The 56,206-nt window shown below is 72.6% G+C and carries 53 protein-coding genes, 3 tRNA genes and 2 pseudogenes (2 of these 58 cut by a window edge); 30 read left to right on the forward strand and 28 right to left on the reverse strand.

Translation table 11 applies throughout. From position 1 onward, the window contains the following. Together O7612_RS07810 and O7612_RS07815 are read left to right on the forward strand one after the other, a co-directional pair. Positions 1-922 carry the 3' portion of a 3-isopropylmalate dehydrogenase gene (locus O7612_RS07810; RefSeq protein WP_282271786.1) on the forward strand. 110 nt of this gene lie to the left of the window's left edge, so 922 of the gene's 1,032 nt are visible here — the last part of the coding sequence; its start codon lies beyond the left edge, outside the window; the stop codon is at positions 920-922. Positions 923-1,028: 106 nt separating this feature from the next. Beyond that, positions 1,029-2,126 (forward strand): branched-chain amino acid aminotransferase, encoded by a 1,098-nt coding sequence (locus tag O7612_RS07815; RefSeq protein ID WP_282271788.1) that lies wholly within the window; start codon positions 1,029-1,031, stop codon positions 2,124-2,126. A gap of 122 nt (positions 2,127-2,248) precedes the next feature. Here the strand turns inward: O7612_RS07815 and O7612_RS07820 are convergent, their stop codons facing one another. The 3 genes from O7612_RS07820 to O7612_RS07830 form a co-directional block, all read right to left on the reverse strand. Further along, on the reverse strand, positions 2,249-3,541 hold the full coding sequence (locus tag O7612_RS07820) for a serpin family protein (protein ID WP_282271790.1): 1,293 nt from the start codon (positions 3,539-3,541) through the stop codon (positions 2,249-2,251). Positions 3,542-3,725: 184 nt separating this feature from the next. Beyond that, positions 3,726-4,484 (reverse strand): tyrosine-protein phosphatase, encoded by a 759-nt coding sequence (locus O7612_RS07825; RefSeq protein ID WP_282271792.1) that lies wholly within the window; start codon positions 4,482-4,484, stop codon positions 3,726-3,728. Between the two features lie 134 nt (positions 4,485-4,618). Then, positions 4,619-5,077 (reverse strand): PRC-barrel domain containing protein, encoded by a 459-nt coding sequence (locus tag O7612_RS07830; protein ID WP_282271795.1) that lies wholly within the window; start codon positions 5,075-5,077, stop codon positions 4,619-4,621. 276 nt (positions 5,078-5,353) lie between these two features. On the opposite strand from O7612_RS07830, the gene cimA reads away from it, so the two are divergent. The 8 genes from cimA to O7612_RS07870 all read left to right on the forward strand — a co-directional run bounded on the left by cimA (position 5,354) and on the right by O7612_RS07870 (position 13,982). Then, on the forward strand, positions 5,354-6,952 hold the full coding sequence (gene cimA / locus O7612_RS07835) for a citramalate synthase (protein ID WP_282273834.1): 1,599 nt from the start codon (positions 5,354-5,356) through the stop codon (positions 6,950-6,952). 292 nt (positions 6,953-7,244) lie between these two features. Then, entirely contained in the window at positions 7,245-7,766 is a 522-nt protein-coding gene (locus tag O7612_RS07840; RefSeq protein WP_282271797.1) for a hypothetical protein, read from the forward strand. A 344-nt stretch (positions 7,767-8,110) separates the two neighbouring features. Then, complete coding sequence (locus tag O7612_RS07845; RefSeq protein ID WP_282271798.1) at positions 8,111-9,160, forward strand: AAA family ATPase; 1,050 nt, start codon at positions 8,111-8,113, stop codon at positions 9,158-9,160. Between the two features lie 17 nt (positions 9,161-9,177). After that, the gene (locus O7612_RS07850) at positions 9,178-10,152 is read left to right on the forward strand and encodes a DUF58 domain-containing protein (protein WP_282273835.1); all 975 of its coding nucleotides are present in this window, start codon (positions 9,178-9,180) and stop codon (positions 10,150-10,152) included. Further along, the gene (locus tag O7612_RS07855) at positions 10,149-11,108 is read left to right on the forward strand and encodes a VWA domain-containing protein (protein WP_282271799.1); all 960 of its coding nucleotides are present in this window, start codon (positions 10,149-10,151) and stop codon (positions 11,106-11,108) included. The genes O7612_RS07850 and O7612_RS07855 overlap by 4 nt, the downstream gene beginning before the upstream one ends. Before the next feature lie 51 nt (positions 11,109-11,159). Then, positions 11,160-12,023, forward strand: coding sequence for a trypsin-like peptidase domain-containing protein (locus O7612_RS07860; protein ID WP_282271801.1), 864 nt, complete (start codon positions 11,160-11,162; stop codon positions 12,021-12,023). Positions 12,024-12,100: 77 nt separating this feature from the next. Next, positions 12,101-12,526 carry an alternative ribosome rescue aminoacyl-tRNA hydrolase ArfB gene (gene arfB, locus O7612_RS07865; RefSeq protein ID WP_282271804.1) on the forward strand — a complete coding sequence of 142 codons (426 nt, stop codon included), beginning with the start codon at positions 12,101-12,103 and terminating at the stop codon, positions 12,524-12,526. Between the two features lie 307 nt (positions 12,527-12,833). Further along, the gene (locus O7612_RS07870; RefSeq protein ID WP_282271806.1) at positions 12,834-13,982 is read left to right on the forward strand and encodes a cellulose binding domain-containing protein; all 1,149 of its coding nucleotides are present in this window, start codon (positions 12,834-12,836) and stop codon (positions 13,980-13,982) included. A gap of 52 nt (positions 13,983-14,034) precedes the next feature. Here O7612_RS07870 and O7612_RS07875 read toward each other — a convergent pair whose 3' ends face one another. Together O7612_RS07875 and O7612_RS07880 are read right to left on the reverse strand one after the other, a co-directional pair. Continuing rightward, positions 14,035-14,919 (reverse strand): 3-methyladenine DNA glycosylase, encoded by an 885-nt coding sequence (locus O7612_RS07875; protein ID WP_282271808.1) that lies wholly within the window; start codon positions 14,917-14,919, stop codon positions 14,035-14,037. A gap of 63 nt (positions 14,920-14,982) precedes the next feature. Next, complete coding sequence (locus O7612_RS07880; RefSeq protein WP_282271810.1) at positions 14,983-16,503, reverse strand: hypothetical protein; 1,521 nt, start codon at positions 16,501-16,503, stop codon at positions 14,983-14,985. A 167-nt stretch (positions 16,504-16,670) separates the two neighbouring features. Between O7612_RS07880 and O7612_RS07885 the strand changes: the two genes are divergently transcribed. From O7612_RS07885 to O7612_RS07900, 4 genes are all read left to right on the forward strand, one after another. Next, positions 16,671-17,474, forward strand: a complete 804-nt coding sequence (locus O7612_RS07885; protein WP_282271812.1) for a fumarylacetoacetate hydrolase family protein — start codon at positions 16,671-16,673, stop codon at positions 17,472-17,474. Positions 17,475-17,580: 106 nt separating this feature from the next. Beyond that, positions 17,581-17,652: transfer RNA gene (locus tag O7612_RS07890), tRNA-Gln, on the forward strand. Positions 17,653-17,791: 139 nt separating this feature from the next. Then, a tRNA-Glu gene (locus O7612_RS07895) sits at positions 17,792-17,864 on the forward strand. A gap of 208 nt (positions 17,865-18,072) precedes the next feature. Beyond that, a tRNA-Glu gene (locus O7612_RS07900) sits at positions 18,073-18,148 on the forward strand. Between the two features lie 101 nt (positions 18,149-18,249). On the opposite strand, the gene O7612_RS07905 is transcribed toward O7612_RS07900, so the two are convergent. Further along, entirely contained in the window at positions 18,250-18,936 is a 687-nt protein-coding gene (locus O7612_RS07905) for an IclR family transcriptional regulator (protein ID WP_067311668.1), read from the reverse strand. Positions 18,937-18,985: 49 nt separating this feature from the next. Between O7612_RS07905 and leuC the strand changes: the two genes are divergently transcribed. The 3 genes from leuC (at position 18,986) to O7612_RS07920 (ending at position 21,953) form a co-directional block, all read left to right on the forward strand. Continuing rightward, the gene (gene leuC / locus O7612_RS07910; RefSeq protein ID WP_282271815.1) at positions 18,986-20,428 is read left to right on the forward strand and encodes a 3-isopropylmalate dehydratase large subunit; all 1,443 of its coding nucleotides are present in this window, start codon (positions 18,986-18,988) and stop codon (positions 20,426-20,428) included. Positions 20,429-20,443: 15 nt separating this feature from the next. Then, positions 20,444-21,031, forward strand: a complete 588-nt coding sequence (gene leuD / locus O7612_RS07915) for a 3-isopropylmalate dehydratase small subunit (protein ID WP_282271817.1) — start codon at positions 20,444-20,446, stop codon at positions 21,029-21,031. 172 nt (positions 21,032-21,203) lie between these two features. Then, positions 21,204-21,953 carry an HU family DNA-binding protein gene (locus tag O7612_RS07920; protein ID WP_348774276.1) on the forward strand — a complete coding sequence of 250 codons (750 nt, stop codon included), beginning with the start codon at positions 21,204-21,206 and terminating at the stop codon, positions 21,951-21,953. Positions 21,954-22,011: 58 nt separating this feature from the next. On the opposite strand, the gene O7612_RS07925 is transcribed toward O7612_RS07920, so the two are convergent. The 4 genes and pseudogenes from O7612_RS07925 to cofC all read right to left on the reverse strand — a co-directional run bounded on the left by O7612_RS07925 (position 22,012) and on the right by cofC (position 26,275). Next, positions 22,012-22,896, reverse strand: coding sequence for an NUDIX hydrolase (locus O7612_RS07925; protein ID WP_282271821.1), 885 nt, complete (start codon positions 22,894-22,896; stop codon positions 22,012-22,014). A gap of 102 nt (positions 22,897-22,998) precedes the next feature. After that, a pseudogene (locus O7612_RS07930) lies at positions 22,999-25,077 on the reverse strand (RNA degradosome polyphosphate kinase); the annotation flags it as partial. 303 nt (positions 25,078-25,380) lie between these two features. Further along, entirely contained in the window at positions 25,381-25,578 is a 198-nt protein-coding gene (locus O7612_RS07935) for a cold-shock protein (RefSeq protein WP_067311649.1), read from the reverse strand. Positions 25,579-25,600: 22 nt separating this feature from the next. Beyond that, positions 25,601-26,275 carry a 2-phospho-L-lactate guanylyltransferase gene (gene cofC, locus O7612_RS07940; RefSeq protein WP_282271828.1) on the reverse strand — a complete coding sequence of 225 codons (675 nt, stop codon included), beginning with the start codon at positions 26,273-26,275 and terminating at the stop codon, positions 25,601-25,603. Positions 26,276-26,402: 127 nt separating this feature from the next. Here cofC and O7612_RS07945 point away from each other — a divergent pair, with 127 nt between their 5' ends. The 5 genes from O7612_RS07945 (at position 26,403) to O7612_RS07965 (ending at position 31,467) form a co-directional block, all read left to right on the forward strand. Next, positions 26,403-27,128, forward strand: a complete 726-nt coding sequence (locus O7612_RS07945) for a lysophospholipid acyltransferase family protein (protein WP_282271830.1) — start codon at positions 26,403-26,405, stop codon at positions 27,126-27,128. A 105-nt stretch (positions 27,129-27,233) separates the two neighbouring features. Further along, positions 27,234-28,241: an NAD(P)H-dependent glycerol-3-phosphate dehydrogenase gene (locus tag O7612_RS07950; RefSeq protein WP_282271833.1), complete on the forward strand. Its 1,008-nt coding sequence runs from the start codon at positions 27,234-27,236 to the stop codon at positions 28,239-28,241. Beyond that, entirely contained in the window at positions 28,238-29,389 is a 1,152-nt protein-coding gene (locus O7612_RS07955) for a cystathionine gamma-lyase (protein ID WP_282271835.1), read from the forward strand. The genes O7612_RS07950 and O7612_RS07955 overlap by 4 nt, the downstream gene beginning before the upstream one ends. A gap of 163 nt (positions 29,390-29,552) precedes the next feature. Next, positions 29,553-30,341, forward strand: a complete 789-nt coding sequence (locus O7612_RS07960; RefSeq protein ID WP_282271837.1) for a putative protein N(5)-glutamine methyltransferase — start codon at positions 29,553-29,555, stop codon at positions 30,339-30,341. Between the two features lie 97 nt (positions 30,342-30,438). Beyond that, entirely contained in the window at positions 30,439-31,467 is a 1,029-nt protein-coding gene (locus O7612_RS07965; protein ID WP_282271838.1) for an ROK family protein, read from the forward strand. Between the two features lie 80 nt (positions 31,468-31,547). Here the strand turns inward: O7612_RS07965 and O7612_RS07970 are convergent, their stop codons facing one another. Together O7612_RS07970 and O7612_RS07975 are read right to left on the reverse strand one after the other, a co-directional pair. Continuing rightward, entirely contained in the window at positions 31,548-31,748 is a 201-nt protein-coding gene (locus O7612_RS07970; protein ID WP_282271840.1) for a DUF397 domain-containing protein, read from the reverse strand. A gap of 7 nt (positions 31,749-31,755) precedes the next feature. Continuing rightward, a complete protein-coding gene (locus O7612_RS07975) occupies positions 31,756-32,601 on the reverse strand; it encodes a helix-turn-helix transcriptional regulator (protein WP_282271842.1) in 846 nt (281 codons plus the stop codon). Positions 32,602-32,857: 256 nt separating this feature from the next. On the opposite strand from O7612_RS07975, the gene O7612_RS07980 reads away from it, so the two are divergent. The 3 genes from O7612_RS07980 to O7612_RS07990 all read left to right on the forward strand — a co-directional run bounded on the left by O7612_RS07980 (position 32,858) and on the right by O7612_RS07990 (position 35,664). Next, a complete protein-coding gene (locus tag O7612_RS07980) occupies positions 32,858-33,091 on the forward strand; it encodes a hypothetical protein (protein ID WP_172898511.1) in 234 nt (77 codons plus the stop codon). Between the two features lie 150 nt (positions 33,092-33,241). Next, positions 33,242-34,342 carry a D-alanine--D-alanine ligase family protein gene (locus O7612_RS07985; RefSeq protein ID WP_067311624.1) on the forward strand — a complete coding sequence of 367 codons (1,101 nt, stop codon included), beginning with the start codon at positions 33,242-33,244 and terminating at the stop codon, positions 34,340-34,342. Between the two features lie 344 nt (positions 34,343-34,686). After that, complete coding sequence (locus tag O7612_RS07990) at positions 34,687-35,664, forward strand: hypothetical protein (RefSeq protein WP_282271844.1); 978 nt, start codon at positions 34,687-34,689, stop codon at positions 35,662-35,664. Positions 35,665-35,742: 78 nt separating this feature from the next. Here O7612_RS07990 and O7612_RS07995 read toward each other — a convergent pair whose 3' ends face one another. Genes O7612_RS07995 through O7612_RS08005 form a run of 3 tightly spaced genes read right to left on the reverse strand, consistent with a single transcriptional unit; the run spans position 35,743 to position 36,728 of the window. After that, positions 35,743-36,030, reverse strand: a complete 288-nt coding sequence (locus O7612_RS07995) for a hypothetical protein (protein ID WP_282271846.1) — start codon at positions 36,028-36,030, stop codon at positions 35,743-35,745. Beyond that, a complete protein-coding gene (locus tag O7612_RS08000; RefSeq protein WP_282271847.1) occupies positions 36,027-36,305 on the reverse strand; it encodes a hypothetical protein in 279 nt (92 codons plus the stop codon). The genes O7612_RS07995 and O7612_RS08000 overlap by 4 nt, the downstream gene beginning before the upstream one ends. Positions 36,306-36,347: 42 nt before the next feature. After that, positions 36,348-36,728 carry a hypothetical protein gene (locus tag O7612_RS08005; protein ID WP_282271848.1) on the reverse strand — a complete coding sequence of 127 codons (381 nt, stop codon included), beginning with the start codon at positions 36,726-36,728 and terminating at the stop codon, positions 36,348-36,350. Between the two features lie 23 nt (positions 36,729-36,751). Between O7612_RS08005 and O7612_RS08010 the strand changes: the two genes are divergently transcribed. From O7612_RS08010 to O7612_RS08020, 3 genes and pseudogenes are all read left to right on the forward strand, one after another. Continuing rightward, the gene (locus O7612_RS08010; RefSeq protein ID WP_282271849.1) at positions 36,752-37,627 is read left to right on the forward strand and encodes a helix-turn-helix transcriptional regulator; all 876 of its coding nucleotides are present in this window, start codon (positions 36,752-36,754) and stop codon (positions 37,625-37,627) included. Beyond that, positions 37,620-37,814: a DUF397 domain-containing protein gene (locus O7612_RS08015; protein WP_282271850.1), complete on the forward strand. Its 195-nt coding sequence runs from the start codon at positions 37,620-37,622 to the stop codon at positions 37,812-37,814. Before O7612_RS08010 ends, O7612_RS08015 begins: the two co-directional genes overlap by 8 nt. Continuing rightward, a pseudogene (locus tag O7612_RS08020) lies at positions 37,807-37,977 on the forward strand (DUF397 domain-containing protein); the annotation flags it as partial. The gene O7612_RS08015 and the pseudogene O7612_RS08020, both read left to right, overlap by 8 nt. A 130-nt stretch (positions 37,978-38,107) precedes the next feature. On the opposite strand, the gene O7612_RS08025 reads toward O7612_RS08020, so the two are convergent. Together O7612_RS08025 and O7612_RS08030 are read right to left on the reverse strand one after the other, a co-directional pair. Then, positions 38,108-41,788 carry a tetratricopeptide repeat protein gene (locus O7612_RS08025; RefSeq protein WP_282271851.1) on the reverse strand — a complete coding sequence of 1,227 codons (3,681 nt, stop codon included), beginning with the start codon at positions 41,786-41,788 and terminating at the stop codon, positions 38,108-38,110. Between the two features lie 298 nt (positions 41,789-42,086). Further along, entirely contained in the window at positions 42,087-42,671 is a 585-nt protein-coding gene (locus O7612_RS08030) for a TetR/AcrR family transcriptional regulator (RefSeq protein ID WP_231932754.1), read from the reverse strand. Between the two features lie 67 nt (positions 42,672-42,738). Between O7612_RS08030 and O7612_RS08035 the strand changes: the two genes are divergently transcribed. Continuing rightward, complete coding sequence (locus O7612_RS08035) at positions 42,739-43,641, forward strand: oxidoreductase (RefSeq protein WP_282271857.1); 903 nt, start codon at positions 42,739-42,741, stop codon at positions 43,639-43,641. A 48-nt stretch (positions 43,642-43,689) separates the two neighbouring features. Here O7612_RS08035 and O7612_RS08040 read toward each other — a convergent pair whose 3' ends face one another. Beyond that, positions 43,690-44,709, reverse strand: coding sequence for an aldo/keto reductase (locus O7612_RS08040; protein ID WP_282271859.1), 1,020 nt, complete (start codon positions 44,707-44,709; stop codon positions 43,690-43,692). A gap of 135 nt (positions 44,710-44,844) precedes the next feature. On the opposite strand from O7612_RS08040, the gene O7612_RS08045 reads away from it, so the two are divergent. After that, complete coding sequence (locus O7612_RS08045) at positions 44,845-45,432, forward strand: TetR/AcrR family transcriptional regulator (protein ID WP_282273836.1); 588 nt, start codon at positions 44,845-44,847, stop codon at positions 45,430-45,432. 43 nt (positions 45,433-45,475) lie between these two features. On the opposite strand, the gene O7612_RS08050 is transcribed toward O7612_RS08045, so the two are convergent. The 10 genes from O7612_RS08050 to O7612_RS08095 form a co-directional block, all read right to left on the reverse strand. Next, positions 45,476-45,781, reverse strand: a complete 306-nt coding sequence (locus O7612_RS08050) for a helix-turn-helix domain-containing protein (RefSeq protein WP_067305424.1) — start codon at positions 45,779-45,781, stop codon at positions 45,476-45,478. Further along, the gene (locus tag O7612_RS08055) at positions 45,771-46,151 is read right to left on the reverse strand and encodes a type II toxin-antitoxin system RelE/ParE family toxin (protein WP_282271862.1); all 381 of its coding nucleotides are present in this window, start codon (positions 46,149-46,151) and stop codon (positions 45,771-45,773) included. The genes O7612_RS08050 and O7612_RS08055 overlap by 11 nt, the downstream gene beginning before the upstream one ends. 136 nt (positions 46,152-46,287) lie before the next feature. Continuing rightward, positions 46,288-46,989, reverse strand: coding sequence for a hypothetical protein (locus O7612_RS08060; protein WP_231932753.1), 702 nt, complete (start codon positions 46,987-46,989; stop codon positions 46,288-46,290). Further along, complete coding sequence (locus O7612_RS08065) at positions 46,980-47,945, reverse strand: NAD-dependent epimerase/dehydratase family protein (RefSeq protein ID WP_282271867.1); 966 nt, start codon at positions 47,943-47,945, stop codon at positions 46,980-46,982. Before O7612_RS08065 ends, O7612_RS08060 begins: the two co-directional genes overlap by 10 nt. Beyond that, positions 47,942-49,297 (reverse strand): nucleotide sugar dehydrogenase, encoded by a 1,356-nt coding sequence (locus tag O7612_RS08070; RefSeq protein ID WP_282271869.1) that lies wholly within the window; start codon positions 49,295-49,297, stop codon positions 47,942-47,944. Before O7612_RS08070 ends, O7612_RS08065 begins: the two co-directional genes overlap by 4 nt. Before the next feature lie 64 nt (positions 49,298-49,361). Continuing rightward, entirely contained in the window at positions 49,362-50,258 is an 897-nt protein-coding gene (locus O7612_RS08075) for an NAD(P)-dependent oxidoreductase (protein WP_282271870.1), read from the reverse strand. Then, the gene (locus O7612_RS08080; RefSeq protein ID WP_282273837.1) at positions 50,255-51,103 is read right to left on the reverse strand and encodes a nucleotidyltransferase family protein; all 849 of its coding nucleotides are present in this window, start codon (positions 51,101-51,103) and stop codon (positions 50,255-50,257) included. The genes O7612_RS08075 and O7612_RS08080 overlap by 4 nt, the downstream gene beginning before the upstream one ends. A gap of 37 nt (positions 51,104-51,140) precedes the next feature. Beyond that, positions 51,141-52,670 carry a hypothetical protein gene (locus O7612_RS08085; protein WP_282271871.1) on the reverse strand — a complete coding sequence of 510 codons (1,530 nt, stop codon included), beginning with the start codon at positions 52,668-52,670 and terminating at the stop codon, positions 51,141-51,143. Next, positions 52,670-54,586, reverse strand: coding sequence for a GT4 family glycosyltransferase PelF (gene pelF, locus O7612_RS08090; protein WP_282271872.1), 1,917 nt, complete (start codon positions 54,584-54,586; stop codon positions 52,670-52,672). Before pelF ends, O7612_RS08085 begins: the two co-directional genes overlap by 1 nt. Positions 54,587-54,628: 42 nt before the next feature. Beyond that, positions 54,629-56,206 carry the 3' portion of a hypothetical protein gene (locus O7612_RS08095; protein ID WP_282271873.1) on the reverse strand. Its footprint extends 555 nt past the window's final position, so only the last 1,578 of its 2,133 coding nucleotides appear in the window; its start codon lies off the right edge, out of view — the gene reads right to left on this strand; it ends in the stop codon at positions 54,629-54,631.

A 56,206-nucleotide genomic window follows, 5' to 3' on the forward strand; every position in this document is an offset into this window, starting at 1 on the left:
CCTGGGCGCGGCGCGGTACCACCGTACCGGCGAGGTGCTGCCCGACTCCGTGCTGACCGAGCTGGCCGGTCACGACGCCATCCTGCTCGGCGCGGTCGGCGATCCGACCGTGCCGCCCGGCGTGCTGGAGCGCGGCCTGCTGCTGAAGCTCCGCTTCGCCTTCGACCAGTACGTCAACCTGCGCCCGTCCCGGCTCTGGCCCGGGGTGGCCGGACCGCTGGCCACCGTGAAGCCGGGCGAGGTCGACCTGGTCGTCGTCCGGGAGGGTACCGAGGGTCTCTACGCGGGGGCCGGGGGCAGCCTGCACCGGGACACCCCGGCCGAGGTGGCCACCGAGGAGAGCCTGAACACCCGGCACGGGGTGGAGCGGGTGGTCCGGGACGCCTTCGCCCGCGCCGGTCGCCGGGAGCGCCGCAAGGTCACCCTGGTCCACAAGACCAACGTGCTGACCCACGCCGGGTCGCTGTGGGCGCGGACCTTCGCGGCCGTCGCCGCCGAGCACCCCGACGTCGACACCGAGTACCAGCACGTCGACGCCGCCGCCATGTTCCTGGTCACCCAGCCCCAGCGGTACGACGTGGTGGTGACCGACAACCTCTTCGGTGACATCCTCACCGACATCGCCGCCGCGGTGACCGGGGGGATCGGGCTCGCGGCCAGCGGCTGCATCAACCCCACCGGGGCGTACCCGTCGATGTTCGAGCCGGTGCACGGCTCGGCGCCGGACATCGCCGGCAAGGGGGTCGCCGACCCGGTGGCCGCCGTGCTCTCCGCCGCGCTCCTGCTCGACCAGCTCGGCCACGCCGACGCCGCCGCCCGGGTGACCGGTGCGGTCGCCGCCGAGCTGGCGGCCCGGACGCCGGGCGTAGCGTTGCGCACCGACGAGGTGGGGGACCGGCTCGCCGCCCACGCGGTCGCCTGATCCCACCCGGGCGGAGCTACCCGCTGAACGACCGTTCGGGTAGGTTTCTGGAATCAGCTCGGTGCGTGGTCCCCGCGCGCCGTCCAATCGCAGGGAGGTCAGCGCGATGAGCGGTGGTGACATGCTCGATTTCGAGATCCGTCCGAATGCCGCGCCGGTATCCGCCGTCGAGCGGGCCGCCCTGCTGGCCAACCCGGGGTTCGGCCAGGTCTTCACCGACCACATGGTGACGATCCGGTACGCCGACGGCAAGGGCTGGTACGACCCCCGGGTCGAGGCCCGCGCGCCGATCCCGATGGACCCGGCGAGCGCCGTCCTGCACTACGCGCAGGAGATCTTCGAGGGGCTGAAGGCGTACCGGACGGCCGACGGTTCCGTCACCATGTTCCGCCCGGAGGCCAACGCGGCCCGGTTCGTCGAGTCCGCCCGCCGGATGGCCATGCCGGAACTGCCGGCGGAGCTGTTCGTCGAGTCGTTGCACCGGCTGGTCGAGATCGACCGGGAGTGGATCCCCGAGGCCGCCGACGCCAGCCTCTACCTGCGGCCCTTCATGTTCGCCAGCGAGGTGTTCCTCGGGGTCCGCCCCGCCAAGGAGTACCTCTACTGCGTCATCGCCTCGCCGGCCGGCGCGTACTTCGCCGGCGGCGTCAAGCCGGTCACGGTCTGGGTCTCCCCGGACTACACCCGGGCGGCCCCCGGCGGGACCGGCGCGGCCAAGTGCGGCGGCAACTACGCGGCGTCGCTCTCCGCGCAGGCGGAGGCGATCGAGGCCGACTGCGACCAGGTGGTCTTCCTGGACGCGGTGGAGCGTCGCTACGTCGAGGAACTGGGCGGCATGAACGTCTTCTTCGTCTACGACGACGGTACCGTGGTCACCCCGCCGCTGAACGGCACGATCCTGCCCGGCATCACCCGGGACGCGCTGCTCTCCCTCGCCACCGCCTCCGGGCACCAGGTGGTGGAACGCCCGATCAGCTTCGCCGAGTGGCAGGCCGACGCGGAGAGCGGCCGCCTGCGGGAGGTCTTCGCCTGCGGCACCGCCGCGGTGATCACCCCGATCGGCCGGGTGCGCTTCCCCGGTGGCGAGTTCGTGATCGGCGGTGGCGAGGCGGGACGCTCCACCACCGCCCTGCGGGAGCGGTTGGTGGCGATCCAGCGCGGCGAGGCCCCCGACCCGCACGGCTGGGTCCGCCGCATCCTCTGACCGTCGCCCGTCGCCTCTCGGTGGCGACGGGCGGCCGGCGGTCCGCGGCCACGCCCCGTCGGCTGTTGCCGGCCCCTGCCCGCCGGGCGCGTACCCGGTGGTGTCGACCGCGCGCGGTCGGGTCAGGCCGGGCCGGTGGCCAGCGGGTCGTGGAGCCGGCCGATGAACAGCGGTACGCCGGTGAGCCGGTCGTGGATGACGTACAGGAACGGCCGGTCGACGAAGAACTGCGGCCCCTGCGGGATCGACGGTGGTCGGATGATGACGGCCGACGCGGCGGCGGCCTCGGTGCCCTTCTCGTCCACCGCGATGAAGGTCTCGTGCGCGACGTTGCCGATGCGCAGGGCCGGTTCGGTGCTCATGGCGGTGAAGTCGGCCGCCGCGGTGAACGCCGTGGGCATGCCGAGGCCGCCCAGCGCGGCACCCAGGTCGGCCGGTAGGCGGAACGTCCACCGGGGCAGACGCAGCTGGACGTCGACGGTCTGGAACCCGGTCAGCACCGCGCCCAGCCACGTCGCATCGAGGTTCGCCTCGACCGCCGCGAGACCGCCCCGGGTCGGCATGACGACGGCCATGGCGAGCCCGTCGCCGGCGTACGGCACGTCGACCGCGCGCCACCCGTCGCCTTCGAGGTAGCCCATCCGGTCGAACGGCCCGCGCATGACCGGGACGTGGACGACGGTGCCGTCGTCCCTGGTGAACGGCTGCACCGCCGTGGCGGTCGCGGTGAACGGGTACTTCCAGGCCGCCTTGAGGTAGGCCGTGTTGGTCAGCACCAGGCTGCTGTCGGGGCTCACGACACCGGGCCGCAACAGCTCCGGGATCCGCGCGTCGGTCCGGTCGGACACCCAGGTGTTGATCTCCTGGCGGGCCGCCTCCGGCGTGCCGCGGAAGTCGACCGGGTGCGGCACGGCACCGTAGTAGCCGGCCAGGGTGTCCCGGAACCCGGGCCGCAGGCCCAGGTCGGGCCGCGTCCACAGGGCGTTGGCCGTGGTCAGCCGTGCCTGCCTGGTGCCGTCGCCGTCCTGGTAACGGCCGGCGAGCGTCTGGTCGAGGGTGTTGAGCCCGCTGTCGAGCGCGCGGGGTCGCGGATACGGCGCGTGGAGCACCGTGTCCATCTCGTCCGCCGTGGTCGAGCCGGCACCCGCCCTGGTCATCGCGAGCGCGAGCCCCACCGAGTACGGCGCGCACACCACGTTGCCGCCGGCGCGGCTCGACGCCAGCGTGCGGTAGAGGTCGGCCGTGAAGCCGCGGACGGCGGTCGCGGCGGGCTGTGTCGTCGCCGGCTCGGGCGGTACGCGTACCGGTTCCGTCGACGTGGACGACGGGCCGGGCCGACCGGGGCGGCCGGGGACGGCGGCAAGTGCGGCGGCGGCGAGGGGTACCGCCCGCAGGACCGATCGACGCGAGACCATGTTTCGACAGTAGGGCAGTTCCAGGGAGGAAAGCCAGGTGGAACGGCACAATTAATCGAACTTTGGCAGTATATTTAACTCGCGCGTGGTAGGAGCACCCGGTCGGCGGGACGTCCCCCCGGGCCGCGACGTCGAACCACCGCCTCCCCGTCCGGCGGGGTCCGGCCGTTCGATCGGGGTGCGGCTACTCCGGTGGGGCGGGCCGCTCCAGCAGGTGGTCGCGGAGGGCGGCGAGCTGGGCGTCGGTGACCCCGGCGTGCCGCAGGTAGTCCTCGATCGAACCGTGCCGCTGGCGGAGTTCGTCGAGGAAGAGCGCCATCGCCTCGGCGGGGGAGCCCAGGAACGGCGCGGGCGGCTTCCGGGCGTCCGGCATGGCCTCCGCCAACCAGGCGCTGAACCGTTCGGACGCCTCGGTGCTCAGCGCGTAGTCCTCGGCGATCTGCTCGTCGTCGACGCCGAGCACCGCCAGGGTCAGCGCGCAGACGATGCCGGTGCGGTCCTTGCCCGCGACGCAGTGCACCAGGACCGGCGCGTTGGCGCTGTCGGCGATCAGGCCGACCGCCTCGGCCAACCCGGCGGTGCCGGTCTCGGCGAGGTCGGCGTACCGGTCGGCGAGGTAGCGGGCCAGGCTGGTGTCCGGCTCGTGCGCCCGTAGCCCCCACTCGGCGTGCTCGGGGTGGATGTGCCGGTAGGCCAGTCCGTCCAGGTCGGGAACCCGGCCGTCCCGGTCGACCTCGGACGGGCGACGCAGGTCGATCACGGTACGGATGCCGAGGGCGGCGAAGGCATCCCGGTCGGTGCCGTCGATCCGGTGCGGAGAGTCCGACCGGTAGAGCCGGCCCCAACGGACGGCACGGCCGTCCCGGCCGGGATAGCCGCCGACGTCGCGGAAGTTGAACATCGCGGAGAACGGGATGCGGCGGCTGTCCTCGATGGGTTTCATCCGGACACGGTAACGGTCGGCGGGGCGTGTGCGCGCCCCCACCGACCGTGCTCCGTGCGCCCGGATCCGGGTGCCCTGCGCAGCCTGGACCCGGGTGCTCTGCGCGTCCGCACCCGGGTGCCCTCCGCGCCCGGCTACCGGGCGGTGCCCGGGGGCAGGTTGCCGTAGCTGTCGTCGTAGTAGCCGCCCAGCCTGTCCCGGTAGGCCGGGTCGCCGTGGCTGGTCTCGTCGTACCCGGGAGCGGCCTTGATCTGGTCCCGGGTGCGGTCGACGTGGACCTTGCGGTCGTCGTGGTCGACCTGGGCGACGGTGCCGGCGGGGAGCATCACCTTCCTGCCGAAGATCCACGGTCCGGTGTCCACGACCAGGTAGCTGCCGCCCACCTCGTGGCTGGCCTCGTCGATCCGGCCGACGCCGCCGTCGGTGGCCTCGACCCGGTAGCCGACCAGGTCGACGTCGGCGACCCCGGCCTCGTCGCGGTAGCTCCACGGGTTGAACGGCCCGCCCGGGGCGCCGCCGGCGATCGCCCCCTGCCCGTCGTCGACCATCGGGTCGGTGGTGCCGTGGGCGGCGTGCGGGTCGAGCCGGTCCATGAGAACTCCTGCCCCGACTGTCGTCGTTGTTATCGGAGAAAAGTGCTTTCCTGTCCGCATCCGGGGTACCCGGCTGTGCCGCCGAGCACACCCGTCCCGACATGTGGATTCTGCCTCCCAAAACCGGGAGCGGGTGGCAGAGTGGCGACCGTGACCAGCTCCACCCGCATTATTGGCAGCTAGCGCGCCGGCCCACCCCTCCGCCGAGCGCGCAGACCTCCCGCATCCGCGGGGGGTCTTTTTGTTGCCCCCGAAGGTCCGAAGAAGGGACTCGTGATGATGTTCCAGGTCTACGACACCACGCTGCGCGACGGTGCCCAGCGCGAGGGGCTCAGCTACTCGGTGGTCGACAAGCTCGCGGTGGCCCGGCTGCTCGACGAGTTCGGCGTCGGCTTCATCGAGGGTGGCTGGCCGGGTGCCGTACCGAAGGACACCGAGTTCTTCCGCCGGGCGCGCACCGAACTGGCCCTGCGGCACGCCCTGCTGGTCGCCTTCGGCGCGACCCGCAAGGCCGGGGTGGCCGTCGCCGACGACCCGCAGGTACGCGCGCTGCTCGACGCGCAGACCCCGGCCGTCGCCCTGGTCGCCAAGGCCGACATCCGGCACGTCGAACGCGCGCTGCGCACCACCGGCGCGGAGAACCTGGCGATGGTCCGCGACACCGTCGCCCATCTGGTCGCCGAGGGGCGGCGGGTCTTCGTCGACGGTGAGCACTTCTTCGACGGGTACCGGCACGACCCCGGGTACACCGCCTCGGTGGTCGAGACCGCGCTCGCGGCGGGGGCCGAGCGGTTCGTGCTCTGCGACACCAACGGCGGGATGCTGCCGTCCCGGGTGACCGCCGCGATCACCGACCTGACCGCGCGGACCGGGATCGCCCCGGAGTCGTTCGGCATGCACGCCCAGAACGACACCGCCTGCGCGGTGGCCAACACGGTCGCGGCCGTCGAGGCCGGGGTCCGGCACGTCCAGGGCACCGCCAACGGGTACGGCGAGCGCCCCGGCAACGCCGATCTCTTCGCCGTGGTGGCCAACCTCCAGCTCAAGCTCGGGCTGCCCGTCCTACCCGACGGCTGCCTGGAACAGATGGTGCGGGTCTCGCACGCCATCGCCGAGATCGCCAACATCGCCCCCGACACCCACCAGGCGTACGCCGGGGCCGCCGCCTTCGCCCACAAGGCGGGGCTGCACGCGAGCGCGATCAAGGTCGACCCGTTGCTCTACAACCACGTGGACCCGTCGGTGGTGGGCAACGACATGCGGATCCTGGTGACCGAGATGGCCGGCCGGGCCAGCATCGAGCTGAAGAGCCGCGAGCTGGGTCTTGACCTGGCCGGCCATCCGGACGCCGTGTCGAAGGTGACCGCCCGGGTCAAGGAGCTGGAGGCGGGCGGCTGGTCGTTCGAGGCCGCCGACGCCTCGTTCGAGCTGCTGGTCCGCTCCGAGCTGCCGGAGGCCGCCCCGGTCCGGCCGTTCGCGCTGGAGTCGTACCGGGTGCTGGTGGAGCACCGGGAGGACGGCTCGGTGGTCTCCGAGGCCACCGTGAAGATCCGGGTACGCGGTGAGCGGGTGATCGCCACCGCCGAGGGCAACGGCCCGGTCAACGCCCTCGACGAGGCGCTGCGGGTCGGGATGTCCAAGCACTACCCCGAGCTGCGGCACTTCGAGTTGGCCGACTACAAGGTGCGCATCCTGGAGGGCACCCACGGCACCGGCGCGGTGACCCGGGTGCTGGTGGAGACCGCCGACGGCACCGGCCGGGACTGGACCACCGTCGGGGTGCACCCCAACGTGGTCGAGGCGTCCTGGCACGCGCTGGTCGACGCCCTCACCTACGGCCTCGATCAGGCAGCCGTCCCCAACGGCCATTCATGAATGGTCCGGCGTTCACCTTTCGCAATTTTGAGAATCGTTTTTCGAATGGCGAAACGCAATGATCAACTGTTGACGGTCCCCTTTTGGCGGTGTTACGTTTCCTCGTGGTTGAGGCGCCACAACGGAGCGTGGTAATCCCTGTTCAAGCCGGGTGTGTGGGGTTGGTCGACAGACAATTCCGTCCCGGCGGGGGCTATCTGCTCCCGCCTTTTCCGGCTTGCCCGCAGTAACCATCCGGCCCGCCGCACGGTGGGTCGGCCGTATCGCCACGGTCACAAAAGGGAGACCTGTCATGGCCACATTCTTCAGGCGTAAGGCGGCGGCGGTGACGCTCGGCGTCCTGGCGCTCACCCTGGCCGGCGGCGGGATCGCCGTCGCACAACCGGCGACCAAGGCCCCGGCCGAGGTGGCTCAACCGGGTGCCCGGGCGGCCGGTGCCACCGGTCAGCCGCCGGTGACGGCAGCCGAAGCCAAGCAGGCCCGCGCGGCACTGAAGGCCGCGCTCGCCCCGCCGGCCTCCGGCTCGGTCGCCTGGGCGGTCGTCGCCAGCGACGGCACCCTGCTCCAGCACTCGGCGAACGTCGTGTCGTCGACCAGGTACGGCACCGGGCAGTACCAGGTGCTGCTCGACTACAGCGTGGTCGGCAAGGCGTTCCAGGCCACCATCGGCACCAACGACCAGTTCAACGTGCCACCGGCCGGCGAGGTCTCGGTAGCCCCGCGCAACCAGACCCCGAACGGCGTCTTCATCCAGACGTACAGCTCCGGCGGATCGGTCTCGAGCAAGCCGTTCCACCTGTTCGTCGCCAACTGACGCGCGCCCGCGTCGACGGTGCCGGCCCCCGCTCCGGGGGTCGGCACCGTCCGTCGTGGAGTCCCCGGCACCGCCGGTGACCGCCCCCCGGCGGCCGGCCCGTCGTCGTCGGCGGTGGCCCCAGGCCGCTCCCCGGCGGCGGTGGCCCCAGGCCGCTCCCCGGCGGCGGTGGCCCCGGGCCGCCGCTCCGCACCCCGACCGGGGTCGATGGACCGGGCGGGGGCGAACGGCCGGGACGAGATTGCCGCCCGAACGGGCGGGTCGTCCCGGTCCGGTGGTGAAAGGGCCTGCCAGGGGCGGAATTTCCGACGTTTGCCTACCCACCGCCCCGGGAAGCAAGCACCGTGACGGACATCTCGGACACCCTGGCCAGCCTGCCCAGCGCGGTCGAAGCCGACGCGGCGGGCGCGGAGTTGGAACAGACCCTCTTCGAGGTCAGACGCGTGATCGTCGGGCAGGACCGGCTCGTCGAGCGACTGCTCACCGCGCTGATCGCCGACGGCCACTGCCTCCTCGAAGGGGTGCCCGGCGTCGCCAAGACGCTGGCCGCGCAGACCCTGGCCACCGTCGTCGGCGGCACCTTCACCCGCATCCAGTTCACCCCCGACCTGGTCCCCTCCGACATCGTCGGCACCCGGATCTACCGCGCCTCGACCGAGAGCTTCGACGTCGAACTCGGCCCGATCATGGCCAACCTGGTGCTCGCCGACGAGATCAACCGGGCCCCGGCCAAGGTCCAGTCGGCGCTGCTGGAGGCGATGGCCGAGCGGCAGGTCACCATCGGCGGGCGGAGCTGGCCGGTGCCGGAGCCCTTCCTGGTGCTGGCCACCCAGAACCCGATCGAGTCCGAGGGGGTGTACCAGCTCCCCGAGGCACAACGCGACCGCTTCCTCATGAAGGTCGTCGTCGACTACCCGGGCGACGCCGACGAACTGGCCATCCTCTACCGGATGAGCAGCGACCGGCCCCGCCCGCGCCGGGTGCTCGACCCGGCCCGGCTGCGCGACTACCAGCGCCGGGCCGCCCACGTCTTCGTGCACCACGCGCTCGCCGAGTACGTGGTCCGGCTGATCCTGGCCACCCGCGACCCGGGCCGCTTCGGGCTGCCGGAGATCGCCCCGTTGCTGGCGTACGGGGCCAGCCCCCGGGCCACCCTCGGTCTGGTCGCCGCCGCCCGCGCCCAGGCGCTGCTGCGGGGCCGCGAGTACGTGCTGCCCGAGGACGTCCGTGAACTCGCGGTCGACGTGCTCGCCCACCGGCTGGTGCTCTCCTTCGACGCGGTGGCCGACGGGGTCTCCGCGGAGGCGGTGGTGCACCGGCTGGTCCAGGCGGTCCCGCCGCCGGTGCTCGCCACCGGCCACCCCGAGTACGCGCCCGCCCTGGGGGCGGCGTGAGACCGCCGACCGCTGCCGTGCCGGCCGACCCGACGCTGGCCGACCTCGCCCCCGCACAGCGGCTGCGCCGGCTCGAACTCACCGTCACCCGCCGGCTGGACGGGCTGCTCCAGGGCCAGTTGCGCGGCCTGCTGCCCGGCCCCGGCAGCGAACTCGCCGGCAGCCGCGAGTACCGCCCCGGCGAGGACGAGGTACGCCGGATGGACTGGGCGGTCACCGCCCGGACCACCGTCCCGCACGTCCGCGAGGTCGACGCCGACCGCGAGCTGACCACCTGGCTGCTGGTCGACGCCAGCCCCAGCATGGAGTACGGCACCGCCGAGCTGGACAAACGGGAACTCTCGGTGGCCGCCGTCGCCGCGGTCGGCTTCCTGACCGCCGGGACCGGCAACCGGCTCGGCGCCCTGGTGCTCGGCACCGACGGGCTGCGCCGGTTCCCGGCCCGCTCCGGGCGTACCCACCTGCTGCGCCTGCTCCGCGCGCTGCTGCACGCCCCCCGGGCGGACGCGGACGCCCGGCCGACCGGCGGCCCCGACCTGGCGGGCGCCTTCACGACGGTGCCCCGGGTCGCCGTGCGACGGGGGCTGGTGGTGGTGGTCTCCGACTTCCTCGACGGTCTCCCCGACGAGTACGACGCCCCGCCCCCCTGGGAGTCGGCGCTGCGCCGCCTCACCGCCCGGCACCAGGTGCTCGCGGTCGAGGTCACCGACCCGCGTGAGTGGGAACTGCCCGACGTCGGCCTGGTCACCCTGGTCGACCCGGAGAGCGGCCGGTGCCGCGAGGTGTGGACCGGGGATGCCGAGCTGCGCCGCCGGTACGCCGACGCCGCCGCCGCGCAACGCGCCCAGGTGGCCCGGGTGTTGCGCCGCAGCGGGGCCGGGCACCTGGCGTTGCGGACCGACCGGGACTGGACCGCCGACATCGTGCGGCACGTGTACGCCCAACGCCGGCTGGCCACCGCGTCCGCCGCGTCCCGGGGCGGTGTCGCGTGAACTGGCAGTCACCGCTGCGGCTCCTGCTGCTGCTCGGGGTGGCCGCGCTGGCCGCCGGCTACCTGCTGGCCCAGCGCCGACGCAGCCGGTACGCGGTCCGCTTCACCAACCTGCGGCTGCTCGACCGGGTCGCCCCGCAGCGACCGGCCTGGCGGCGGCACGTGCCCGCCGGTCTGTTCCTGGCCATGCTGGCGCTGCTGGTGGTGGGCTTCGCCCGGCCCACCGCCGAGGTGCGGGTGCCCCGGGAACGGGCCACCGTGATGGTCGCCGTGGACGTCTCCACCTCGATGCTCGCCACCGACGTGGAACCGGACCGGTTGACCGCCGCCAAGGAGGCCGCCCGGACGTTCGTCGACGGGCTGCCCGACGAGTTCAACGTGGGGCTGGTCGCGTTCGCCGGCAGCGCGGCGGTGCTGGTGCCGCCGAGCACCGACCGGGGCGCGCTGCACGACGGGATCGACCGGCTCGCCGAGGGGATCACCGGGGTCCAGGGCACCGCCATCGGCGAGGCGATCAGCGCCTCCCTCGGCGCGGTCAAGAGCCTCGACGAGAAGGCGGCCGAGCAGCCGCCGCCGGCCCGGGTCATCCTGCTCTCCGACGGGGCGAACACCTCCGGCGCGGACCCGATGGAGGCGGCCTCGGCGGCCGTCGCGGCGAAGGTGCCGGTGCACACCATCTCGTTCGGCACCCCGGGCGGGTTCGTCGACCGGGGTGGCCGGCCGATCCAGGTGCCGGTCGACGGGCAGACCCTCCGGGCGGTCGCCGACGAGACCGGGGGCGGGTTCCACGAGGCGGGCAGCAGCGCCGAACTGCGCGACGTCTACGAGGACATCGGCTCCTCGGTCGGCTACCGCAAGGAACGTCAGGACATCTCCGCCCGGTTCATCGGGCTCGGACTGGTCTTCGCCATGGGTGCGGCGGCCGGATCGATGCGCTGGTTCTCCCGCCTCCCCTGAGGTGGGGACGGCGTGGTTCCTGTCCGTCGCAGCGCACAGTGAGGAGGACGTATGGCAGTACGGACCGGTCTGGGGGAGCCCCGGGGCCCCTGGTTCCTCTCACCCGACCTGGGACCGGACGGCCGGCACCGGTGGGACGTACCGGGGCCGGGGGAGGACCCGTCCCGACGACGGTGGCGGGGCCGGTTGTGGACCGCCGCCGCGGTGGTCGCCCTCTCCACCGTCTCCGGCGCGGCGGCCGGCGGCTGGGTCGCCGGTCAGGACGGTGCCGGCCCGACGGCGGCCTCCGCCGCCCCGGTGCCGGCGGAACTGGTCACCGCCGCCCAGAAGACCGTTCCGGGGGTGGTGTCCGTCCTGGTCGGCGGCGGTGTCGCCGGGCGGTCGGCGACCGGCTCCGGCTTCGCCATCGACAACGAGCAGCACATCGTCACCAACGACCACATCCTGGCCAAGGGGGCCGGTGGCGCGGTGACCGTGGAGATGCCGGACGGCCGCCGGTACGCCGCCGACGTGGTGGGCCGCGAACCCGGCAGCGACCTGGCGGTCCTGAAGGTGCCGTCGGCCGCCGGGTTGGCCCCGCTGCCGCTGGCCAAGCCCCGGTCCACCCGGGTCGGCGAGCCGGTGCTCGCGGTCGGCTCGCCGCTCGGCCTGGCCGGCACGGTGACCGCCGGGATCGTCAGCGCCCTGAACCGGCAGGTACGGCTGGGCACCAGCCGGCGCAGCGCGGTGCAGACCGACGCGTCGATCAACCCGGGCAACTCCGGTGGCCCCCTGGTCAACGCCCGGGGCGAGGTGGTCGGGGTGAACACGGCGATCGCCACCATCGACGGCAGCGGCTCGATCGGCATCGGCTTCGCGATCCCCATCGACCAGGTGCAGCAGACCGCCGACACCATCATCGGCAAGGGCGGCTGAGCCCGCTGCGGGTGTGGTGGCCCGCGTGCCCGGTGACCGTGCCGCACGGTGTCGGCCGGGGGCGTTAGCCTCGCGGGGTGGACGACGGACTGCGGGTGACCGACCGGTGGACCGTGCCCGCCGCCGAGCTGCGGGAACGGTTCTCCCGCTCGTCCGGCCCCGGCGGGCAGGGGGTCAACACCACCGACTCCCGGGTCGAGCTGAGCTTCGACCTGGCCGGCACCACCGGTCTGCCTCCGGCGCTGCGCGAACGCGCCCTGGAACGGCTCGCCGGCCGGCTGGTCGACGGGGTGCTCACCATCGCCGCCAGCGAGCACCGCGCGCAGTTGGCCAACCGGGAGGCGGCCCGGGAGCGGCTGGCCGCGTTGCTGCGCGAGGCGGTGGCCCCACCGCCACCACCCCGACGGCCCACCCGGCCCTCGCGGGGTGCCAAGGAACGCCGCCTCGCCGACAAGAAACGCCAGTCGCAGCGCAAACGGGACCGCCGCGCCGACAGCGACTGAGCCTTCACGGCCGACCACCCGCGCCCCAACCGCCACCACAGCCCCCATGGCGGACCCCGGGCCGCTCCGCCTCGGGGATCCGGTGCGGGTGCCCGTGATCCACTACGTCTCACGGGCAGCCGGCGCGGCGTGTCGTGTCGCCCACCTGTAGACGATCATGACCGTCCCGGGGTGCCGCCCCGCGTCGAAGCGCTTCGCCAGGATGCGGGAGGGCGTTGAGTCGGGGCATCCGGTCTGTTGAGATGTGCGTGGGAGCAACCGGGCCGTCACCGACCGCACGCCGTCACGTGACAGGAGTCCCCTCAGCATGCTCCGAAGGCCGTTCCTCTCCGCTCTGCTCGCCGCCCTCGCGGCCGTCCCCCTCACCCTGCTCGTCGGGCTGGTCGCCGCCCCGGCGGCCCGGCCCGCCGCCGCCATCCCACTGCGGGTGATGCCTCTCGGCGACTCGATCACCGGCTCGCCCGGCTGCTGGCGGTCCATCCTCTGGAACCGGCTCCAGTCGACCGGCCACACCGACGTGGACTTCGTCGGCACCCTCGGCCCACAGGGCTGCGGCCAGCCGTACGACGGGGACAACGAGGGCCACGGCGGTTACCTGGTGACCAACGTGGCCAACCAGAACCTGCTGCCCGGCTGGCTCGCCGCCACCCACCCCGACATCGTGCTGATGCACTTCGGCACCAACGACGTGTGGAGCAACATCGCGCCGGCCACCATCCTCACCGCGTACTCGAGGCTGGTCGACCAGATGCGGACCAGCAACCCGGCGATGCGGATCATCGTCGCGAAGATCATCCCGATGGCCCCGTCGAGCTGTGCCGAGTGCGGGCAGCGGGCGGTGGCGCTGAACGCCGTGATCGACGGCTGGGCGGCGGGCAAGACCACCGCCGCGTCGCCGATCGTGGTGGTCGACCAGTGGACCGGGTTCAGCACCACCACCGACACCTACGACGGGGTGCACCCCAACGCGGCCGGCGACCAGAAGATGTCCGACCGGTGGTACCCGGCGCTGGTGGCCGCGCTCGGCGGCGCCACCCCGACCAGCACCCCGACGGGCAGCCCCACCCCGACCGGCACCCCCACGCCCAGCCCCACGGTCAGCCCCACCGGATCGCCCACGGTGGACCCGCCGACCACCTCGCCGCCGGCCGGGACCGGCTGCACCGCCGGGTTCCGGATCACCAACCAGTGGCAGGGCGGCTACCAGGGCGAGGTGACGGTGCGTAACACCGGTGCCGCGCGGACCACCGGCTGGCGGGTCGCGTTCACCCTGCCCGCCGGGCAGCAGATCACCCAGGCGTGGAATGTCGAGCTGACCCAGACCGGCAGCGCGGTCACCGCCCGGAACGTGGGCTGGAACGGCGCGCTCGCTCCGGCCGCCGAGGTCACCTTCGGATTCCTCGGCACCAGCACCGGCACCGCCACCGCACCGGCGGCGACCTGCACCGCCAGTTGACCCGTCGGGGATCCGGGCCGGTCACGGCCCGGATCCCCGGAACCGGTGGGGCTCAGGCAGGGGTCGTGCCGGCGAGGTCCAGGGCGGCCAGCAGCCGGGTGCGCAGCACGGCGGCCTGCTCGGCGAAGCCGCGTTGCGCCGCCGCGTACTCGGCCCGCCCCTCGGGGGTCTCCACCTGGACCGGGGGATAGCCGAGGGCGGCCAGGTCGTACGGGCTGGCCCGCATGTCCAGCGCCCGGATCCGCCGGGCCAGCGCGAAACAGTCCGCGACCAGCTCCGAGGCGACCAGCGGGGAGAGCTTGTACGCCCACTTGTAGAGGTCCATGTTGGCGTGCAGGCAACCCGGCTGCTCCAGCGCGTGCTGGGTCTGCCGGGTCGGCTGGAGCACGTTCAGCGGCCGGGCCGGTGCGGTGAAGAACCGGAACGCGTCGAAGTGGCTGCACCGCACGCCCCGGTCCCGCACCACCTCGGCGGTGCGTTCCGGGCTGAGCCGCAGCGGCCAGGCGTTGTGCCGGACCTCCTCCTGGGTCTGCCGGTAGACCATCGCCCACTCGTGCATCCCGAAGCAGCCCAGGTGCGCCGGTCGTCCGGCGGTGGCCACCAGCAGCTCCCGGATCCAGGCGATCGACTCGGCGCGTCGGTCGCGTACCCGGTCGGTGGCGAGGGTGACCCCGGCGGGGTCGGCGCGGTAGTCGGGGCCGAACTCGGCCGGGTCGGCGTCGCGCAGCAGCACGCCGACGCCCGGGTGCCAGCGGCGCAGCTGCGCCGGCCGGTACGAGTAGTAGGTGAAGAGGAAGTCCTCCACCGGGTGCCGGCCGCCGGTGCGGCGACGGGCCAGGTGCGGGTCCAGCCAGGCGGCCACCCGCGCCTGGTGGGCGGCCCGCCGGGCCTGCCAGTCGGCCGCGTCGAGGGCGGCGGGAACGAGGGCGGCGGTCACCCCCTCAGGGTACGGCCGCCGCCCGGTCACCCCTTCGGGACACGGCCGCCGCCCGTCGGCGGATCAGGGCACGTCCACCCGGACCCCGGCGGAGAACACCCCGCTACGCAGCTCCAACTGCTGCGGCTTCTGCGTCCCGTGCACGGTGAAGACGAGCGGCAGCACCACCCGGCTGCCCCCCGGGACCGGTTCGGCGAAGACGTCCCGGCCCAGGTTCGCCAGCCGGGTGGCGTCCTCGTCGGTGCTGACCCAGGTCCCGCCCGGCAGGTACGCCCGCTGGAGCTGACCGTGCCAGCTCTGCTGTTCCGGGGTGACGTTGCGCACCCCGACGGTGGCCTGGCACCGCTGGTCCACCGCCGACGCGGTACCGCAGACCACCCGGTAGACGGTGAACTCGAACGCCTCCTCCCGCAGCGGGGTGCCGACGGTCCCGGTCGTCGTGGTGCCCGTCCACGCCCCGGCGGTCGGTTGCTTGCTGGTGTCGATCGCGGCCACCTGCCGGGTGGCCGTCCAGGTGGCCGCGGAGACCACCCCGGCCAGCACCGCCGCGGCCACCCCCACCACCAGCCACACCGACGGGCTGCGTGGCCGCCCGGGGCGGCCCGGGGTGGCGGGTCGCGGGTACACCGTCCCACCGCCCGGGGACGCCGGCCCACCGGCGTACGGTGGCATGCCGACCGCCGCCGGGGCGGTGCCGGTCGGTGCGATGCCACCGGCCCGCCGCCGGGCCCGCAGCCACCACCAGAGCCCGCCGGCCAGCAGCGCCAGCACCACCAGCGCCGCGCCGAGCAGGATCAGGGGCTGCCGCCAGACCGGAGTCGCGGGCACCACCGCCTCCGGGGCCGCCGCGCTGCGCCAGGTGGCGGTCGCGCAGTCGTACGGCTGGTCGCCGTCCCTGGTGTAGGCGCAGGCCGGTGCGGTCAGCTCCTGGCCGGGTGCGGTGGCGGCCAGGGCGGTGTCGAGGGTCCGGGTCGCCCCGGCCGGTACGACGAGCCGCCAGGTGACCTCCCCGCCGCCGGACGACCCGCGTGGCCGGGTGGCCAGCCCACCCGCGCTGACCGCGGTGGTCGACGTGTTGGCCGGCAGTTCCTGGCGGACCATCGTCTGCACCGCCGAGTCGCCGGTGTTGCGGACCAGGATCCGGTAGCCGGGCACCGGGGTCGCGGCCGGTGCCACGGCGACGGTGAGCTGCGGCGCCGGCCGGGGCGCACCCGGGTTGCCGGCGGTGGTCATCCCCGGGGCCGGTGCCGACGGGGTCACCGGGATCACCGCGCCGCTGGCCGCCACCCCGGGCGCGGCCCGCGCCCCCCGCTGCGGGGCCGCGACCCCGACCGGGGCTGCCGTCGTCGGGTTCGGCGCTGCGCCCGCCGGTGCCGCCGCCGCGGTCCGTGGAATCGGCCTCGCTGTCCCCGGTGTCGCCGCCGGGCTCGGCGTTGTCGTCGCCGCTGCTGCCGCCGGTGTCGCCGTCGCGGTCGCGGTCGCCGGGTTCTCCCCGGGACCGGGCAGCGCCGGTACGGCGGCGAGAATGCCCAGGCAGTTCACGAAGACCGCGAGGACCCTGTGGTGTCGTCTCGATGCAGGCATACCAACGAACCTCCGACGCCGACGGTATGAGCGGAGACCCTCCGCCCGGGTACGAAGCGTCGAACCCCACCCGCGGCGGCGACCGATGCCCTAAGCTGCGCCGACGACCGCCCGACTGACCGCCCGGTGGCCGACGGTGCCGGCTGCCGTGGGGCTAGATTGGCCGGGTGCGTATCGCTCGTTTCGCTCATGCCAAGGGAATGTCGTTCGGAGTCGTCGAGGGGGAGGCGGAGGGCGGACCACAGGGTCTGACCATCGCCGAGATCGAGGGCCACCCGTTCGGGCAGCTCCAGTTCTCCGGTGCCCGCTGGGCCCTGCCCGACGTGCGGCTGCTCTCGCCGATCCTGCCCAGCAAGGTGGTCTGCGTCGGGCGTAACTACGCCGAGCACGCCGCCGAGCACGGCAGCGAGGTGCCGACGGAGCCGTTGCTCTTCCTCAAGCCGTCCACCTCGGTGATCGGTCCCCGGGACGCGATCCGGCTGCCGGTCTTCAGCAGGCAGGTCGAGCACGAGGCCGAGCTGGCCGTGGTGATCGGGGCACCCGGCGCCCGCCGGGTCGACCGGGCCACCGCCGCTCGGGCCATCTTCGGCTACACCTGCGCCAACGACGTGACGGCCCGGGATCTCCAGCGGTCCGACGGGCAGTGGACCCGGGCCAAGGGCTTCGACTCGTTCTGCCCCCTCGGTCCCTGGATCACCACCGACGTCGACGTCACCGACCTGGAGGTCCGCTGCGAGGTGGGCCGTAATCCCGACGAGATGGAGGTACGCCAGCTCGGCCGGACCAAGGACATGGTGTTCGACGTGCCGGCGCTGGTGTCGTACATCTCGCACGTGATGACGCTGCTTCCCGGGGACGTGGTGCTGACCGGCACCCCGGCCGGGGTTAGTCCCCTCACCGATGGGGATACGGTCACCGTACGGATCGAAGGGATCGGCGAACTCACCAACTCGGTGGTGCCGGTCGGCTGACCGTCTGAGCCCCTGTTTCCGCAGCTCAAGGGCGGTTTGGGGGGATCGGATTTGGCCTGTTGGCGCGGGGAGGGTAAAGTTCCATCCCGGCGCCGCAAGGGGCCAATGGGGTATGGGGTAATTGGCAGCCCAACTGATTCTGGTTCAGTTAGTCTAGGTTCGAGTCCTGGTACCCCAGCGCAACCGCGGGTTCACCCGAATCCGTGGACGCTGGATTCTGACGGAGTTCCGCTCCCTCCCCGCACGGGGTCGAAGTTGATCTCTGATAGAGTGCAGCTTCCCCGCCCTGCCGGGTGGGGAAGCACGAGCTATGTTCTGGCCCCGTCGTCTAGTGGCCCAGGACGCCGCCCTCTCAAGGCGGTAGCGCCGGTTCGAATCCGGTCGGGGCTACAACGCTGGCAGCCCGTCCCACTCGGTTGGGGCGGGCTTCTTCGTGTCCGGAGTGCTCCCTGTCGCGACGTACCGCCTCCCGGTGTCCTGCCGCAGCGCCGGCTCGGTCGACCCCCGGGCGGCCGACCCCCGTCGTGGGTGCCGGGTGCGGGTGCCGCTAGACTACTGCCACACCGCCCGGTCGGGTGGTGAAGCAGGAAAAGTGCCTGGCCCCGTCGTCTAGTGGCCCAGGACGCCGCCCTCTCAAGGCGGTAGCGCCGGTTCGAATCCGGTCGGGGCTACCACACGATCGGCCCGTCTCGCGTCCCGAGGCGGGCCGATCGCCGTTCCGCCACCTCCCGGCCCCACCCGATCACCGGTGGGGTGGGGCTCGGTCGGTGGGGAGTCAGAGGCCGGAGAGGCGTTGGCCGGCGCGGACGACGGCCATGGCGTGGCGTTCGCCGGGGCGGCGGCCGAGGCGTTCGATCGGGCCGGAGATGCTGATCGAGGCGATCACCCGTCCGGTGCGGTCCCGGATGGGGGCGGAGACGCTCGCCACACCGGGCTCGCGTTCGGCGACGCTCTGCGCCCAGCCCCGGCGGCGTACCTCGGCGAGGGTGCGGCCGGTGAACTTGGACCGGGGCAGCAGCGGCATGACGGCCTCGGGAGGCTCCCAGGCGAGCAGGATCTGCGCCGCGGAGCCGGCGGTCATCGGCAGCACCGAGCCGACCGGCACGGTGTCCCGCAGGCCGCTGGCCCGTTCGGCGGCGGCCACGCAGACCCGCTCGTCGGCCCGGCGCAGGTAGAGCTGGGCGCTCTCCCCGGTGGCGTCGCGCAGCGCGGCCAGCAGCGGCTCGGCGGCGGTCAGCAGGACGTCCGGGGCGGCGTTGGCCAGTTCGCCGAGCCGGGGCCCGGGACGCCATCGCCCCTGGGTGTCCCGGACCAGCATCCGGTGGATCTCCAGGGCCTGGGCCAGCCGGTGTGCGGTGGCCCGGGGCAGCTTGGTGCGTTCAACGAGTTCGGCCAGACTCGCGCCGTCGACACAGGCGGCCAGGATGACCACCGCCTTGTCGAGGACGCCGACACCGCTCATACTGTGTCCCACAAGCCGAAATTTACCTCCCAGAATTTAGGATGTCCAGATGGTGGGAGTCACTCAACCGAGGACCCTGGCCGAAAAGGTCTGGGACGCACACGTCGTACGGACCGCGCAGGGCGAGCCGGACCTGCTCTACATCGACCTGCACCTGCTGCACGAGGTGACCAGTCCGCAGGCGTTCGACGGGCTGCGCCTGGCCGGTCGGCAGGTCCGTCGTCCCGACCTCACGCTCGCGACCGAGGATCACAACACCCCGACCGGGTACGACGATCCCGCGTTCCGGCTGCGCCGTGGTGACCTGCTGACGATCGCCGACCCGACGTCGCGTACCCAGATCGAGACGTTGCGCCGCAACTGCGCCGAGTTCGGCCTGCGGCTGCACCCCCTGGGCGACGAGAACCAGGGGATCGTGCACGTGATCGGCCCGCAGCTGGGCGTCACCCAGCCCGGCATGACGATCGTCTGTGGCGACTCGCACACCGCCACCCACGGCGCGTTCGGCGCGCTGGCCTTCGGCATCGGCACCAGTGAGGTCGAACACGTCCTGGCCACGCAGACCCTGCCGCAGGCCCGGCCGAAGACCATGGCGGTCAACGTCACCGGTCAGCTCGGCCCCGGCGTCACCGCCAAGGACCTGGTCCTCGCGCTGATCGCGCAGGTGGGCACGGGCGGTGGGCGCGGCCACATCGTGGAGTACCGGGGCGAGGCGATCCGGGCGCTGTCCATGGAGGGCCGGATGACGGTGGCGAACATGTCCATCGAGTGGGGCGCCAAGGCGGGCCTGATCGCGCCGGACGAGACGACCTTCGCGTACCTCAAGGGTCGGCCGCACGCGCCGGCCGGGGCCGACTGGGACGCGGCGCTGGCCTACTGGCGGACGCTGCCCACCGACGACGGCGCGACCTTCGACGCCGAGGTGACCCTGGACGCGAGCCGGATCACCCCGTTCGTCACCTGGGGCACCAACCCCGGTCAGGGTGCGCCGCTGGGTGCGGTCGTGCCGGATCCGGAGGACTTCGGCACCGACGCCGAGCGGACCGCCGCGCGCCGGGCGCTGGAGTACATGGACCTCACCCCCGGGACGCCGCTGCGGGACCTCGCCGTCGACGTGGTCTTCGTCGGCTCCTGCACCAACGGCCGGCTGGAGGACCTGCGGGCCGCCGCCGACGTGCTGCGCGGCCACCGGGTCGCCGACGGGGTACGGATGCTGGTGGTGCCGGGTTCCGCCGCCGTGCGGGAGGCCGCCGAGGCGGAGGGCCTGGACAAGGTCTTCGCCGACGCCGGGGCGGAGTGGCGGTTCGCCGGCTGCTCGATGTGCCTGGGCATGAACCCGGACACGCTGAAGCCCGGCGAGCGTTCGGCGTCGACCTCCAACCGCAACTTCGAGGGTCGGCAGGGCCGGGGTGGGCGTACCCACCTGGTGTCCCCGCAGGTCGCCGCCGCCACGGCCGTGACCGGCCGGCTCTCCGCCCCCGCCGACCTGTAGAAGGGCAGCCGCGAGATGGACAAGTTCACCACCCACACCGGCACCGCCGTGCCGCTGCGCCGCTCCAACGTGGACACCGACCAGATCATCCCGGCCGTGTACCTCAAGCGGGTGACCCGGACGGGTTTCGCCGACGGCCTGTTCAACGCGTGGCGGGAGGACCCCGCATTCGTGCTCAACAACCCGGCCTATTCCGGCGCCTCGATCCTCGTGGCCGGGCCGGAGTTCGGCACCGGGTCGTCCCGCGAGCACGCTGTCTGGGCGCTGCGCGACTGGGGTTTCCAGGCGGTCGTCTCCCCCCGGTTCGGTGACATCTTCCGGGGCAACTCGCTCAAGGAAGGGCTCCTTCCGGTCGAGTTGGAACTGGCCGCGGTCGAGCAGATCTGGCAGTTGGTGGAAGCCGACCCGACCACGCCGGTGACCGTCGACCTGACCACCCGCGAGGTCCGGGTCGGCGGGTCCACCTGGTCGTTCCCGCTCGACGACCACAGCCGTTGGCGGCTGATGGAGGGCCTGGACGACATTGGACTCACCCTCCGGCACCTCGCCGACATCGAGGCGTACGAGGCGGGTCGGCCGTCGTTCACCCCGGCCGTGCGCTAGCCGTACGACCGATTTCCGTACGGTTTTCGCCCCCACCGGTTCATCCGGTGGGGGCGAATCCGTTACGACACAAGGGCTTTTTTCCACCGAATGTTTGTGTCCAGGCAGCACAGGGCATACGGTGCGCGCAGAATGGCTCGCGTCGAGTCAGTTGCACAATCGGGAGGAAGTCGTGAACAAGGCCGAGCTCATCGAGGCGCTCGCCGCTCGCCTGGGGGACCGGAAGTCGGCGACGGCGGCGCTCGACGCGGTCCTCGCCGAGGTCCAGGCGGCGGTCACCAAGGGCGACAAAGTGGCGATCACCGGATTCGGATCGTTCGAGAAGCGTGTCCGGGCGGCGCGAACAGCGCGCAACCCGCGTACCGGTGAGGCGGTGAAGGTCAAGAAGACATCCGTCCCGGCCTTCAAGCCGGGCGCCGGTTTCAAGGAGATGGTGGCCACCGGCAAGGTGCCGAAGACCGCCGCTCCGGCGAAGAAGACCACCACCGCGGCGGCCAAGGCCACCACGGCGAAGGCGACGGGTGCCAAGGCCACTGCCGCCAAGGCCACCGGGACGAAGGCGACCGGTGCCAAGGCCACCGGGACGAAGGCGACCGGTGCCAAGGCGACGGGGGCGAAGGCGACCGGGGCCAAGACCACCGCCGCCCGGAAGACCACGGCGACGGCCGCCAAGAAGACCACGGCGACCGCCGCCCGCAAGACCACCGCGGCGAAGGCCACCAAGGCCGCCACCGCGACCAAGGCGGCCACCAAGAAGGCCGCTCCGGCGAAGAAGACCACGGCGGCCGCGTCGGCCACCGCCCGGAGCGCACCGGCCAGGAAGACGACCACCGCGGCCAAGTCCACGGCGGCCAAGGCCACCACCGCGAAGAAGGCGCCCGCCAAGAAGGCGCCGGCGAAGCGGACCGCCGCCAAGCGGTGATCTGCGGGTACGACGGAACGGGCGTCCACCACACCGGTGGACGCCCGTTCCCGTGTGCTCAGAGGCGGTCGGCGGCGAGCAGCCGGTCGGCGGCGAAGGCCAGCAGCCAACCCCCGCCCTTGGCGGTGCCGAAGTCGTCCTCCCGCCCGGTCAGCCGGGCCAACGCCCCCGGGATCACCTTGCCCTGGCTGCACACCGCGACCGGTTCCCCGGCGGCGGCCAGCCCGGCCAGCCGGCCGGCGGCGGCCAGCGCGCACTCGTCGACCTGCTGACCCGGCTTCGGCTCGTCGAAGTCCCCGCACACCTCGATCGGCAGGTCCAGCAGGGCGGCCGCCGAATCCAGGGTCTGCACACAGCGGCGGGGCGAGGCCGACAGCAGCCGGACCGGGCGGACCAGGGCGACCAGCGGGGCCAGCAGCCGGGCCTGGGCGACACCCTCGGCGTCCAACGGTCGGGCGGTGTCCGGCCCGGACCAGGTGGCCCGCCGGCCGGCGTGCGCGTGCCGGACCAGCGCCACCGTGCCGGTCACCGGTGGCAGGGCGGCGAACGCGGCCAGCACCTGGGCGTCGTGCGGGTAGCTGACCCGCCCGATCGCCGCCTCGACGTCGAGCCAGCACACGTCGTCGACCTCGGTGTCCGGCTGGAAACCGCCGGTGTCCACCGCCCGCATCGACCAGTAGTCGACCACCTTGGGCCGCCCCTCGCTGCGGTACCGCGCGCTGGGCAGCCGGACCTGCGGCACGGCCCGGACGTCGGACTCCTCGGCCACCTCCCGGACGGCGGCCAGCAACGGATGCTCGCCGGGGTCCAGCTTGCCCTTGGGCAGTGACCAGTCGCCGTAGCGGGGCCGGTGCACCAGGCAGACCTCGACCCCGCCGTGGCCGGAGGGCCGCCAGGCCACCCCACCGGCCGCCCGGATACCGGTCGCTTCCTGCTCCGTCATCTGGTCACCCTACGTCCGGGGATTGCGTGGTGACGGCCGCCCGCCCGGCTTCCCGGACAGCCACCCGGGGCCAGCCGGCGGAACCGGTCCGCCGCCCGGGGGTCAGCCGGCGGAGCTGCCCACCCGGCGCAGCAGCAGCTCCTGGAGGTCGTGCAGCGGTTCCTCGCCGGTGCCGGTACGCCGGGTCCAGGTGCCGTCGGCGGCCAGCTCGAAGGCGTCCACCTCGGGGCTCATCGCGTACCCCATCACCTGGTCGAGTTCGGCCCGCGCCACCGGATCGCTGACCTGCACCAGCGCCTCGACCCGGCGGTCGAGGTTGCGGTGCATCAGGTCGGCCGACCCCATCCAGAACTCGGCGTCGCCGTTGTTGCCGAACCGGAAGATCCGGGAGTGTTCCAGGAACCGGCCGAGGATCGAGCGGACCCGGATGTTCTCCGACAGGCCCGGCACCCCCGGCCGCAGGGTGCACATGCCCCGGATCAGCAGGTCCACGTGGACGCCGGCCCGCGACGCCCGGTAGAGCGCGTCGGTGATCTCCTCGTCGACCAGCGAGTTCACCTTGAACTGCACCAGCCCCGGCATGCCCAGCCGGACGTGGGCGATCTCCCGTTCGATCCGCTCGATCAGGCCGCTACGGATGCCCTGCGGGGCGACCAGCAACCGTCGGTACGCGGTCTGCCGGCTGTACCCGGTGAGCACGTTGAACAGGTCGGTCAGGTCCGCGCCGATCTCCGGGTCGGCGGTGAGCACGCCGAAGTCCTCGTACAGTCGGGCGGTCTTCGGGTGGTAGTTGCCGGTGCCGATGTGGCAGTACCGGCGGATCTGGTTGCCCTCCTGGCGCACCACCAGGGCGGTCTTGCAGTGCGTCTTCAGCCCTACCAGGCCGTAGACGACGTGGCAGCCGGCCCGTTCCAGGGTGCGCGCCCAGCCGATGTTGGCCACCTCGTCGAAGCGGGCCTTCAGCTCCACCAGCACCACCACCTGCTTGCCGGCGGCGGCGGCGTCGACCAGCGCGTCGACGATCGGGGAGTCCCCGCTGGTGCGGTAGAGGGTCTGCTTGATGGCCAGCACGTTCGGGTCGGCGGCGGCCTGCTCGACGAAGCGTTGCACGCTGGTGGCGAACGAGTGGTACGGGTGGTGCACCAGCACGTCGCCGTCGCGCAGGGTGGCGAAGACGCTGCGCGGCACCTCGCCCTCGGTCAACCGGGGATGGGTGGCCGGCACGAACGGCTTGTCCTTGAGGTCGGGGCGGTCCGCCTCGCCGTAGAGCTGCCACAGCGCCGACAGGTCCAGCAGGCCGGGCACCCGCAGCACGTCGTGGTCGTCCATGTCCAGCTCGCGGACGAGCAGCTCCAGCATGTGGTCGGAGATGGAGGCGGCCACCTCCAGCCGGACCGGGGGACCGAAGCGCCGCCGGGCCAGTTCCCGTTCGAGGGCCTGGAGCAGGTCCTCGTCGCGGTCCTCGTCGACCTCCACCTCGGCGTTGCGGGTGACCCGGAACAGGTGGCACTCGACCACCTGCATGCCGGAGAAGAGCTGCCCCAGGTGCACCGAGATGAGGTCCTCGACCGGCAGCATCCGTAGCCCCGGCTGGTCCCGGCCGACCCGGACGAAGCGGGGCACGTTGTTGGGGACCTTCACCCGGGCGAACAGCTCCGAGCCGCTGTCGGGGTCGCGGACCGCGACGGCCAGGTTCAGCGACCGCCCGGAGATGTACGGGAACGGGTGCGCCGGGTCCACCGCGAGCGGGGTGAGCACCGGGAAGATGTGTTCCCGGAAGTAGGTGCGCAGCCGTTCCCGCTCCGGGTCGTCCAGCTCCGCCCAGCGGGTGATCCGGATGTCCTCCCGGGCGAGTTGCGGCAGCAGGTCGTCGACGAAGCAGGCGGCCTGGCGGGCGACCAGCCCGGCGGCGGACTCGGTGATCCGCTCCAGCTGGGTGCGCAGCGGCAGCCGGTCCCCGCCGCGTACCGGCAGGCCGGCGGAGAGCCGTCGCTTGAGCCCGGCCACCCGCACCATGTAGAACTCGTCCAGGTTGCTGGCGAAGATGGCCAGGAACTTGGCCCGTTCCAGCAGCGGCGTGCCGGGGTCCTCGGCCAGCGCCAGCACCCGGCCGTTGAAGTCCAGCCAGGACAACTCCCGGTTGAGGAACCGGTCGGCCGGCAGCGGCTCGGCGACGGGTGGGCCGTCGGCGGCCGACCCCGGCCCGACGGACGCGTCGTCGGCGGTGGGCCGGTCACCGGTGTCGAGCACCTCGTCCAGGCCGGCGGAGGCTCCGGCGGCGCTGGCGGCGGGGGAGTCGGGTGCGGTGGCGGCGACGTCCTCGGCGGCGCGGCGGGTGCGGGAGGCGCCCCGGCGGCGGGTGCCGTTGCGGGAGCCGGTCGGGTCGGTGGCGGCGGACGGGCTGGTGGGGTGCTCGCGAGGGGTGCTCACCCGCTCATAATCACCCGATTCTGGTTAACGCAAAATGAACTTGGGCCGGGTTGTTCAGGCCATCGTCGGCAACGTCACCCGGACGACCCCGCCGTCCGGATCCGTTTCCACCCGGAGCCGTTGGCCGAGCCGGAGCAGCCGCAGCCCGGAGGCGTCGAAGGCGCGGGCCGGGAACGGCAGCTCGGTGCCGTCGTCGAGGAGCAGCACGCCGGTGCGGGTCGACGCGTCGAAGGTCGCCACGGTGCCCTGCATGCCAGCACCGTACACCGGTGCTTCAGCCGGGGGGAGCGGTCGGTCCGGTCGGGCCGACCGCGACGCCGGTCAGCGCCCGGGTGGCCGGACCGAGGCCGAGCCGGGCCGCGTCGGCCAGGTCGGCGGCGGTGTCCACGTCCCGGCGCAGGCTCGGCCAGGGACCGGTCAGCGGCACCGCCCCGGAGGCCCGGTGCGCGGCGGCGGAGCCGACCCCGAACCGGGGGTCCAGCGACACGCCGGGCGGCGCGGTGAGCAGCACGGTGCCGGTGCCGGGGGCGTCGGCCACGAACCGGCGTACCCCGGGCGGGCCGGTGGTGACCGCGTGCAGCGCGGCGGCCAGCTCGGCCGGGCGCAGCGCCGGCAGGTCGGCGGTGAGGGCGGCCACCCAGGCCCCCCGGTCACCGTCGGTGACCACCGCGTCGACGCCGTGCCGCAGGGCGGCGTTCAGCCCGGCGTCCGGCCGGTCCGGCACCACCCGGGCGCCCGCCGCGCCGGCCGTCGCCGCCACCCGCGGGTCGGCGGTGACCACCAGCACCTCGGCCACCGCCGGGCAGGCCAGCGCCGCGCCGACCGTGTCGGCCGCCAGCGCCAGCGCCAGCTCCTCGTGCGGTACGGCCGGCAGCGCGCCCCGCAACCGGCTCTTGGCGGCACGGAGCCGCTTGACCGGTACCACCAGCACCCACCTCGCTCGCCCCACGTCGACAATCCTGCCAGCGCCGACGGCGGTACCCTCACTGGCCGTACCCGGGACGAGCAGGCATGATTTCCGCTGCGGGCACGCAACGGTGGGGCTGCGGCGCGCGGCGGGTGACGAGGAGGCACGGGTGGCACGGCGCAGGCTGGGTTTCTGGCGACGGTTCGCCGTGGTGCTGGTCAAGCCCGTGATGCTGGCCTGGACCCGGCGCACCTGGCACGGGGCCGAGCGGTTGCGCACCGGCGGCGGCGTCATCATCGTGCCCAACCACCTCTCGCACACCGATCCGCTGGTCTGCGCGCACTTCGTCTACGACGCCGGCAGGTGGCCGCAGTTCCTCGGTAAGGCCAGCGTGTTCCGGGTGCCGGTGGTCGGCTGGATCCTGCACCGCTGCCGGCAGATCCCGGTGGAACGGGAGACCTCCGTCGCGGTCAGGTCCCTGGACCGCCTGGTCGCCGCGCTGGACGCCGGTGGCGCGGTGGTCATCTATCCGGAGGGCACCATCACCCGGGAGCCGCAGTTGTGGCCGATGAAGGGCAAGACCGGGGCGGCCCGGCTGGCCCTGGCCACCGGCGCTCCGGTGGTGCCGGTGGCGATGTGGGGGCCGGAACGCCTCTTCGACCCGCGTACCGGCCGGGTGGGCCTGCGGCCCCGGACCCCGGTGACGGTGGTGGCCGGTCCGCCGGTCGACCTGAGCCGGTGGGCCGGGGCGACCCCCAGCCGGGTGGTGCTGGAGGAGATGACCGACCAGATCATGGTTACCCTGCGTGACCTGCTTGCCGGCATCCGGGGCGGCACACCCCCGCCGCTGTGGGAACGTCCCGCCCGTCCGCACAATCCCGAGGTGACCGAATGAGCGAGTGGATCGACCGGCGCGACGCAGGGACGGCAGGGGCATGAACGGTCGGATCGGTCGGTCCGCGACGCCGGGGCGCGTCGCCGACGGTGGGGAGGCGACGGCGTGAGTGGGCACGTGGCGGTGCTGGGGGCCGGATCCTGGGGGACGGCGTTCGCCAAGATCCTCGCCGACGCCGGTCGGGAGGTGACCATACTGGCCCGGCGGGAGCAGGTCGCCGAGGCGATCCGCGTCCACCGGCGCAACCCCGACTACCTGCCGGAGCTGCGGCTGCCCGAGCGGGTCACCGCGACCGGTGACCCGGCCAAGGCGATCTCCGGCGCGGAGCTGGTGGTGCTGTCGGTGCCGTCGCAGACGCTGCGCGGCAACCTCGCCGAGTGGGCCGGGCACCTCGCCCCGGACGCCACCCTCGTCTCCCTGATGAAGGGCATCGAGCTGGGCACCACCCGACGGATGAGCGAGGTGATCGTGGAGACCGCCCGGGTCACCCCGGACCGGGTGGTGGTGGTCTCCGGCCCCAACCTGGCCCCCGAGATCGCCGTCGAGCAGCCGGCGGCGACGGTGGTCGCCGGCACCGACGCCCGCCGCGCCGAACTGGTACAGCAGTCGATCCGCACCCCGTACTTCCGGCCTTACACCAACGACGACGTGATCGGCTGCGAGCTGGGCGGGGCGGTCAAGAACGTGATCGCCCTGTCGTACGGGATCGCCACCGCGATGGGCTTCGGCGACAACACCCGGGCCATGCTGATGACCCGGGGGCTGGCCGAGACCGCCCGGCTGGGGGTGGCGCTCGGTGCCGACCCGATCACCTTCGCCGGGCTGGCCGGCATGGGTGACCTGGTGGCCTCCTGCTCGTCGCCGCTGGCCCGCAACCGCACCTTCGGCGAGCACCTGGGTCGGGGGGAGACCCTCGAACAGGCACAGGCGGCCACCCGGCAGACCGCCGAGGGCGTCAAGAGCTGCCTGGCCATCCGGGACCTGGCCCGCGCGCACGGGGTGGAGATGCCGATCACCGAGCAGATCGAACGGATCTGCCACGAGGGAATGGACCCGAGACTCGCGGTGGACACCCTGATGAGCCGGACCGCCAAGCCGGAGTCGTACGAATGAGCGGCCCGGTCCCGTCCGGCGGGCACTGGCACGACGGCACCCGGTGCGTGCACGCCGGGCTGCCCGCGCCGGAGCCGGGACAGCCGTTCCTGCCCGGCCCGGTCTTCGCCGCGCCCTACCACCTCGACCCGTGGCAGGGGCCGGGCGCGACGCCGAACGGCTACGGCCGCCCGGACAATCCGACCCGCCGGCTGCTGGAGGCTGCCATCGGCGAGCTGGAGGGGGGCGACTGCCGGGTCTTCGCCTCCGGCCAGGCGGCCATCACCGGGCTGCTGCTGGCCGTGCTGCGCCCCGGCGACACCGTGCTGCTGCCCGCCGACGGCTACTTCCCGGTCCGGGCGTTCGCCACCGCCACCCTCGCCGGGATCGGGGTCAAGGTGGGTTTCGTGCCCACGGCCGGGCCGTACCCGTCGTTCGACGGCGTACGCCTGGTGCTGCTGGAGACCCCGGCGAACCCGGGCCTGGACGTGGCCGACATCGCCGTGCTGGCCGACGCGGCGCTCGCGGCCGGTGCGCTGGTGGCGGTGGACAACACCACCGCCACCCCGCTCGGGCAGCGCCCGCTGGACCTCGGCGCGGACCTGGTGGTCGCCTCCGGCACCAAGGCGCTGACCGGCCACTCCGACCTGCTGCTCGGCTACGTGGCGTCCCGGTCGGCGGAGCTGCTGGAGACGGTGACGGGGTGGCGGACCACCACCGGCGCGGTGCCCGGGGCGTTCGACGCCTGGCTGGCCCACCGCTCGCTGGCCACCCTGGACCTGCGGCTGGCCCGGCAGTCCGCCAACGCGGCGGCGCTGGTGGAACTGCTCGCCGGCCGGGTCGGGGTGACCGGGCTGCGCTGGCCGGGGCGGCCGGAGGACCCGGCGTACCCGGTGGCGTCGCGGCAGCTCCGTCGGATGCCCGGGGTGCTCTCGTTCGACCTGGGGGACGCCGACCGGGTGGCCCGGTTCGTCGCCGCGTCCCGACTGGTCACCGCGGCGACCTCGTTCGGTGGCCTGCACACCAGCGCCGACCGGCGGGCGCAGTGGGGCGACGACACCGCCCCGGGTTTCGTCCGGCTCTCCTGCGGGGTGGAGGACACCGCCGACCTGGTCGCCGACGTGGCGGCCGCACTGGACGCCGCGGGGGTTTCCGATCCGCTATCGTGATGCCGGCCGCACGGGCGGCCCCGACCCGAGGAGGTGAGTCCGATCCGGCAGACGACAGGACCGGCGCTCCCCGTCGAGTCCCCGTCGCCGCGGTAGCGGGACACCCGTCGCCGCGGTAGCGACGGTGGGAGCGTCGACGTGCGTTCCCGAAAGAGGCAGCACCATGGCAGTTCCGTTCCCCCACGACCACACCGCTCTCGTCGCCCGGCTGCGCGCCGCCGGCTGTGTCTACGCCGAGGACGAGGCCGGGCTGCTCGTCGCCGCCGCCGGCTCGCCGCGCGAACTGGCCGCCCTCACCGACCGGCGGGTGGCCGGCGAACCCTTGGAACACCTGCTCGGCTGGGCCGAGTTCTGCGGTCGACGGATCGCCGTCGACCCCGGGGTGTTCGTCCCCCGGGCGCGGACCGGGCTGCTGGTGGAGGCCGCGGTGTCGGTCGCCGGGCCGGCACCGGCGGTGGTCGACCTCTGCTGCGGGTCGGGTGCGATCAGTGTCGCGCTGGCCGACCGGCTCGCCCCGCGCTGGCTCGCCGCCGTCGACGTGGATCCGGCCGCCGTGGCCTGCGCCCGCCGCAACCTGGCGGGCCGGGACGCCACGGTGGTGCAGGGTGACCTGTTCGACCCGCTGCCGCCCGACCGGCGGGGCCGGTTGGACGTGGTGGTGGCCAACGCCCCGTACGTGCCGACCCCGGCGGTGGCGCTGATGCCGGCGGAGGCCCGGTTGCACGAGGCGGCGGTGGCGTTGGACGGCGGCGTCGACGGGCTGGCCGTGCTGCGTCGGGTGGCCGCCGGGGCGGTCGACTGGCTGCGGCCCGGTGGGCACCTGGTGGTGGAGGTCAGCACCGTCCAGGCCGGGGCGCTGTGCACGGCGATGACCGGGCTGGGCCTGCTGCCGACGGTGCTGCACGTGGAGGAGTGGGACGCCACCGGCGTGCTGGCCCGCCGCCCGGAGTGAGCGGACCCGGGCCGCAGGCCGGTACGCCGCCCCGGTCGGGGCGTGACGGGCGGCGGAAACGGGAACTAACCTCGCAGCAGGCGCGGCGGAGGTGGCGATGGGTGACGCGGACTCACCGGTGGTGGTGGGGCTGGACAACGGTGGCACCAGCAACAACGCGACCGTGCTCAGCCTGGACGGCCGCTTCCTGGTGGACGGGTTGGTGGAGATCCCCAGCGAGGTGACCGCCGGCCCGCAGGCGGCGGTGGAGGCGCTGGCCCGCGCGTTCGACGGGGTGCTGGCGCACGCCGGTGTGCGCCGTGGGCGGGTGTGCGCGGTCGGGTTGGACACCCCCGGCCCGGCCAGCGCCACCGGGGTCATCTCGTCCCGGGGGTCGACGAACTTCGCGCAGCCGGGCTGGCACGGCTTCGACGTGCGGGGCGCGTTGGAGCGGCGGCTGGGCCTGCCGGTGGTCTACCACAACGACGGCAACGCCGCCGCGCTCTACGCCCACCACGTCCACTTCGGAGCCGAGGCGGCGAGCCGGTCCTCGGTGTCGGCCATCGTCGGCACCGGCCTCGGCGGCGGGGTGGTGGTCGACGGTCGGGTCGTCACCGGGGCGGCCGGGATGGCCGGCGAACTCGGCCACGTGCACCTCCCGCTGGCCGGGCTGCTCGCCCCCGACCAGCCGGAACCGCGGTGCGCCTGCGGTTTCGTCGGCGACGCGGAGAGCGTCGCCTCGCTGACCGCGATCGGGCGCAACCTGCTGCCGTACTGGCTGTCCCGGTATCCGGGGCACCCGCTGACCCGGGAGCCGTCCGCGCGGGCCGCGAAGCTGCTCCGGGGGTACGCCGAGCGCGGTGATCCGCTGGCCCGGGAGGTCTTCGCCCAGCAGGCGGCGGCGCTCGGCCGGTTGTTCACCGTCGCGGCGAACTTCACCGACCCGCACGCGTACTTCGTCGGTGGCGGGGTGGTGGAGGCGACGGTGGAGTTCCGGGACTGGTTCCTCGACACCGTCCGCGCGCACACCGTGCTCCGGGCGGAGCAGGCCGCGTCGGCCGTCTTCGCCCTGGTCCCGGACCGGGACATGGCGGGGGCACGCGGGGTGGCCATCGCCGCGGCCGAGGCGGTGCGCCCCACCGGTTGACCGCCCGCCCACCGGCTGACCGCACGCGCCCGCCCCCCCGCGGCGCGTCGGCGCGGTGCGGGGGGCGGGCGCGGGGCCGGTCAGCGGCGCGGCGGGTCAGCGGCGAAGGTGGCCCAGGCGGCGGGGGGGAAGAGCAGCACCGGGCCGGTCGGATCCTTGGAGTCGCGGATCGCGACCTGGCCGGGCAGCGGGGCCAGCTCGACGCAGGCACCCTCGTCCCCGCTGCGGCTGCTCTTGCGCCAGGCGGCCCTGGACAGGGCCGCGCTGATCGTCGGTGTCATCGGTCTCCTACCGTCCCTTCATCAGTTGCAGAAGCCGGTCGCGGCTGTCCGCCGGGCTGAGCGCCACGGTCCGCAGATGCTCCATGATCTTGGTGCAGGTACGCAGGTCACCCGGTCGGTCCAGGACCATCTGGCCGGCGACCGTCTCCACCGAGGCGATCTGCGGGTCTTCCGGGTCGGCGAACTCCAGGATGTGCAGCGAGCCCCGGGTGCCCCGGTGGTAGCCGGCGGAGAGCGGGATCACCTGGACGGTGACGTTCGGCAGCTCCGACGTCTTGAGCAGGTGGCTGAGCTGGGCGGTCATCACCGTCTGGTCGCCGACCGGGCGCAGCAGCGCGCCCTCGTCGATGATCGCGTCGAAGATCGGTGGCTCGGCCGCGGTGATCCGCTGCTGCCGGTCCAGGCGGAGCTTGACCCGCTGCTCGACCTGGTCGTCGGTGAGGGTGTGCGGGCCGCCCCGCATGACGCCCCGGATGTAGTCGGCGGTCTGGAGCAGCCCCGGCACGATCGAGGGTTCGAAGTTGGCGATCGCGGTGGCCTCGGCCTCCAGGGCGATGAAGTCGATGGTCCGTTTGTCGAGCAGATGTGAGTAGGGCACCCACCAGCCGGGCTTGCGGGTGTCCTTGGCGAGCTGGACCGCTGCGGCGATGTCCTCCGGGCGGACCCCGTAGAGGCTGAGCAGCGCGCGGACGGTGGCCGGGTTGACCAGGGTCTGCGCGTTCTCGTAGCGGCTGAGGGTGCTGCGGGTGCTGTTGATCTCGTCGGCGGCGGCCTCCAGGGTGAGGCCGGCGGCTTCCCGGTGGGTACGCAGGGCGATGCCCAGGCGGCGGGCGCGGGCGGTCTTCGGTGCCATACATCGATGGTGACACACGTCTTGGGAACGCGCGCATGAGAGAAACGTCGATGAGAGTTGCATTCATGCCTGTCCACATGTCACTCTGTGATGGCGTCCTCACCAACGGTTGTCGTGACGACGGCGGTGGTGAGCGACCGGAGGGGATGAGGCACGTGGCGATCGGGTTTACTCCCCCGTTCCCGATCGTCACGTGCCGCCGCCGCCATCCATCGTCGGGAAAGGACTGTGGACTGTGAGGGGCCTGATGACGGCGATGACACGGTTCCTGGTGGTGCTCAGCGACGTACGGCCGGCGGAGACCGCGCAACGCGACGAGCGGTCCCGTCCCGAACGGCGTCGCCAGGTGGTCGGCGCGAACAGCAGGGAGGCCGCCGACCGGATCGCCGGGGCGTTCATGGCGCTCGGCATGGTCCGGGCCGGACGGCAGCGGGTCAAGGTGATCGCCGTCGGTCGGCGACGCCGCGTCATCCCGCCCGGACACGGCTGACGGTCACGTACCGTATCGGGGTGGATGACCGTTTGCGAGGGGCGATCACGTCCTCCCGGGTATCACCATCGGCGCGTCGCCACCCACAGTAAGGTCAGTCGGGAGAGCGCAACTGACGGCTCCGCAGTCGCGTACCGAGAGGTGACCCGAGTGACCACCCCAGGCAAGACCCGCGTGGCTATCGTCTTCGGCGGACGCAGCCCCGAGCACGGCATCTCCTGCGTCAGCGCCGGCAGCGTGCTCGCCGCGCTCGACCCCGACGAGTACGACGTGGTGCCGGTCGGCATCACCCGACAGGGCCAGTGGGTGCTCACCAGCGGGGAACCGGGCGAGTTGGCGATCCGGGCGCGCACGCTCCCGGAGGTCACCGCCGGGGCCGGTGTCGAGGTGGTGCTTCACGCCGACCCGACCGCCGGTGGTCTGCTGGTGCTCGACCCGGCCGAGGGGCCCCGGGCGCTCGCCGACGTCGACGTGGTCTTCCCGGTGCTGCACGGCGCGTACGGCGAGGACGGCACCATCCAGGGCATGCTGGAGATGGCCGACATCCCGTACGTCGGGGCGAACGTCTTCGCCTCCGCCGCCGCGATGGACAAGGAGTTCACCAAGAAGCTCTGCGCCGTCGAGGGCATCCCGGTCGGCCCGTACGCGGTGCTGCGCAACGGGATGACCCTGAGCGAGGCCGACAAGCAGCGGCTGGGGCTGCCGGTGTTCGTCAAGCCGTCCCGGGCCGGCTCGTCGTTCGGCATCACCCGGGTCGACGACTGGGCGCAGCTCGACGCCGCCGTCGCCACCGCCCGCGAGATCGACACCAAGGTGCTGGTCGAGGCCGCGATCGTCGGCCGGGAGATCGAGTGCGGCGTGCTGGAGGGCGAGGCCGGCGGGGCGCCTGAGGCGTCCGTGCTGGCCGAGGTCCGGATGGTCGGCGACCGCGAGTGGTACGACTTCGAGGCCAAGTACCTCTTCGCCGACGAGGTCTGCGAGTACGACGTCCCCGCCGGCCTGCCCGAGCGGGTCACCCGCCAGGTCCAGGAGTACGCCACCCGCGCGTTCACCGCGCTGGACTGCGCCGGCCTGGCCCGGGTCGACTTCTTCGTCACCCCCGACCTGGACGTCTATCTCAACGAGATCAACACGATGCCCGGGTTCACCCCGACGTCGATGTTCCCCCGGATGTGGGCGGCCAGCGGCCTGGAGTACCCCAAGCTGGTCAACCGGCTGATCCGGACGGCCCTCGGCTCCGGTTCGCGCTGACCTCCGCGCCGACGGTGGCCGGCTCCGCTGCTGGCGTCGACCGGCGTCCGGGTGTGCTCCCGACGCCGGTCGAGCGCCGTTGCCGACCTCCGGTCCGGGGCCGTCGCCCCCGGATGCCGTCGCCGTGCCGTCGGCCCGTCCCGCCGGGGGAGGAAACAATCCACCGCATATCCCAGGGCCAATAAAATTGGCAGTGGACATGCCGAATGTTACGGAGTGACACAGATTCCTGGCACTCAATGACCAGCATTGTGATCAATAGTTGACCCTCAATATGCTTCCCGAGTCCAGATAGGCGCAAGGGGCATAGGGAGGTCCTCTTGAAATCCGCTCTGCGTTGGTCGGTGAGTGCCGGAGCCGCATTCACTCTCATTCTGACCGGTGCGCCGGCAGCCGAGGCGAATTCCACTTCGGTCGACCAGAAAGGAAACATCACCGCGATAGCCCGTACCCTGGACGGGCGGGCGATCACCAACGAGAAGATCGCCAAGGAGGTCATGGACTTCTGGACGCCGGAACGCATGGCGTCCGCCGTCGACCTGGACTTCCCGAAGTCGGCCCGCGCCACCACGTCGTCGAGCCGCGCGCCGAGGCCCGACGGCCCGGCCGGCACGGTCGCTCCGGTGGCCCCGAGCGTCGCCAGCGGCCCCCGGACGATGCTGAACGAGGCGGTGACCGTGGGCAAGGTCTACTTCACCGTGCCCGGCGGCGGCACCGCCTCCTGCTCGGCCAGCACCGTCGCCAGCACCAAGCGGCGGCTGGTGGTGACCGCCGGCCACTGCGTCCACCAGGGTGCCGGCGGTGGCTGGTACAGCAACTGGCAGTTCGTCCCCCGGTACCGCAACGGCGTCCGGCCGTTCGGCACCTTCGTGGCCTACAGCCTCTCCACCCGGGGCGCGTGGGCCAGCTCGTCGAGCTACGCCGAGGACATGGGCATCGCCGTGATGTCCAACGGCGGCATCTACAACGCCAAGGTCGTCGACACCGTCGGCGGCAACGGGCTGCGCTGGAACTGGGGCTACTCCGTCGCGGTCACCGCCCTCGGCTACCCGTCCAACCTCGGCGGCGGCGAGAGCCAGCAGTACTGCCAGGGCACGACCTGGGACGCGGGCGGCCAGCAGATCCGGATGTACTGCAACATGACCTACGGATCCAGCGGCGGTCCCTGGTTGCAGGAATACAACGACACGATCGGTGCCGGATACATCAACAGCACCGTCAGCCACGGCGACAACCCGGGCAACGGGCAATTCGACGGCCCGTACTACGACGACGACATCAAGAGCCTCTACGACTTCGCGGAAGCCGGCTCTCCCGCGTAATTCCCTCCCCCGACAGTGCCCTGGCCGACGGCCAGGGCACTGTCGTGCCATTAACGGGTGCTCCGGGCCGGGTAATGGTCAGGCCCCGGGCGGAATGCGGTTGCGTCCCGTCGTGCAGGCGCGCGGGCGGACGGTGCCGCGCTGCGCGGGTTGACGTGCCGGCTCGCCCTGCCGTATCCCGGCGCGCTGCACGAAGATGCTCCGCCGGGCCACCGCCCGGTCCCGGGCGTCGAGCTGGTAGACGTCGAGCCAGACCCACCCGTCGTACGTCGGCCGGTCGTCGATCCGGATCAGCCGGCACCGGATCGGACGGATGAACTGCACGCTGGCCGCCCGGGTGATCAGCAGCAGGTCGCCGGGCTTCACGGCGTACCCCGCTCGATCTGTGTGGGTCGGTCGGTCCGGGCGTGCTGGTTGGTCTGTGCGGGTCGGTCGGTCGTTCCGTCCTGTTCGCGGGTGGCGGGTTCGCGGGGTTGCCGGTCGGGGCGGTCGCGCCAGACGCGGAGCGTCTCGGCGGCTGCGGCGAGGCGGCGGCAGGAGCCGTCGGGCAGGCAGCGGGGGCAGGCGTCGCGGTGGTGGAAGTCGACCACGTAACCGGCCATCAGCACGCGGAACGGCGGTTCGGGCCGCCCCTCAACCACGGCCGGTGCCCCGATCGACGGCGCATTCTGGCGGGGTCGGCCTCATCGCCGGTGCCCCCGGACGGCATTGCGCGCCCGCCACTGCGCGGCCGGGGTCAGCAACGGCAGATCCCGCGCGAAGATCACCGTCGGGCTGTTCCACGCCGGTCGGGCCGTCGCGCAATTCCCACCCGGCGGGCCGGCGGTGTCGGTCTTCTGCGCGACGCTCGACCGACCCACCATGTCGACCGGATGATCCTTACGCTGGAACCATTTCCATCGGGCCATCTGCCACCCTCCATTGCTCGTCGACAGGCCGCTCTGCCAGCCACGATGTGCTGGATGCGGATCGAAGTGCAACGTCTCATCGAGAAATTCGACGAAAAATATTGACGATGCCTCGTCCGGCCCGCCAGTCTGTTCCAGATGAGACAGATGACGCACAGTGGTGAGACGGGAAGCGGTACGTGAGCGACGGATCGTCGGTTCCCCGCAGGCAGCTCGGTCGGCTACTGCGGCAGGCACGGGAGGAGGCCGGCATCAACCTTGAGGCCGCAGCCGAAGCCCTCGAGTGGTCGCGTGCCAAGATGTACCGGTTGGAAGGCGGCCAGACCTCGCTGCGCACCCACGATGTCACCCTCATGTGCCAGCACTACGGCACATCGACCGAGCTGACCGAGGTGCTGGTCAGTCTCGCACGGGAGAGTAAGAGCAAGGGATGGTGGCACGCCTACGGGGAGGTCATCCCTGCATGGTTCGAGCTGTACGTGGGGCTGGAAGCAGCAGCACGCCGGATCCGCCACTACGAGACGATGCTGATCCCGGGCCTGCTGCAATCTCCGGAGTACATGGCGGCGGTGTTCGAGAGCAAGCCAGGGTGTGCCCCCCAGGAAGTGGCGCGGAAGGTGTCCCTTCGGCTGGAGCGGCAGCGTCTGCTGTCTCGACGCCGCCCCGTCGCTCCGACCTTCGAGGCCATCATCGACGAGGCGGTCCTCCGTCGACCCATCGCCGACGTGGAGGCGTGGCGCAGGCAGCTCGCGCATCTCGTGAACGCCGCCCAAGCGCCTAACGTGTCGGTTCGCATCGTCCCGCAGTCGGCCGGTCCGCACATGGTCTTCGTCGCGAACGCCTTCATCATTCTGGATTTCCCGGCCCTCGGCACCCGCCCTGCCGAACCCTCCACCGTCTACAGCGAGTCCCTTACCGGCAGCCTCTACCTGGACCGTCCGAACGAGTTGGAAACATACTCCGAAGCCTGGCAGGCGCTCTCGGCGCTTGCCCTCGACGAGCGTGAGTCCGAGGATCTCATCGGGCGCGTGATCAAGGAGACCTATGATGAATGATCCAGTTGGTGCTTGCTGGCGCAAGAGCACGCACAGCGCCGAGGGGGCCTGTGTAGAGGTCGCCGACGGTCTGGCTGTCGGGGTGGGAGTGCGGGACAGTAAGGATACGGCCGGTCCTGCGCTGGTGTTTTCCGCGCAGTCCTGGCGGATATTCCTTAGAGAGATCAAGGAGAAGGATCATGGTTGATTTCGACGACGCCCTCTGGCGCAAGAGCAGTCGCAGCAGTCCTCAGGGTAACTGTGTGGAGGTTGCCGACAACGGGTCCGCCATGGTGGGAGTGCGGGACAGCAAGGACTTCGCCGGCCCGGTGCTGGCGTTCTCCCGCCAGTCCTGGCGGAACTTCCTCTCCATCCTTCGCGGCCCGGCTGAACAGCCACCCGGACGATCTTTCCCCTCTGTCCGGCTCCTCGGCAAAGGGGCACTTGATTAACTCCACTGCTCTAGTGGAGACGAAGGGCGCGGCACTAAGGCGCCATCATCTACCTCTCGCGGGATAGATCTCTCAGCGCTTCATTGATCTGCTTAATCAGGTCTGTTGCGCCGATCTTCTCCGCAGCATTCAGGCTTATCTCCAACGATTGACGGGCGTTCTCCTGCTGACCCGTGGCCGCTAGCAGTCGGCCAAATGTCAACCCTACGACCGCGATCCCGTCAGCCCGTTGAAGGTAGCGCAGGATGCGAAAAGACTCCTCTAAGTGGTCGGCGGCTGATTGATACTTCTGCTGTGCCCAATCGATCTGCCCCAGGCCCCATCTGGCCGAGGCGATAGCGTCGAGTTCGCCGTGGCTTTTGTGTATCTCCCACCGTTGTAGGTGTAACTCCCTGGCTTCGTCGTGGTCGCCGCGTTGGTGGAGGATGTCGGCAATTTTGCCTTGAGTGAGGGCGGTTTCTCGGGTGTCGCCGAGGCGTTGGTAGACGGGTAGTTCGATGTTGCGTCGTATGTGGAGTGCTCCGTCGTAGTCGCCGCGTTGTTGAAGGATGTCGGCGATATTGCCCTGGCAGATGGCCGTTGCTCGGGTGTCGCCGAGGCGTTGGTAGACGGGTAACTCGATGTCATTTCGTATGCGGAGTGCTTCGTCGAATTCGCCGCGTAGGTACAGGATTTCGGCGATTTCGCCGTGGCATATTGCGGCCTCTCGGGTGTCGCCGAGGCGTTCGTAGACGGGTAGTTCGATGTTGCGTCGTATGTGGAGTGCTCCGTCGTAGTCGCCGCGTTGTCGGAGGATCTCGGCAATTTTGCCCTGAGTGATGGCGATTTCTCGGGTGTCGCCGAGGCGTTGGTAGACGGGTAACTCGATGTCATTTCGTATGCGGAGTGCTTCATTGTAATCGCCGCGTTGTTGGAATATGTCGGCTATTCTGCCGTGGCAGATAGTTGCCTCCCGCTCCGATCCTGCTTTGGTGAAGAGGCGTTGGGCATGCCATAGCAGGTGCTCAGCCCTATCTGGTTGCCCGCGTTTTGTCAGGAAGGCCGCCTGTTCGGCGATGACTCGGCCCTGTTCGAGGGGCTTGCCGTCCTGTGCTTGCCGCGCAGCCCGGCCGAACAGTTCCTCTGCGGTGTCGCCGTCGCCGCTAGTCACCGCAGCATCGGCAACATCGAGGAGCAAGTGGGTCGGTACAGCGGCACGATGCCGATCGAGGAGGGCGACGGCCTCATCACCGAGCCGGAAGGCATCCCCGGCATGGCCGGCGCGCAGCTCCCGTACCGCCCCGGCTCCGCAGGCCTCGACGACGGCAGCCGACGTGTCGGCGGTCAGGGCCAGGCGGGTCAGTTGCAGATCCAGTGCTGAGTCAACTCGTCTCCCGGATACCCGGCCACCCCATGCGGTGAAGAGCGGTTCCACCGTCAGCGCGGCCAACTCGGCGCGTTCCTCATCGGTGAGTGGCGCGACCCGGCCGGCGGCCAGCGCGTTGACGGCGACCGCCTGACGTTGCGGGTCGTACCGGTCGGGGAAGGTGTCCAGCAGGCCGAGCCCGCGCAACCGGTCCGTCGACCCGCCGACCTCGCCGGCCAGTGCGTCGACCACCGGCACCGGCACCGGCAGGTCAAAGAGGGTGACCGCCCGCAGCAGGGCGACGTGGGACGGCCCGGCCTGCGCCAGCAGCTCGTCCAGGGCCAGGTTCTCCAGGAACGGCCGCACGTCGGCGTCCGGGGGCAGGTCACCCTGCCGGAGGTATTCCTCCATCCCGGCGACCGCCGCCTCGGACCGCTCCGGCGGCACCTGCCCGCTGTAGACCAGTCGCAGCACGACGAGATCCTGGAGCCCGGGGTTGCCCCGGCTCACCCGGATCGCCCGCCGGGCCAGGGTGGCCCGTTCGGCCTGCCGGTCGGGCGGGACGAGTGCCTGCTGACGCCAGTGCAGCTTGCCCTGGGCCACCTCGGACAGCGGGCGCAACTGCACCGGGGCGAGCCGGGATTCCAGCCCGCCGAGGGTGAACAGGAAGCGGCTGGTGAGTACCAGGCGGCTGTCGGTCTCGGCGGGGTCGAACGCCCGCAGCACCGCCGCCAGCACCGGCGCGGACTCGGCGACCACCCGGTGTGGTCCGGCCGGATCGGGGTGGAGGATCTGCTCCAGGTCGTCGATGATCAGCAGCAGTGGGCTCTGACCCTCGCCGGTCTGGGCACACGGGCCGGTCAGCAGGTCGATCAGCACCGTCTCCAGCGCCTCGGGCCGGGCGCGTACCTCCGGCAGCCGCCGGGCGATCAGGTCCCGGGCCTGCGGGTTGGCGCGTACCGCGTCGGCGACCGCGTCCAGCACCGCCAGCGCGCCGTAGTCGCCGAAGACCACCCCGACGGCCCGGTCCGGGAAGCGGTCGACGATCCGGGCGGCCAGGCTCGACTTGCCCAGCCGGCCCTGCCCGTGCAGCAGCACGCCGGCCCGGTCGCCGGACCGCAGCGCCCGCAACGACTGCTGCAACTCCGGCCGCCGGCCGACGAACATGTCCGCCCGCGCCACCGGCACGTGCTGCTTACGGTCCAGGAACTTCTTGGTCCCGCGTACGGCGGAGACCAGCGACCGCCGCCGGGTGCCCGCCGCCACCGGCCCGCCCCCGGTCGGCCCCAGCCACAGCCGGGCCAGGTGCCAGTCGGCCCGCAGCAGCGGCTTCGTCGACGCCAGCAGCGCCCGGCGGGCGTCGCCGACGGCCACCGCGAGATCGGCCCGGTCACCCAGCCGCCCGTAGAGTGTCTCGGCGAAGAAGGTGGCCGACCGGTCCCCGACCGAGCCGTCCCAGCCGAGCACCGCCGGCACCCCCGCCGACACCAGGGCGGTGGCCAGCGAGTGCGCCACCAGCTCAGCGCCGGCTGCCGGCGTGTCCGGTCCGCCCCGCCGGCCCGGTCCGGGGGGAAGCTGGCCGGTGGCGTCGGCGGCGGTCGCGGTGAGGCAGGCCGAGACGAACACCAGTCGGGGCATCGTGGTCAGCAGCCCGACCAGCTCGGTGGCGGTGGTGGGGCGTACGTCGCCCAGCTCGTCCTCCAGCATCAGCGCCGGCACGCCCGGCCGGTCCGGCTGGGGACGCCAGGTGTTCAGCCCGTGGCAGGACAGGTGCAGCACGGGCAGCCCGTCCAGGTCGGCCAGCCGGTGCGCCAACTGCGCCGGGTCGCCGGTGTCCTCGACCATCAGGTCGAGCCGGGCCTCGCCCACCGCGCGCAGGATCGCCGCCTCCTCGGCCTCGAAGTCGAGTTCGTGCTGCCCGCGCGGGGCCGCCGCCATGAACCCCAACCCCAGCCGGTACGCGTCGAGAGCCGGCCTGACCCCGGGTGCGCCCAGCCGCCGGACGACGCCGAAGCGCAGCAGGGCGTCCGCCGCGAGGAAACCGCCGTCGGGGCGGGCCAACAGCTCGAACGGTGCCCGCAGCACCGTCCACTGTCGATCGGACGGCGTACGCGGACCCTGCACCTCGAAGGTCAGCGGGGTCGACGCCCGGCGCAGCAGGTCGGTCAGCTGCCCCTGCTCGCCGTCCAGCCAGCCGTAGAGCGTGCGGCCCAGCCCGGTCAGCACGTCGTCGTCGGCACCGGCCTGGACGGCCTGCGCGTACCGGCTGCCCAGGTCACCCAGCAGGGTGGCGTCCTCTGCGGTCAGCGGCCGGCGCGGCCCGACCCGCTCCCCGGCGACCAGGATCTCGAAACCGCTGTCGTCGAGCACCAGACCAGTTGTCAACCGAACCTCCCCGTGCCGGCACCCGCTCCGTCCCGCCGCCGTCGGGTGATCCGGCCCGCAATGCGGGTGGTGGCACCGACCGGGAGAGCCGTGCCGTCGACGTGTCGACCGATGTCGGGGGAGGGGATTGATCGCCACATTACCCAGCAGGCGAGCAGGCACAACGAAAGTCGAGAAGCCGACAGTTGTCAGGGGGGACGGTCCGTCGCTTGTGGAGTGTATGGCCGGGGGACGACGGGATCGTCACGGGTGACCGGAACCACCGGGTGGCGCGGAGCGGGGTGGGGCGGCCGTGCGGTCAGCGGGGGCGGGCTCCCCGGAGGAACTGGTCGACGGCGTCCCGGGTGATCCCGTCGAGCAGTTCCGGCGCGACCAGGTTGCCGTTGACCAGGGTGGCGATGCCCTGCAACGTGGCGAACAGCACGATCCCGGGGCGATCCGGTGGGCCGGCCTCCAGCACCCCCTGCTCCTGCCCCTCGACGATCAGGTCGTGCATCAGGCCGAGCGGCGCGGCAGCGGCGGCGACGAGATGGTCGGCCCCCTCGCGGTGCTTGCCGGCGAACATCAGCTCCAGCAGCGCGGCGTCCTCGGTGGCGAACCGCAGGTAGGCCGTGGCCATGGCGTGCAGGCGCGGCCCGAAGTCCGGGCCGGCGGCGGCGAGCGCCGCGTGCAGCTCGGCGTGCAGCCGGGCGAACCCGGCCTCGGCGAGGGCGTCCAGCAGCGCCTGCCGGTCGGCGAAGTGCCGGCGTGGCGCGGCGTGGCTGACGCCGACCTCCCGGGCCAGTTCGCGCAACGAGAGCTGGCCCACGCCGTGCTGGCGCAGGCTGTTCTCGGCTGCCGCGAGCAGCGTCGAGCGCAGGTTTCCGTGGTGGTACGTGGGCACACCGGTCATCGTAGTCGAAAAAATGTCGCCGTTGCCAACATTGTTGTCGCCGTATACATTGTTGGCCATGACAACATTCACGACCGCCCAGGTTCCCGACATGACCGGCCGTACCGTCGTCGTCACCGGCGCGAACAGCGGTATCGGCCGGATCGCCGCCCAGGTGCTCGCCGCCCGGGGCGCCCACGTCGTGCTCGCCGTCCGTGACCTCGCCAAGGGCGCTGCCGCCGCCGCGACCATGACCGGCGACGTCGAAGTGCGGCGGCTCGACCTGGCCGACCTCGCCTCGGTGCGCGCGTTCGCGCAGGACTGCACCGGGCCGATCGACCTGCTGATCAACAACGCCGGGCTGATGATCCCGCCGCTCGGCCGCACCGCCGACGGGTTCGAACTCCAGTTCGGCACCAACCACCTCGGCCACTTCGCGCTCACCAACCTGCTGCTGCCGCAGGTACGGGGAAGGGTGGTGACCGTCGCCTCCGGCGCGCACCGGGGCGGGAAGATCGACTTCGCCGACCCCAACTGGGAGCGCCGGCCCTACCGGGCGTTCCCCGCGTACGCCCAGTCCAAGCTGGCGAACCTGCTGTTCACCGCCGAGTTGCAGCGCCGCCTCACCGAGGTCGGCTCGCCGGTGCGGGCGACCGCCGCCCATCCCGGCCTGGCCTCCACCAACCTGCTCGGGCACCTCGACCAGCAGCGCTCCCTGTGGAACCGGCTCCAGATGACCCTCCTCCACCGCTTCGCGCAGAGCGAGGCGGACGGCGCGCTGCCCACCCTCTACGCCGCGGTGGCCGACGTCCCCGGCGGCAGCTACGCCGGGCCGGGCGGTCTCTTCGAGGGGCGCGGTGCGCCGAAGCTCGTCGGCCGGTCGAAGGCCGCCCGCGACGAGGCCGTCGCCCGCCGCCTGTGGACGGTCTCCGAGCAGCTGACCGGTGTCACCTTCCCGCTGGCCGCCCAGCCCACCCGGTAGCCGGCTCGGGGAGCCCCCGCCGCCGGTGGGTCGGGAACGGGTGGGCGCTCAGCGGCGGCGTAGTGCCGGGTCGAGCAGGGCCGGCGGGGTGTCGTGCTTCTCGTCCGGGGCGAGGTCGACACCGGGGGCGACGATCGCGTCGATGGCGTCGAGCACGTCGGCGGTGAGCACGGTGTCGGCGGCGGCGAGCTGGCTGTGCAGGTGGTCCATCGTGCGCGGGCCGATGATCGCGCTGGTCACGGCGGGATGCGCGGTGACGAACCCGAGCGCGAGCTGGATCAGGGTCAGCCCGGCCCCGTCGGCGACCTTGGTCAACTGCTCGACGGCGTCGAGCCGGGCACGGTTGGCGTCCACCGTGAGGTCGAAGCGCTGCGGCAGGACGTCGGCGCGGTGGGTGGTGATCTCCCGGCCCGCGCGGACCGCGCCCGACAGCCAGCCCGAGGCGAGCGGGCTCCAGGCGAGCACACCGAGCCCGTACTGCTCGGTGACCGGCAGCACGTGCGTCTCGATGCCGCGTTGCAGGATCGAGTAGCTGGGCTGCTCGGTGACGTACCGGCTCAGGTGCCGCTCCCGGGCGGTCCACTCGGCCTGCACGATCCGGTACGCCGGGAACGTCGAGGAGCCGAAGTAGCGGATCTTGCCGGCCCGCTGGAGGTCGGTCAGCGCGGAGAGGGTCTCCTCGTCGCTGGTGCTCGGATCCCACCGGTGGATCTGGTAGAGGTCGACGTGGTCGACGCCGAGCCGGCGCAGGCTGTCGTCCAGCGCGGTGTACAGCCAGCGGCGGGAGCCGCCCCGGTGGTTGCGCTCGTCGCCCATCGGCATGCTCGCCTTGGTGGCCAGCACGACGTCGTCGCGGCGGCCGACGATGGCCCGGCCGACCAGTTCCTCCGACTCGCCCTGGCTGTAGCGGTCGGCGGTGTCGATCAGGTTGACGCCGGCGTCCAGGGCGGCGTGCACGATCGCGGTGGCCTCGTCCGGGCCGGTCCGGCCGAGGGCGCCGAAGTTCATCGCGCCGAGCACGAGGGTGCTGACCTGCACACCGGTGCGGCCGAGGGTGCGGTACTGCATGGCTGTCCTCCACGGGGTGGCTGGCTGGTGGTCGCCCTCCGGCTCTGGCATCATGAGCCAAGCGGAACGCTGTTCCGCTCTGAAATATACGGAGCGCTGTTCCGTTTGCCAAGGGTGGTCGGAGGTGCGGGCGTGGTGAGGGAATCCGAGGGGGCACCGGCGTCGCCGTCCCCCCGCAAGCGGGCCGACGCCCGACGCAACGAGGCCACCCTGCTGGAGGCCGCCGCCGAGGCGTTCCGCACCGTCGGGGTCGACGCCCCCGTCCGCGACATCGCCGCGCGGGCCGGCGTCGGCGTGGGGACGATCTACCGTCACTTCCCGACCCGGGCCGACCTCGTCGTCGCCGTCTACCGGCACCAGGTGCAGGCGTGCGTCGAGGCCGCGCCGGCCCTGCTCGCCACCAGCGGTACGCCGCACGCCGCCCTGGCCGCCTGGATCGACCTGTTCGTCGACTTCCTGGTCACCAAGCACGGCCTGGCCGGGGCGCTCCAGTCCGACGCCGCCACCTTCGAGACCCTGCACGGGTACTTCCTCGACCGGCTCGTCCCCGCCTGCGCCCAGCTGCTCGACGCCGCCGCCGAGGCCGGCGAGATCCAGCCCGGCCCCGGCCCGCAGGAGCTGCTCTTCGCCGTCGGCAACCTCTGCGCCGGAGCGGGCCGGATGCCCGGCTACGACGCCCGCCGCATGGTCGCCCTCCTCGTCGCCGGCCTCCGGCGTCGGTGACCTGGCGGAGTCCGGTTGCCCCGGCCCGCAGTGCCGGTGGCGGCTAGCTCAGGGCGAGCCGCTCTCCGTCGAACTCCGCGACGATCTCCAGCTTGCCGCCGAGCGCGGAGACGTACCGCTCGATGGTGGATACCTCGGTAGCGGGCAGCTCGCCCTTTTCGATCGCGGCCACCCGCGGCTGCGATACGTCCATGAGGGCCGCGACCTCCTGCTGGGTCAGCCCGCGGCGCTCACGCATCTCCCTGAGCCGATAGGCGCGCACCTCGGTACGCATCTGCTCCTGGTGCGCGGCGACCCTGCTCTCGTCGAGATTCATCCGGGACCGGACATCACGCCAACTAGTTGCCATCAGGCTGCTCCTTCAACTCGCGCAGGTGTTGGGTGAATCTCCGGTCGGCTTCGAGAATGCTGGTTTCGTACCAACCCTTCCAGTTGCCGGCTTTGTCACCTGCGACCAACAGAATGGCTTCCCGCATGGGGTCGAAGGCGAAGAGAATCCGGATTTCGGTCTGCCCTGCCGAACCTGGGCGGAGCTCCTTCATGTTCTTGTAGTCGGAGCCCCTGACCCGATCCACGAGGGGGCGTCCCAGGGCAGGTCCTTCTGCGGCGAGGATGTCGATAGCGGCGGCGACCTGGTGCGCCGAGTCGGGGTCCTCCTTGCTCAGGCGGAGGAGCCAATCCTCCACCTCGTCGGTGAGGCTCACCTCCCACTCGCCCATCCTGGCACTATAGCTCACTAATAACCTCTGCGTTATAACTTCGGCGAGCGGTGGAAGCTGACTCTTCCACGGGGGCACCCGGCCGGGCGGGAGCCGGACGCGTACCCGCGTCCGGCCCCCGCCCGGGGCCGCCCTGTCAGGTGCGGGACAGGGCGCGGTCGCTGACCGAGGACTGGAGCCCGAACTGGCGGGCCCGGCGCTCGGCGAAATCGGCCAGCCCCTGACTGTCGGCGTAGTCGAGGCTGTAGAGGTCCAGCTCCAACTGGAGCAGCTGCTCGGCGATCTGGGCGTGGAACTCCAGCACGTCGGGCGGCCACGGGGCGTACCCCTGGTCGGTCCAGCGGGCCGAGAACGACTCGAAGACGATCCCGTCCACGATCTCGGCCAGCCGGGGCAGCATGCCGAACCCCCGGTTCGCCAGCAGGTACGCCGGCGCGGCCTCCTCCCGGATCGCGGCGACCAGGGTCAGCAGGTGCGGCACGTCCTCCGGGAAGGTCAGCTCGACGTTGAGCGTGTCCAGGAAGAGCCCCGCGAAGCCCTGCGCGATGGCCTGCTTCGCCTGCTCGACCACGTGCGCCACCCAGAGCGGGTGGTCGACGTGGACGAACGCGCCGCCCCAGTCCGGGTTGCGTTCCTGCCGCTGCCAGGGCGCGGGTGGCCCCTGGTCCTCCGACAACGACAGGTAGCCGAGCGTCTGCACGTCCTGCTCGGCGAGGTAGCGCAGCTCGGCCGTCCGGTAGAACGCCGGTTGCAGGACCACCCGCACGTACCTGGTGAGTTCGGGCAGCCGACCGTCACCGTAGTAGAAGCAGATGGGACGCCGGCTCGTCACGTCCACCCGTGCTCCCGGTACCAGGCGAACGTGCTGCGTACCCCCTCCTCCAGGCTGACGCCCGGCTCGTAGCCGGTCAGCTCCCGCAGCCGGGACAGGTCCGGGCAGCGCCGGGCGACCGACCCCGGCGGCGCGCTCCCGGGGGCGATGGCGGGACTCACCCCGGCCACCCGCAGGACCAGCTTGGCCAGGTCACCGATGTTGGTCTCCTCCCGGTCGTTGCCGATGTGCACGAGCTGACCGGCGGCGGCCGGGGTGGCCATCAGCCGCAGCATCGCCTCGACCGCGTCGTCGACGTGGCAGAACGCCCGGTACTGGTCGGCGCCGGGGACCGGGAACGGATCCGCCCCGCGCAGGGCGCGCAGCGACATCTCCGGGATGACGTGGTCGGCGCCCATCCGGGGGCCGTACACGTTGTGGAACCGGCCCACCACGGTCTCGAAGCCCTTGGCGCGGGCCGTGTGCAGGAAGGCGGCCTCACCGAGCAGCTTGCTGGCCGCGTACGCGAAGCGGGGGGCCGCGACGTCGGAGATCATCGCCGGCACCGTCTCGGACGTCGGCACCGGCACCACCCCGGCGGTCACGCCCCCGGCGTAGACCTCGCTGGTGGAGGCGAAGAAGACCCGCTCACCCGGGGCCACCCAGTCGAGCAGGTGCAGCGCGGAGAGGGTGTTGACCCGGATCACCCGGGCCGGGTCCTGCTCCACGTTGCGCACCCCGACGACGGCGGCGAGCAGGTAGATCTGGTCCCAGCCGGTGGGCAGGGCGGCCCAGGTGTCCGGGCTGGTCAGATCGCCGGAGACCACCCGCACCGCCGGATCGGCACGCAGCCGGTCGAGATCGGCGTCGTCCCGGCCCCGGGAGAAGTCGTCCACGATCGTCACCTGGTGCCCGTCGGCGACGAGCCGGCGGGCGAGGTGCAGGCCGATGAACCCGGCCCCGCCGAGCAGCAGCGCCCTCATGCCGACACCGCCTGGCTGGTCGACGCGCCCGCCGCGGCACCGTCGTCGCCCGGACCGGTCGGCGCGGGCGGCAGGTAACCGAGTCCGGCGTACCGCACCCCGGCGGCCATCACCGCGTCGCCGTCGAGCACCCGCCACGAGTCGTAGACGAACGCCGGGGGCGTCGCGCCGAGCACCTCCGGCACCCGCAACGCCCGGTAGTCCGGGTGGTCGTTGATGATCAGTACGGCGTCCGCCTCGGTGAACGCCTTGTCCAGGCTGACCGGCTCGCCGCCGTACTGCCGGATCACGTCGTCGCTGACCATCGGGTCGTGCCCGAGGACGGTGATCCCGGCGGCCGAGAAGAGCCGCATCATCGGCTCGATCGGGGTACCCCGCATGTCGTCGGTGGCCGGCCAGCCCTTGTAGGCCCAGCCGAGCACCGCCAGGCGGGCGCCGAGGCTGCGCCCCCGCGCCTCGATCAGCATCCGGACCACGGTCTCACCGACGTGGATCGGCAGGTACTCGTTGAGCTGCCGGGCCTTGCCGACCAGGAACGGCCGCCGGTCACCCGCGCTGTCGATCATGATGTACGGGTCCTTGGAGAGGCAGCCGCCGCCCACGTACCCGGGCTTGGCGAGATCCGGACGCGGGTAGTCGACGTTCGTCGCCCGGATCACCTCCAGCGGGTCGAGGCCGTGCCGCTCGGCGATCAGCGCGATCTCGTTGCCGAACGCGTAGATCAGGTCGGTGTGGCAGTTGTTCGACAGCTTCACCAGCTCGGCGGTCTCCAGCCCGGAGACCGGGACGACGCTGCGTACCAACCCGTTGAAGAACGCGATCCCGGCGGCGAGGCTCTCGTCGTCCAGACCGCCGATGACCTGCGGCAGCTCGACGAGTTCCCGCAGCGCCTGGCCCTGGATGGTGCGCTCCGGGGCCATCACCAGCTTCACCCGCTCGCCCCAGGCGGCCTGGAGTTCCGGCAGCACCACCCGACGGCTGGTGCCGACCGGCACCGTGCTGCGCACCACCACCAGGGTGTCCGGGCGGCAACTCGCGGCCACCACCCGGGCGGCGGCGGCCAGGTTCGCCAGGTTGGGCCGGTGGGTCATGTTGTCCACCGGCGTCGACACGCTGATCACCGCCACGTCGACGGTGTCCTTGGGCAGGTCGGCGGCGACGTGGATGCTCGTGCCGAGGTGGGCGGCGAAGACGTCCTCGATGCCGGGCTCGAAGATGTGCGGGCGGCCGTGGGAGAGCGCGTCCAGCACCGCCGGCGACACGTCCGCGCCGTACACCGTGAAGCCCTTGTCGGCGAGGGCGGCGGTGAGGGTGAGCCCCACGTAGCCCAGGCCCACGACTCCGATCTTCATACTCATCTTCTCCGGTGTCCTCTCGTGTTGCGGGTGTGTCGTGATGGGAAGTGGGCCGCCCGGCTCACCGTGCGTCGCCGGCGGCCCAGATGTCCTTGATCGACGTCGCCAGGTCGCGCACCGGCGACCAGCCCAGCTCGTCGCGGGCCCGGCCGATGTCGGCCTGGATCCAGTCGACCGCCTGCGAGCGCTGCGGCCCGACGCCGACCTCGTGGATCGCGCCGTCGTAGCCCGCCGCGTCGGCCAGCAGCGCGACCGCCTGGCGGGCGGTGACCGCCCGGCCGCTGCCCGCGTTGAGGACCCGGTGCCGCAGGGTGGACGCCAGCGTCGCCGCCGCGATCAGCGCGGCGAGGTCCCGCACGTCGACGAAATCCCGGTACGCCGACAGCGGACCCAGGGTGATCTCGCCGGCCCCCTCGGCCAGCGCGGCCCGGATCCGGGCCGCCGCCCGACCGAGCAGGTTCTCCTGCGACATGCCGGGGCCGATCGGGTTGAAGACCCGCAGCGACACGGCGTCGACCTGCCCGGCCTCCCCGGCGAGCTGGAACAGCCTGGTCCCGGCCAGGTGACTCACGCCGTACGCGCTGACCGGCCGGGCCGGCAGCTCCTCGGTGACCGGCACGCGCTGCGGCAGCGGCCCGTACTCGCCGGCCGAGCCGAGCCGGACCAGCCGGGCCTGCGGCGCCGCCTCGGCGGTCGCCTCCAGCAGTTTCGCCGCGACCAGCGTGTTGGCGGTGACGAGTTCCCCGGCGGAACCGGTCAGCGCGCCCACGCAACTGACCACCGCGTCCGGGGCTACCTCGCGCAGCAGCGCCGCGAGCCCCGCCACGTCACCGCCGAGCAGGTCGTAGGTCGCCCGGCCCGGACACACCACCTCGGTCACCCGGGGATCCGCCGCCAGGGCGTCGCGGGCGTGCCCGCCGATGAACCCGGACGCCCCGAACAGCAGGACCCGCGTCACGTCAGCTCCCCGGCCCGCACGACACCCGACAGGTCCGGGACGACCAGCGGCCCGTCACCGGCCGCCACCGGCTCGCCGACGGCCAGCACCGGCTCGCCGACGGACGCCACCGGCTCGCCGACGGCCACCTCCACCGGCCGTGGGCGGTTCGGCAACAGGATCGGCTTGAGCTGGGGGAACGAGCGGTTCGCCTCGTCGTAGTCCTCCGGCCGGCCGATGTCCAGCCAGAAACCGTCGAACGGGTACGTCCGGGGCGGGTCGCCGCCCGCCAGCAGATCCAGCACCAACTGGTCGAAGCCGAGGGCCAGCCCGGCCTGGTAGGGGTCGAGCGTCCGGCGGGACATCCCGTAGACGCCCATGCTCACCGGGTAGCGCAGCGCCGGCTTCTCCCGGAACCCGACGACCCGCCCGGCGTCCACGTCGAGCACGCCGAAGTCGATCCGGTGCACCCGCTCGGAGGTCGCCAGGGTCAGCCCGGCCCCGGAGAGCTGGTGGTCGCGCAGCAGGTCGCCGTAGTCGAGGTCGGTGAGGATGTCGCCGTTCATCACCAGGAACTCGTCGGGCAGCCGGTCCTTCAGGGCGAACAACGGGCCGACCGTCGACAGCGGCCGGTCCTCCTCGATGTAGTCGATGGCCAGCCCCCACCGGTTGCCGTCCCCGACGAACGCCCTGATCAGCGGGCCGAGATGGTTGATCGCCAGGGTCACCGAGGTGAACCCGCACGAGGCGAGCTGGTCGAGCACGATCTGCAGGATCGAATGACTGTCCCCGATCGGCATCAGGGGCTTCGGCAGCGTCGTGGTGTACGGCTTCAGCCGCACCCCCTTGCCGCCGGCAAGAATCACCGCGTGCAACCGGACCTCCCCATAGGTCTCGAGTGGACTATCGGTAGTGCCGAACCTGCCCGATCACCGGAACGAGACCGAGCGCGAACAACACCTGGAGCAGCAGCACGCCGCCCAGGTACAGCGAGGTGTCGGCGACCGGGTCGTCGCCCTGCCCGAACAGCGGAGCCACGCCGAGCAGCGCGCCGAGACCGACGTGCAGCACGACCACGACCGCCATGGACAGGCACAACCAGCCGTACCGGCCCCGACCGACCAGCAGGAACGCCAGGTAGTACGCCCCGGCGAGGCCCACGTGCGCGGCGGTCATCACGACCCCGGCCGTCGAGAGCTGGCCCAGGCGGGCGAGCACGACGACCAGCACCAGCCCGAGCACCGCCGGCACCGCCAGACAGGCGGCGACCTCCCGGCCGATGGTGCGCCAGATCCCGGCGACGAAGCCGCGCGGAACCCGGGCCCGCCGGGACAGCGCGACCCCGCTCGCCCAGAACCGGCCGGTCCGCCACTCGACGAACCCCATGGACAGGATCAGCGGCACCGCCGCCGCCGCGATGTCCAGCCGGCCCAGCAGGTAGGGCGCCTGCGCGTGGAAGAGCAGCACCGCCGAGCAGAGCCCGTAGCCGGCGACGCCGAGCAGCCGGGGCGCGGACGGCCACAGCGGTTCCCGGGACGCCCGCTCGTCGGTCCGGACGGCCTCCCGGGTGGCCCAGAGTCCGGCGGCGAGGCTGGCCAGCACGCCGAGGACCGCCCCGCCGACCGCCCAGAGCCGGGCCGTCGCGCCCCCGTCGAGCAGGAAGACCGCGCCGGACAGCACCGCCGGGAGCATCGCCGCCGCCAGCCACCACTCCCGACGGTGGAACAGCAACAGCGTGCTCGCCAACTGGTAGGTCAGTTGGAAGACCATCATCACGGCGAGCGGCAGGCCGCCGTACGGCAGCAGCACGGCGCCGGCCACCGCGCCGAGCAGGGGCGCGGTCAGCGCGGCGATCCGCAGCAGCCGGCTGGCCGACCGGACCCGACCCAGGCCGAGCAGGCGGAACGCCGCGTGGGCGGCCACCCCCGACCAGATCCACCCCACCGTGCCGGCCAGGATCATGCCGAGCACCAGGCCCGGTCGACCCACGACCGCCAGCACCGCCGGGAACGCGGCGCTCGGCAGCACGTACAGCAGGCCGTGCGAGATCGTCCGCAGGTCACCCCGGCGGTCGGTGGCGGGCCGTGACACGGTGGCGGCCCGGTCGTCGGCCGCCGGGGCCGGCCCCAGCCGCCGGAACACCTCCGAGGCGAGGACGAAGACGTCGCGGTAGCCGTACTCCACCTGGGCACCCCGGTCGGTGTGCCCGTCGGCCTCCAGGGCGGCGGCGACCTGGAGCGCGTCCACCGCGCGGGCGAGCTGGGGACGGACCCGTTCGACCAGGTCGTCGACCGGGTCGGTGGAGATCCGGGGCAGCAGGATGGTGCGTTCGGGTCCGTCCGGCCGGTCGGTGTCGGCTCCCGCGTCGGTGGTGATGGTGGCGACGGGGCGGAACAACGGATCGGTGACGTCCGGGTCGTGGGCGTCGGTCATCAGCGACCACCGGTGGTGCGCATCATGATGGTCGGCTCGTCGTCCGGGTCCGGGCCGGGGGCGGGCGGCAGGTCGGGGCCGGACGAGTTCGGGTCGTGACGGGACCGGTACGCGGCGGACGAGTACTGTTCCGGCCCCCGTTGCCGGGGCACCCGGGCGGTGACCGGGGCGGCCCCCGGCCAGACGGCGGGTGCCGCCTCCGCGCGGGCGGCGGGTGCCATCTCCGGTCGGGTGGCGGGTGCCATCTCCGGCCGGGCGGTGGCCGGGGTGGCCTGGGACCGGGCGGGGGTGGCCTCGGACCGGGCGGCGGGTGCCACCTCCGGCCGGGCGGGGACAGGGGTCGCCACCGGCCGGGCGGTGACCGCCGCCACCCCGGGCCGGGTCGTCCGGTTCGGCACCCGGACCCACCCCTGGGCCTGACCACGCAGGTGCTTCGGAGCGGGGGACGCCGTGCGGGGCTCGGCGAGCCGCTCGTAGATGTCGCGGTACGCCTGCAACGAGCGTTGCAGGGTGAACTTCTCCAACACCCGGGCGCGGGCGTCCGCCCCGAGCCGGAGCCGCATCTCCCGGTCCTTCAGCATGCGTACGCAGGCGTCGGCGATCGCGGTGACGTCACGCGGCGCGACCACGAACCCGGTGTCGCCGACCGCCTCGGCGACCCCGCCCACGTTGGTGCACACGGTGGGCCGCCCGCACGCCATCGCCTCCACCACCGTGTAGGGGAAGCCCTCGGAGATGCTGGTCAGCGCCACCAGACTGCCCGCGTGATAGGCCTCGACGGCGTTGCCGACCCGCCCCTCCAGGACCGCGTGCCCGGTCAGCCCGAGTTCGTCGATCAGCGCCTCGCAGCTCTCGTGGTAGACCTTGTTGGCGGCCGGCGTGCCGCCGAAGATGCGTAGCCGGGCCTCGGGGATCTCCGTCCGGACCAGCGCGAACGCCCGGATCAGCGTGTGCAGGTCCTTGAGCGGGTCGATCCGGCCCATGAACGAGATGGTCGGCACGTCCGGCTCACCGGCGGCGGGCGGGAACTCGTCCGGGTCGACGCCGTTGTACATCGTCCACATCCGGTCGGGGTCCGCGCCGTTGTGCAACTGCCAGCGTCGGTTGTACTGCGAGTGCGGGGCGAGCGCGCCGGTGATCAGGTAGGCCGCGCCGGCCAGCGAGCGGAAGAAGCTCAGCACCAGCACTCGGACCGGGTGCGGCGCGTCGTCGTGCAGGTAGGAGATGTAGCGTTCGCGCAGGTAGATGCCGTGTTCGGAGAGCACCAGCGGGGTGCCGTACGTCCAGGTGGCGGCCATCCCGACGAGGGTGGCGAGGCCGTTCATCGACGAGTGCACGATGTCGGCGCGTACCGGTGGCGCGCTCAACGGCCGGAGCATGTGCGAGATGAGCCAGGCCGCCTCCAGCGCGTCGGCGACGGTGGGCGCGGGACCGGTCTCCTCGACGCGCAGGGTGTGCCAGGCCTCCAGCATCATCCGTAGCGCCTCGTTGGAGAGCAGGGCCGCGCTCAGGTCGCCGCCGCCGGCCGCGTACTCGAACATGCCGCGCAGCGCGAGCAGGAAGGTGCTGCGGTTGACCGCGCCGGCCTGGGAGCGGGTCGACTCCAGGGGGGTGACCAGCGCCCGCAGGAACACCTCGTAGGACTCGACGAACTCCGCCCCAGGCCGACCGGACGGGACCAGCACGCCCCGGCCCCGCCGGGGGCGGCCGGTTGCCCGGCCGCCCCACAACGGGATCGAGTGCACGCGGTCGAGGTTCGCCGGTCGGTCGAACACCGGCTCCTCGGTGCCGTCCACGGTGAGCGCCACGACCTCCCACCGGTAGTCCGGCATTCCTCGGATGAGCTGTTCGCACCAGATGCTCACCCCACCCATCGCGTACGGGTAGGTGCCCTCCGAGACCAGCGCGATCCGCACCGGTTCCCCCCGTTCCTCTGTGCTTGTCTGAGCCGTCCCGCGCTACACGCGGGGAGCGGCGGTGAACGTCACGGCGGTGTTGGCCGCCAGCGTCACCGGGACGGTGACGTCGGTGCCGTAGGTGCCGGCGCCGGTGGTGGACGCGGCCACGCCACCGAGTTGCAGCGAGCCGGCGGCCGGCGAGGTCACCGTGATCTCCCCGGTGGTCCGGTCGTAGACCGCCGACGCCCCGGCGCTCAGCGCCGCGAAGTGGGCCGTCCGGGTCCTGGTGTAGGCGGCGATGTCGGTCCACGCCGAGTTCAGCAGCGGCACCGCGTAGAACGACTCGTACTTGGTCAGCACGGCGTCGACCCAGTCGGTGAGCAGGGTGTCGCCCGAGCCGTAGTCACGCACGTTGGCGATGTGGAACGTGTGCGAGTAGATCGAGCCGGACGACACGTGCTGCAGGCCCACGGTGGACTCGTAGTCGAGGACCTGGGCGTAGGTGCGGTCGGTCGGCCAGTACGGGAAGGCGCCGTTCGGGCCGTAGAAGGAGTTGTAGAAGTGCGCCTCCTCCGCCTGGTTGGTGGTGTGGTAGGCGATGTTGGTCGGCCAGCACGGCACCACCGCGATGCTCGGGTCCAGCGGGTGCGCGGTCGAGCCGTTGAAGTTCGCCGGCACGTGACTGGCGAACGACATGTTGCCGGCCACCGTGGTGATGCCGAGATCCGCCGCCGCCTCGATCAGGTCCGGGTTGGACGCGGCGAGGCCGTGGTCGGTGAGCACACCGCTGGAGTTGTTGTAGACACCGAGACCGGAGTACTCGGGGGTCTTCAGCACGGTGGCCGGCGGGTTCAGCCCGATGGCGTTGCCCGCGGTCTGGTTCTCGGAGATCTCTTCGTGGTTGGTGGCGTAGTCCGTGGTGTTCAGCGCGGGGTGGCTGAACGTGTGGTTGATCCACCGGAAGTTGTCCTTCAGGCACTTCGTGGTGGCGGTGAGGGTGTTGGCGTCGCCGTTCGGGCTGCACGCGCTGCCGGCGAACGGGTCGATCTGCGCGCCGTTGTAGGGGATGTTGAAGGTGAAGCCCGAGGCCAGCGGGTGCGCGGTGCGCAGCGCGGTCTGCTTGGCGTCGAGGTTGACCGCGTCGTGCCCGGTGACCCGGACGACGGGGCCGTAGTCGACGGTGCCGTCGGCCATGTAGTGGGCCGAGGCGGCGAACCAGTCGTCGATGTCGACGTTGAGGTGGTGCTTCTGCTCACCGAGGAACAGGCCCTTGGTCGCCCACCGGACCAGGCCGTAGACCAGCAGGTCGGCGTGGAGGAGGTACTGGTTCGCGGTGAAGGTCAGCGCGATCCGCTCCCGGCCGTCGGTCGAGGTGGTGCTCACGGCCAGCACGTCGGAGCCGTTGGTCATCAGGGCCTGGGCGTTGCAGCCGGCCCGGATCGAGGTGCGGTAGACGTACGACTGGGTGATCGGGATCTGGGCGGTGCTCTTGAGGTAGTCGAAGACCGCCGCGCCGCTGCTGGTCAGCGAGACGGGCAGCGGCGTCTCGCCGACCGCGCCCTCCCCGGCGGAGTTGAGGCAGTAGTCCTCCGGCCAGGTGCCGTAGCTGGTGTAGAGGGCGACCTGACGCACCGCGAA

Origin of the sequence: Micromonospora sp. WMMD987, from assembly GCF_029581435.1 — a bacterium.
GTDB classification, from domain to species: domain Bacteria; phylum Actinomycetota; class Actinomycetes; order Mycobacteriales; family Micromonosporaceae; genus Micromonospora; species Micromonospora rifamycinica.

Bases quoted from the DNA above. Each gene is read 5' to 3' on its own strand.
- O7612_RS07840 (WP_282271797.1), top strand. From the start codon at position 7,245: ATGGCCACATTCTTCAGGCGTAAGGCGGCGGCGGTGACGCTCGGCGTC.
- O7612_RS07935 (WP_067311649.1), bottom strand. From the start codon at position 25,578: ATGCAGGGCACCGTGGCGACCTTCGACGCGTCGACCCGCACCGGCGTG.
- O7612_RS07905 (WP_067311668.1), bottom strand. From the start codon at position 18,936: ATGAGCGGTGTCGGCGTCCTCGACAAGGCGGTGGTCATCCTGGCCGCC.
- O7612_RS08040 (WP_282271859.1), bottom strand. From the start codon at position 44,709: ATGCAGTACCGCACCCTCGGCCGCACCGGTGTGCAGGTCAGCACCCTC.
- O7612_RS08015 (WP_282271850.1), top strand. From the start codon at position 37,620: ATGAATGATCCAGTTGGTGCTTGCTGGCGCAAGAGCACGCACAGCGCC.
- O7612_RS07880 (WP_282271810.1), bottom strand. From the start codon at position 16,503: ATGCCTGCATCGAGACGACACCACAGGGTCCTCGCGGTCTTCGTGAAC.
- O7612_RS07960 (WP_282271837.1), top strand. From the start codon at position 29,553: ATGGCAGTTCCGTTCCCCCACGACCACACCGCTCTCGTCGCCCGGCTG.
- O7612_RS07825 (WP_282271792.1), bottom strand. From the start codon at position 4,484: ATGAAACCCATCGAGGACAGCCGCCGCATCCCGTTCTCCGCGATGTTC.
- leuC (WP_282271815.1), top strand. From the start codon at position 18,986: ATGGTGGGAGTCACTCAACCGAGGACCCTGGCCGAAAAGGTCTGGGAC.
- leuD (WP_282271817.1), top strand. From the start codon at position 20,444: ATGGACAAGTTCACCACCCACACCGGCACCGCCGTGCCGCTGCGCCGC.
- O7612_RS07860 (WP_282271801.1), top strand. From the start codon at position 11,160: ATGGCAGTACGGACCGGTCTGGGGGAGCCCCGGGGCCCCTGGTTCCTC.
- O7612_RS07965 (WP_282271838.1), top strand. From the start codon at position 30,439: ATGGGTGACGCGGACTCACCGGTGGTGGTGGGGCTGGACAACGGTGGC.
- cimA (WP_282273834.1), top strand. From the start codon at position 5,354: ATGATGTTCCAGGTCTACGACACCACGCTGCGCGACGGTGCCCAGCGC.
- O7612_RS08070 (WP_282271869.1), bottom strand. From the start codon at position 49,297: ATGAAGATCGGAGTCGTGGGCCTGGGCTACGTGGGGCTCACCCTCACC.
- O7612_RS07925 (WP_282271821.1), bottom strand. From the start codon at position 22,896: ATGACGGAGCAGGAAGCGACCGGTATCCGGGCGGCCGGTGGGGTGGCC.
- O7612_RS07820 (WP_282271790.1), bottom strand. From the start codon at position 3,541: ATGGTCTCGCGTCGATCGGTCCTGCGGGCGGTACCCCTCGCCGCCGCC.
- O7612_RS08055 (WP_282271862.1), bottom strand. From the start codon at position 46,151: ATGGGCGAGTGGGAGGTGAGCCTCACCGACGAGGTGGAGGATTGGCTC.
- O7612_RS08035 (WP_282271857.1), top strand. From the start codon at position 42,739: ATGACAACATTCACGACCGCCCAGGTTCCCGACATGACCGGCCGTACC.
- O7612_RS07830 (WP_282271795.1), bottom strand. From the start codon at position 5,077: ATGGACCGGCTCGACCCGCACGCCGCCCACGGCACCACCGACCCGATG.
- O7612_RS07955 (WP_282271835.1), top strand. From the start codon at position 28,238: ATGAGCGGCCCGGTCCCGTCCGGCGGGCACTGGCACGACGGCACCCGG.
- O7612_RS08050 (WP_067305424.1), bottom strand. From the start codon at position 45,781: ATGGCAACTAGTTGGCGTGATGTCCGGTCCCGGATGAATCTCGACGAG.
- O7612_RS08085 (WP_282271871.1), bottom strand. From the start codon at position 52,670: ATGACCGACGCCCACGACCCGGACGTCACCGATCCGTTGTTCCGCCCC.
- O7612_RS07870 (WP_282271806.1), top strand. From the start codon at position 12,834: ATGCTCCGAAGGCCGTTCCTCTCCGCTCTGCTCGCCGCCCTCGCGGCC.
- O7612_RS07970 (WP_282271840.1), bottom strand. From the start codon at position 31,748: ATGACACCGACGATCAGCGCGGCCCTGTCCAGGGCCGCCTGGCGCAAG.
- O7612_RS07815 (WP_282271788.1), top strand. From the start codon at position 1,029: ATGAGCGGTGGTGACATGCTCGATTTCGAGATCCGTCCGAATGCCGCG.
- O7612_RS08065 (WP_282271867.1), bottom strand. From the start codon at position 47,945: ATGAGGGCGCTGCTGCTCGGCGGGGCCGGGTTCATCGGCCTGCACCTC.
- O7612_RS07980 (WP_172898511.1), top strand. From the start codon at position 32,858: ATGACACGGTTCCTGGTGGTGCTCAGCGACGTACGGCCGGCGGAGACC.
- O7612_RS07975 (WP_282271842.1), bottom strand. From the start codon at position 32,601: ATGGCACCGAAGACCGCCCGCGCCCGCCGCCTGGGCATCGCCCTGCGT.